The sequence below is a fragment of the Afipia sp. P52-10 genome, from assembly GCF_000516555.1.
GTDB lineage: Bacteria > Pseudomonadota > Alphaproteobacteria > Rhizobiales > Xanthobacteraceae > P52-10.
In genome coordinates this window covers 2464040-2520976 of sequence record NZ_AZSJ01000003.1, presented here as the reverse complement: position 1 = coordinate 2520976, position 56937 = coordinate 2464040, and the positions used below count along the sequence as shown (strand labels likewise).

52 protein-coding genes and 1 tRNA gene (1 of these 53 running past the window's edge) are annotated in these 56937 nt (G+C 64.7%); 20 read left to right on the top strand and 33 right to left on the bottom strand.

Going from position 1 to position 56937, the window contains the following annotated elements; all coding sequences use genetic code 11:
* Positions 1–64: 64 nt before the first annotated feature.
* Together X566_RS13185 and X566_RS13180 are read left to right on the top strand one after the other, a co-directional pair.
* Entirely contained in the window at positions 65–307 is a 243-nt protein-coding gene (locus tag X566_RS13185) for a hypothetical protein (RefSeq protein WP_152539868.1), read from the top strand.
* A 378-nt stretch (positions 308–685) separates the two neighbouring features.
* Positions 686–1435: a F0F1 ATP synthase subunit A gene (locus X566_RS13180; protein ID WP_034466915.1), complete on the top strand. Its 750-nt coding sequence runs from the start codon at positions 686–688 to the stop codon at positions 1433–1435.
* A 121-nt stretch (positions 1436–1556) separates the two neighbouring features.
* Here the strand turns inward: X566_RS13180 and X566_RS13175 are convergent, their stop codons facing one another.
* Positions 1557–2933 (bottom strand): PLP-dependent aminotransferase family protein, encoded by a 1377-nt coding sequence (locus X566_RS13175; RefSeq protein WP_034466913.1) that lies wholly within the window; start codon positions 2931–2933, stop codon positions 1557–1559.
* A 48-nt stretch (positions 2934–2981) separates the two neighbouring features.
* Here X566_RS13175 and X566_RS13170 point away from each other — a divergent pair, with 48 nt between their 5' ends.
* A complete protein-coding gene (locus X566_RS13170; protein ID WP_152539867.1) occupies positions 2982–3452 on the top strand; it encodes a DUF983 domain-containing protein in 471 nt (156 codons plus the stop codon).
* A gap of 246 nt (positions 3453–3698) precedes the next feature.
* On the opposite strand, the gene X566_RS13165 is transcribed toward X566_RS13170, so the two are convergent.
* Together X566_RS13165 and X566_RS24710 are read right to left on the bottom strand one after the other, a co-directional pair.
* Complete coding sequence (locus tag X566_RS13165) at positions 3699–4706, bottom strand: LLM class flavin-dependent oxidoreductase (protein WP_034466909.1); 1008 nt, start codon at positions 4704–4706, stop codon at positions 3699–3701.
* Positions 4707–5145: 439 nt separating this feature from the next.
* A complete protein-coding gene (locus tag X566_RS24710; RefSeq protein ID WP_152539866.1) occupies positions 5146–5349 on the bottom strand; it encodes a hypothetical protein in 204 nt (67 codons plus the stop codon).
* Positions 5350–5359: 10 nt separating this feature from the next.
* Between X566_RS24710 and X566_RS13160 the strand changes: the two genes are divergently transcribed.
* Positions 5360–6937, top strand: coding sequence for an ABC transporter substrate-binding protein (locus X566_RS13160; protein ID WP_160170469.1), 1578 nt, complete (start codon positions 5360–5362; stop codon positions 6935–6937).
* A gap of 88 nt (positions 6938–7025) precedes the next feature.
* Here the strand turns inward: X566_RS13160 and X566_RS13155 are convergent, their stop codons facing one another.
* Positions 7026–8465, bottom strand: coding sequence for an outer membrane protein (locus tag X566_RS13155; protein WP_244434740.1), 1440 nt, complete (start codon positions 8463–8465; stop codon positions 7026–7028).
* Between the two features lie 349 nt (positions 8466–8814).
* Complete coding sequence (locus X566_RS13150; protein WP_034466905.1) at positions 8815–9798, bottom strand: tripartite tricarboxylate transporter substrate binding protein; 984 nt, start codon at positions 9796–9798, stop codon at positions 8815–8817.
* Positions 9799–9921: 123 nt separating this feature from the next.
* On the opposite strand from X566_RS13150, the gene X566_RS13145 reads away from it, so the two are divergent.
* The gene (locus X566_RS13145; protein WP_034466902.1) at positions 9922–10164 is read left to right on the top strand and encodes a hypothetical protein; all 243 of its coding nucleotides are present in this window, start codon (positions 9922–9924) and stop codon (positions 10162–10164) included.
* A 37-nt stretch (positions 10165–10201) separates the two neighbouring features.
* On the opposite strand, the gene X566_RS13140 is transcribed toward X566_RS13145, so the two are convergent.
* The 4 genes from X566_RS13140 to X566_RS13125 form a co-directional block, all read right to left on the bottom strand.
* Positions 10202–13360, bottom strand: a complete 3159-nt coding sequence (locus tag X566_RS13140) for an efflux RND transporter permease subunit (RefSeq protein ID WP_034466898.1) — start codon at positions 13358–13360, stop codon at positions 10202–10204.
* Entirely contained in the window at positions 13357–14604 is a 1248-nt protein-coding gene (locus X566_RS13135) for an efflux RND transporter periplasmic adaptor subunit (protein WP_051444069.1), read from the bottom strand. The genes X566_RS13140 and X566_RS13135 overlap by 4 nt, the downstream gene beginning before the upstream one ends.
* Before the next feature lie 50 nt (positions 14605–14654).
* Entirely contained in the window at positions 14655–15899 is a 1245-nt protein-coding gene (locus X566_RS13130) for an adenylate/guanylate cyclase domain-containing protein (RefSeq protein WP_081740243.1), read from the bottom strand.
* Positions 15900–16177: 278 nt separating this feature from the next.
* Positions 16178–16831 (bottom strand): alpha/beta family hydrolase, encoded by a 654-nt coding sequence (locus X566_RS13125; protein WP_034466895.1) that lies wholly within the window; start codon positions 16829–16831, stop codon positions 16178–16180.
* Positions 16832–17026: 195 nt separating this feature from the next.
* Between X566_RS13125 and X566_RS13120 the strand changes: the two genes are divergently transcribed.
* Positions 17027–17419: a DoxX family protein gene (locus X566_RS13120; protein WP_051444067.1), complete on the top strand. Its 393-nt coding sequence runs from the start codon at positions 17027–17029 to the stop codon at positions 17417–17419.
* A 98-nt stretch (positions 17420–17517) separates the two neighbouring features.
* Here X566_RS13120 and X566_RS13115 read toward each other — a convergent pair whose 3' ends face one another.
* The 11 genes from X566_RS13115 to X566_RS13065 form a co-directional block, all read right to left on the bottom strand.
* Positions 17518–19848 carry a xanthine dehydrogenase family protein molybdopterin-binding subunit gene (locus tag X566_RS13115; protein ID WP_034466893.1) on the bottom strand — a complete coding sequence of 777 codons (2331 nt, stop codon included), beginning with the start codon at positions 19846–19848 and terminating at the stop codon, positions 17518–17520.
* A 187-nt stretch (positions 19849–20035) separates the two neighbouring features.
* On the bottom strand, positions 20036–20953 hold the full coding sequence (locus X566_RS13110) for a carbohydrate ABC transporter permease (protein WP_034466890.1): 918 nt from the start codon (positions 20951–20953) through the stop codon (positions 20036–20038).
* Positions 20946–21902 carry a carbohydrate ABC transporter permease gene (locus X566_RS13105; RefSeq protein WP_034466887.1) on the bottom strand — a complete coding sequence of 319 codons (957 nt, stop codon included), beginning with the start codon at positions 21900–21902 and terminating at the stop codon, positions 20946–20948. The genes X566_RS13110 and X566_RS13105 overlap by 8 nt, the downstream gene beginning before the upstream one ends.
* A gap of 64 nt (positions 21903–21966) precedes the next feature.
* Positions 21967–23298 carry an ABC transporter substrate-binding protein gene (locus X566_RS13100; RefSeq protein WP_034466883.1) on the bottom strand — a complete coding sequence of 444 codons (1332 nt, stop codon included), beginning with the start codon at positions 23296–23298 and terminating at the stop codon, positions 21967–21969.
* Between the two features lie 20 nt (positions 23299–23318).
* Complete coding sequence (locus X566_RS13095; RefSeq protein ID WP_034466880.1) at positions 23319–24374, bottom strand: ABC transporter ATP-binding protein; 1056 nt, start codon at positions 24372–24374, stop codon at positions 23319–23321.
* Positions 24375–24760: 386 nt separating this feature from the next.
* Positions 24761–25804 (bottom strand): C-terminal binding protein, encoded by a 1044-nt coding sequence (locus X566_RS13090; protein ID WP_034466878.1) that lies wholly within the window; start codon positions 25802–25804, stop codon positions 24761–24763.
* A gap of 231 nt (positions 25805–26035) precedes the next feature.
* A complete protein-coding gene (locus X566_RS13085) occupies positions 26036–26236 on the bottom strand; it encodes a hypothetical protein (protein ID WP_034466876.1) in 201 nt (66 codons plus the stop codon).
* Positions 26233–27393, bottom strand: a complete 1161-nt coding sequence (locus tag X566_RS13080) for a PepSY domain-containing protein (RefSeq protein WP_034466874.1) — start codon at positions 27391–27393, stop codon at positions 26233–26235. Before X566_RS13080 ends, X566_RS13085 begins: the two co-directional genes overlap by 4 nt.
* Positions 27394–27403: 10 nt before the next feature.
* Positions 27404–29722 (bottom strand): TonB-dependent siderophore receptor, encoded by a 2319-nt coding sequence (locus tag X566_RS13075; protein ID WP_244434739.1) that lies wholly within the window; start codon positions 29720–29722, stop codon positions 27404–27406.
* A gap of 132 nt (positions 29723–29854) precedes the next feature.
* Complete coding sequence (locus X566_RS23945; RefSeq protein ID WP_051444066.1) at positions 29855–30847, bottom strand: AraC family transcriptional regulator; 993 nt, start codon at positions 30845–30847, stop codon at positions 29855–29857.
* Between the two features lie 198 nt (positions 30848–31045).
* On the bottom strand, positions 31046–32293 hold the full coding sequence (locus tag X566_RS13065; protein ID WP_034466872.1) for an aminopeptidase: 1248 nt from the start codon (positions 32291–32293) through the stop codon (positions 31046–31048).
* A gap of 174 nt (positions 32294–32467) precedes the next feature.
* On the opposite strand from X566_RS13065, the gene X566_RS13060 reads away from it, so the two are divergent.
* On the top strand, positions 32468–32854 hold the full coding sequence (locus X566_RS13060; RefSeq protein WP_034466868.1) for an OsmC family protein: 387 nt from the start codon (positions 32468–32470) through the stop codon (positions 32852–32854).
* 137 nt (positions 32855–32991) lie between these two features.
* Here the strand turns inward: X566_RS13060 and X566_RS13055 are convergent, their stop codons facing one another.
* A complete protein-coding gene (locus tag X566_RS13055; RefSeq protein ID WP_051444065.1) occupies positions 32992–34830 on the bottom strand; it encodes an NAD(P)/FAD-dependent oxidoreductase in 1839 nt (612 codons plus the stop codon).
* A 262-nt stretch (positions 34831–35092) separates the two neighbouring features.
* On the opposite strand from X566_RS13055, the gene X566_RS13050 reads away from it, so the two are divergent.
* Positions 35093–35971 (top strand): LysR family transcriptional regulator, encoded by an 879-nt coding sequence (locus tag X566_RS13050; protein ID WP_160170468.1) that lies wholly within the window; start codon positions 35093–35095, stop codon positions 35969–35971.
* Between the two features lie 20 nt (positions 35972–35991).
* Here X566_RS13050 and X566_RS13045 read toward each other — a convergent pair whose 3' ends face one another.
* The 4 genes from X566_RS13045 to X566_RS13030 form a co-directional block, all read right to left on the bottom strand.
* Positions 35992–36675: an endonuclease/exonuclease/phosphatase family protein gene (locus X566_RS13045; protein ID WP_244434738.1), complete on the bottom strand. Its 684-nt coding sequence runs from the start codon at positions 36673–36675 to the stop codon at positions 35992–35994.
* A complete protein-coding gene (locus tag X566_RS13040; RefSeq protein WP_081740161.1) occupies positions 36672–38783 on the bottom strand; it encodes a VTT domain-containing protein in 2112 nt (703 codons plus the stop codon). The genes X566_RS13045 and X566_RS13040 overlap by 4 nt, the downstream gene beginning before the upstream one ends.
* A 14-nt stretch (positions 38784–38797) precedes the next feature.
* Complete coding sequence (locus X566_RS25010) at positions 38798–39196, bottom strand: hypothetical protein (RefSeq protein ID WP_081740160.1); 399 nt, start codon at positions 39194–39196, stop codon at positions 38798–38800.
* Between the two features lie 96 nt (positions 39197–39292).
* Positions 39293–41227, bottom strand: a complete 1935-nt coding sequence (locus X566_RS13030) for an NAD(P)/FAD-dependent oxidoreductase (protein WP_034466860.1) — start codon at positions 41225–41227, stop codon at positions 39293–39295.
* Between the two features lie 181 nt (positions 41228–41408).
* Here X566_RS13030 and X566_RS13025 point away from each other — a divergent pair, with 181 nt between their 5' ends.
* Positions 41409–42179 (top strand): IclR family transcriptional regulator, encoded by a 771-nt coding sequence (locus tag X566_RS13025; RefSeq protein WP_034466857.1) that lies wholly within the window; start codon positions 41409–41411, stop codon positions 42177–42179.
* 4 nt (positions 42180–42183) lie between these two features.
* Here the strand turns inward: X566_RS13025 and X566_RS13020 are convergent, their stop codons facing one another.
* Positions 42184–42963 (bottom strand): IclR family transcriptional regulator, encoded by a 780-nt coding sequence (locus X566_RS13020; RefSeq protein WP_034466854.1) that lies wholly within the window; start codon positions 42961–42963, stop codon positions 42184–42186.
* A 219-nt stretch (positions 42964–43182) separates the two neighbouring features.
* Between X566_RS13020 and X566_RS13015 the strand changes: the two genes are divergently transcribed.
* From X566_RS13015 to X566_RS12990, 6 genes are all read left to right on the top strand, one after another.
* Positions 43183–44394 carry an ABC transporter substrate-binding protein gene (locus tag X566_RS13015; RefSeq protein WP_034466852.1) on the top strand — a complete coding sequence of 404 codons (1212 nt, stop codon included), beginning with the start codon at positions 43183–43185 and terminating at the stop codon, positions 44392–44394.
* A gap of 171 nt (positions 44395–44565) precedes the next feature.
* Complete coding sequence (locus X566_RS13010; RefSeq protein ID WP_034466850.1) at positions 44566–45342, top strand: ABC transporter ATP-binding protein; 777 nt, start codon at positions 44566–44568, stop codon at positions 45340–45342.
* A 16-nt stretch (positions 45343–45358) separates the two neighbouring features.
* On the top strand, positions 45359–46108 hold the full coding sequence (locus X566_RS13005; protein ID WP_034466848.1) for an ABC transporter ATP-binding protein: 750 nt from the start codon (positions 45359–45361) through the stop codon (positions 46106–46108).
* A 9-nt stretch (positions 46109–46117) separates the two neighbouring features.
* Positions 46118–47002 carry a branched-chain amino acid ABC transporter permease gene (locus X566_RS13000; RefSeq protein WP_034466847.1) on the top strand — a complete coding sequence of 295 codons (885 nt, stop codon included), beginning with the start codon at positions 46118–46120 and terminating at the stop codon, positions 47000–47002.
* A 3-nt stretch (positions 47003–47005) separates the two neighbouring features.
* Complete coding sequence (locus X566_RS12995) at positions 47006–47998, top strand: branched-chain amino acid ABC transporter permease (RefSeq protein ID WP_034466844.1); 993 nt, start codon at positions 47006–47008, stop codon at positions 47996–47998.
* A gap of 58 nt (positions 47999–48056) precedes the next feature.
* Positions 48057–49187: a serine hydrolase domain-containing protein gene (locus tag X566_RS12990; protein WP_034466842.1), complete on the top strand. Its 1131-nt coding sequence runs from the start codon at positions 48057–48059 to the stop codon at positions 49185–49187.
* Between the two features lie 46 nt (positions 49188–49233).
* Here X566_RS12990 and X566_RS12985 read toward each other — a convergent pair whose 3' ends face one another.
* On the bottom strand, positions 49234–50238 hold the full coding sequence (locus X566_RS12985; protein WP_051444063.1) for an NADPH:quinone oxidoreductase family protein: 1005 nt from the start codon (positions 50236–50238) through the stop codon (positions 49234–49236).
* A gap of 95 nt (positions 50239–50333) precedes the next feature.
* Positions 50334–51134 carry an enoyl-CoA hydratase/isomerase family protein gene (locus X566_RS12980; RefSeq protein WP_034466840.1) on the bottom strand — a complete coding sequence of 267 codons (801 nt, stop codon included), beginning with the start codon at positions 51132–51134 and terminating at the stop codon, positions 50334–50336.
* On the opposite strand from X566_RS12980, the gene X566_RS25320 reads away from it, so the two are divergent.
* From X566_RS25320 to X566_RS12960, 4 genes are all read left to right on the top strand, one after another.
* Positions 51133–51891 carry a hypothetical protein gene (locus X566_RS25320; protein WP_244434737.1) on the top strand — a complete coding sequence of 253 codons (759 nt, stop codon included), beginning with the start codon at positions 51133–51135 and terminating at the stop codon, positions 51889–51891. The genes X566_RS12980 and X566_RS25320 overlap by 2 nt on opposite strands.
* A gap of 20 nt (positions 51892–51911) precedes the next feature.
* Positions 51912–52130, top strand: coding sequence for a hypothetical protein (locus X566_RS12970; RefSeq protein WP_034466836.1), 219 nt, complete (start codon positions 51912–51914; stop codon positions 52128–52130).
* A gap of 51 nt (positions 52131–52181) precedes the next feature.
* Positions 52182–52511, top strand: a complete 330-nt coding sequence (locus X566_RS12965) for a four-helix bundle copper-binding protein (protein WP_034466834.1) — start codon at positions 52182–52184, stop codon at positions 52509–52511.
* Between the two features lie 165 nt (positions 52512–52676).
* Positions 52677–52901: a CsbD family protein gene (locus tag X566_RS12960; protein WP_152539865.1), complete on the top strand. Its 225-nt coding sequence runs from the start codon at positions 52677–52679 to the stop codon at positions 52899–52901.
* Between the two features lie 152 nt (positions 52902–53053).
* Here the strand turns inward: X566_RS12960 and X566_RS12955 are convergent, their stop codons facing one another.
* Positions 53054–53683 carry a flavodoxin family protein gene (locus X566_RS12955; protein ID WP_034466830.1) on the bottom strand — a complete coding sequence of 210 codons (630 nt, stop codon included), beginning with the start codon at positions 53681–53683 and terminating at the stop codon, positions 53054–53056.
* Positions 53684–53766: 83 nt separating this feature from the next.
* On the opposite strand from X566_RS12955, the gene X566_RS12950 reads away from it, so the two are divergent.
* Positions 53767–54144 carry a helix-turn-helix domain-containing protein gene (locus X566_RS12950; RefSeq protein WP_034466828.1) on the top strand — a complete coding sequence of 126 codons (378 nt, stop codon included), beginning with the start codon at positions 53767–53769 and terminating at the stop codon, positions 54142–54144.
* Positions 54145–54305: 161 nt separating this feature from the next.
* Here the strand turns inward: X566_RS12950 and X566_RS12945 are convergent, their stop codons facing one another.
* The 4 genes from X566_RS12945 to cpdR form a co-directional block, all read right to left on the bottom strand.
* The gene (locus X566_RS12945) at positions 54306–55382 is read right to left on the bottom strand and encodes a tripartite tricarboxylate transporter substrate binding protein (protein WP_152539864.1); all 1077 of its coding nucleotides are present in this window, start codon (positions 55380–55382) and stop codon (positions 54306–54308) included.
* A gap of 406 nt (positions 55383–55788) precedes the next feature.
* Entirely contained in the window at positions 55789–56208 is a 420-nt protein-coding gene (locus X566_RS12940; protein ID WP_034466823.1) for a cupin domain-containing protein, read from the bottom strand.
* A 353-nt stretch (positions 56209–56561) separates the two neighbouring features.
* Positions 56562–56636, bottom strand: a tRNA-Val gene (locus X566_RS12935).
* A 108-nt stretch (positions 56637–56744) separates the two neighbouring features.
* A protein-coding gene (gene cpdR, locus X566_RS12930; protein WP_034466821.1) for a cell cycle two-component system response regulator CpdR crosses the window boundary here: on the bottom strand, positions 56745–56937 show its 3' portion. The gene runs 170 nt beyond the window's last position; only the last 193 of its 363 coding nucleotides appear in the window; its start codon lies off the right edge, out of view; the stop codon is at positions 56745–56747.

The following is a 56937-nucleotide window of genomic DNA, read 5'->3' as shown; positions in this document are numbered from 1 at the left end:
AGCGATCGTTCATGCCGATCCTGCTGTGGTCGCCGTCGGGCAGGCCAACCAGGAGGATATGAGGATGCGCTTCAAACACACCACGCTGCTGCTGGCGGGTCTCGTAGGGTCAGCGTTGTTGCTCGGCGGCCCGTCGATCGCTGAAGCGAGAGGCGGTCATGGCCACGGGCACGGTCACGCCCGCGGACACCACCACATGAAGGTGCATAAGATGCACGGCACGCCTCCGGGCTGGCACCGCGGCCGCAAGGTCGGCTGGCGCGGCCATCACTGCCCGCCGGGTCTGCGCATGCAGGGCCGCTGCTGATTCGTTTTCCCATCATTTTCGATTCTTTTCGCAGCCCGCCGAGGACCCCGATCGCGGGCTGCTTTTTTGTCTCGTCGAATCTTTTGTCTCGTCGCATCGGTCCAGTTGCTGACATTGCAGGTTTTGCGCAGCGGGCATGCGCTGCGGCCGTAAACAGCCCGCGCGCTTGCATCCGCCGCCCGCGGCGCTTAAAAAACGCCTGCGCAGGACGACCTGCGTCAGCGTGTCGTTGGGGACGGCCCCGTTATCTCTCTCATGCGAGATGATGGAGCAGACATGTCATGAGTCCCTGCCACGCCTCCCGCCGTCCAGCGCCGCATCGGCGCCTCGGCATATCGTGTCCGACATTCGTCTCAGTTGTCTGTTGCGAGGTGTGCGGTGGCTGATCCGGTCCAACAGTTCGAGATCAAGCCGCTGCTTCGCGTCGCCGAGATCGCCGGCCACGACATCCACATCACCAATTCCAGCGTCTACATGGCCGTGATCGTGGTGAGCATCGGCCTGTTCTTTGCGCTGGCGACGCGCAGCCGGCAACTCGTCCCCGGACGCTGGCAGGCAGCCGCGGAGATGCTCCACGAGTTCGTGGCGAAGACGTTGCAGGACAACACCGGCAAGGACGGGATGCGGTTCTTCCCGCTGGTGTTCTCGCTGTTCCTGTTCGTGCTGGTCGCCAACATGATCGGCATGCTGCCGGGCAGCTTCACCGTCACAAGCCATCTGATCGTGACCTTCGCCCTGGCGATGATCGTGTTCCTGACCGTCACCATCTATGGCCTAGCGCACAATGGCCTGCGCTTCTTCCGCCTGTTCATGCCGAGCGGCGTGCCGCTTGCGCTCGCGCCCTTCATCGTGCCGATCGAGGTCATCTCCTACCTCGCCCGACCGGTGAGCCACTCGGTGCGCTTGTTCGCGGTGATGCTGGCCGGGCACATTACGCTGAAGGTGTTCGCGGGCTTCGTGACGAGCCTCGGCGGCCTCGGCGCGCTCGGAATGATCGGCGCGATCATGCCGTTCGCGATGACGCTGGCCCTCACCGCCCTCGAACTGCTGATGGCGTTGCTGCAGGCCTACATCTTCACGATGCTCACCTGCATGTATCTCAACGACGCGCTGCACCCCGGTCATTGAAGCGCGATGAGATTTGGATGAGTCATCCTCGCGCTTTAGCTCATTGTTCGAGCGTGATCCTCGGGTCGAGCCTAAGGACAAGCCCCTTCGGAAACCGCTCCACACTTTTCCGGATCATGCTTTAGACGATCTGCACGGTTCCGGCCGGCGACTTCAGCGCCGCCGCCAGCAGATGCAGCGCCTGCGAAAGCTCGGCGCGGTTGCGCGCGGCGCCGAGCGACACCCGCACCGCATGCGGCACCGCCTCGCCGACGGCGAAGGCGTCGGCGCCCACCACCGCAAGACCATCGCGCAGCACATGGGCGATGAAATCCGAGCGGCTCCAGCGGCGCGGCAGCGGCAGCCAGAGGTGATGCGCGCCGGGCCGCGCCGCGAACGGCAGGTCCTTCAGGATGCGGCTCGCGAGCTGCTGCCGTCCGGCCGCCTCGTTGCGGATCGCGGCGACGATCTGATCGGCGATGCCGTGCCGCAGCCAGTGGGTGGCAAGCGCCACCATCAGCGGCGGCGGCATCTGCATCGTCGCCTGCAGGCTGCTGCGCATCGCCTGCTCGGCGGCCGCATCCGGCGCCAGCAGATAGGACACCCGCAGCGCCGGCGCGATGCACTTCGACAGGCTGACCGCGAGATACGTCCGCTCCGGAATCAGATTGGCGATCGGTGACGCGGACGGCTCCAAAAGCCCATAGGCATCGTCCTCGATCAAAACCGTATCGACATTGCGGATGATGGCGGCGATCGCGTTGCGGCGCACCGGATCGAGCGTCGCGGTGGTCGGGTTGTGCAGGGTCGGCACCAGATACACCGCCTTCGGCCGGTGCATCCGGCAGGCGAGCTTCAACGCCTCGGGGCGGATACCGCCTTCGTCCATCGCCACGCCGACCAGCCGCACGCCAAGTCTCGCAGCCGCCGCCCTGATGCCGGGAAACGTGATCTCCTCGGTCAGCACCACGTCGCCGGGCGAGGTCAGCGTCAGCAGCGCGTTGAACAGGATCGCCTGGTTGCCGGGATAGACGACGACGCGCTCGGCGCGCGCATCGGGCACGCGTGCGCGCAGCCATGCGGCGGCAGCCTCGCGCTGCTCATCGCTGCCGCCCGGCGGCTGGTAGTTGAGGAAAGCGGTGAAGCTCGCCTCGCTCTGGATCGCCGCCAGCCCCTGCGCGATCCGCACGTCGAGGTTGGCCTCCACCGGATGCGGCGGCACGTTCATCGAAAGATCGATCTTCACCTGATACGGCAGATCGGTCGCCGCGCGCACCGTCGTCTCCGACACGAAGGTCCCCTGGCCGACCCGCGCATCCAACAACCCCCGCCGCCGCGCCTCGCCATAGGCCCGGGTCACCGTGGTCAGATCGACATTCAGCGCCTTGGCGAGCGAGCGGTGGGTCGGAAGCTGCTGGCCGCGCGACAGGCGGCCGCTGGCGATGTCCGCCGCCAGCGCCTCGACGATCCGCAGGTACAGCGGGCCCGACCGCTCGGAGATTGTAGGGAGCCAATCCATGCAATGAGGCCGATTTGTTTTGAATGTCTGCGTTTCTATACCTATTGTATGGATCAAGCAAACGAGAGGCTCGCCAGGAGGCTTTCCATGATCCCCGCTGACACCGTCACCCTGACCCAGGCCATGCTGCGCGGCTTTCTCGGCAAGTGCCCGCACTGCGGCAAGGGCCGCCTGTTCGGCCGCTTCCTGAAGGTCGCCGATCGTTGCGACGTCTGCGGCGAGGAGCTGCATCATCATCGCGCCGACGACCTGCCGGCCTATCTGGTGATCGTCATCGTCGGCCATGTGATCGTGCCGATCGTGCTGTCGGTGGAGACCGCCTATGCCCCGCCCTACTGGCTGCATTTCGCGATCTGGCTGCCGCTGACGCTGGTCTCGTCGCTGGTGCTCTTGCAGCCGGTCAAGGGCGCGGTGGTCGGGCTGCAGTGGCAGCTCGGCATGCACGGGTTCGAGGCCGCGCGTCAGGACCGCCTGGCTGCGTCCGCTACCGACGTCCCCAGCGCATCGCGCGCCGCGTAACGCTGCAAACCCATGCGCGTCAGAGGCTCTCCCTCAAAAAGGAGCCTCCTCGAAAGGAACCTCCTCGAAAGGAGCTGGGCGTCAGCTCTCATTTCAGGCGTCATGCCGGCCTTTGAGCCGGGCATCCAGGTCGTCGAAATGAAATTGGCCGCCGCATCATGCGACGGCCATTATCGTTTACGTCATTGTCGTTTACGTCATTCGTCTGCGCGGCTGCACGCGCAGCGCCCGCGTTCCGGACCAGGCTTAGTGTATCGCCGGCGCGATGTCCTTCATGAACAGCTGCATGCCGCGGTTGGCGAATTCCGCCGGCATCGGCCCGGTGCGGAAGCGCACGATCACGCCGCCGATGCCGGTCTTCTGCAGGTCGGTGAACTCCTCCATCATGCTGTCGGTCGAGCCGCACAGGATCTGCGGCGCCATCCGCGCATTGGCTTGCGCGACCTTGGCCTGGAAGGCGGTGCTCTGCGCGGCGCGATACTCCTGCATCTGCTTGAAGTACGGCATGCCGATCTCGTTCGCCTCCTTGTCGGTCGGCGCGATGATCACCGTGCGCGCAGCCCAGCATTGTGACACCGCATTCTCGACCGCCTTCTCGTCGAAGCCGGCTTCGCGCATGGTCTTGCGATAGAGTTCGAGCGCCTTGGCCGCACGGCTGGCCGTCGGTGACGCCATGATCACCGGCCGCCCCTGGCGCGCCTGCGCCACCAGCGAGTCGTCGGACGCGGTCGACCGCAGGATGGTCGGATGCGGCGCGCTGAACGGCCGCGGCCGCAGCATGCCGATCTCGAAATTCCAATACTTGCCGGCATGCACCACGCGCTCGTTGGTCCAGCACTTCAAAAGGATCTTCTCGATCTCCTCGAAACGCTCCTGCGCGCTGTCCGGATCGATCTCGTAGCCGGAATATTCGTGGGTGTTGACGAGGCTGCCGCGGCCCAGCCCGACGATCAGCCGTCCCTTGCTCAGATGGTCGAGCAGCGAAAGCTGCTCGGCGAGCCGCAGCGGATGATAGAGCGAGGTCTGCAGCACCGCGAAGCCGATCTTGATGCGGCTGGTGGAAGCCGCGAGCGACGCGGCGAATGTCGGCGGATCGACATAGACGCAGTTGCCGTCGAAGTGATGCTCGGCGAGGAACACTGCATCCGCACCGAGCTTCTCGGCGAGATGGGCTTCCTGGATCGTCTCGTTGATGATCTGACCGTCCTGAGCAGGATTACGCGCCTCGGGAAACAGAAAAACGCCAATCTTCATTCTTGTTCAGTCCTTGTACGGCTGTTCTCTCACCCTTGACCGTCGCGGTCATGGCGGCAGCTCTTGATGCTAGTGGTGCCAGAAAAGTGCCGATCGAAAAAGTGCTGCGAAGCAATATTTGCGAGAATTTGACGCAGCATTGCGCGCCGTGCCGGACCGCACCTCGCCTTGACGCTCTCCGGCAAAGCTGCAAGCTTTTTTAAGCCGGCGCCGGGACGGAGAAGCGTTCTTCCTTCGGTGGCGCTACGCCAGAAGAAAAAGGCTGCTCGACAACGAGAGACCGCACGGCTCGTGCCGGATAGCGGTCCGCAGGGTGGAAACTCGCGCTGCGGGACGCAGCACGTCGATCGGACATTTCCGGAGCGACGCATGGGCCGATCCGTCGTCCGCGGAGCCGCGGGCCATCGCCTGGACTGCCATCCTTCGACCCTCGCCGGGGTCAGTCCCGACCGACCTTGCCTGATGACGACCCCGCCGAGCCGTGCTTGGCGCCTCGCCGGCGCAACGACGCGCCCGCCGCACGACACGCCGTCCGGCGGCGATCGCTTAGCGACCATTTGGCGATCCCCTGCACCGCGACGACGATCCTGCCGCTCTGCCGCGGCGGAGCAGGCCCCGGCATCACCTCATCCACAACAACCATGGAGACGATCATGCGCAGGTTGGTTCTGGCCGCGACCGCACTGGCGGCAATGGCGATGGCAGGCGTCGCATCGAACGCGCAGGCGCAGACGCTGCGGATGATGAAGTCGCTCGACGCGCCGCATTATGACGGCCAGCGCACGACGTGGTCGCCATCGTCGGACATCGTCAACATGTTCCAGGACACCCTGGTCGCCCTCGACTGGGACGGCAAAACCGTCCTGCCCTATCTCGCCAAGTCATGGACCATCAGCGAAGACGGCAAGACCTACACCTTCAAGCTGCGCGACGACGTGCAGTTCTGCAGCGGCAAAAAATTCACTGCCGACGACGTGATCTACAGCATCCGCCGCCTGCTCGATCCGGAGACCAAGGCACCGCTGAAATGGCGCGCCGGCAACGTCAAGGACTTGCGGGCGCCGGATCCCTACACGCTCGAATACGAGTTGAATGAGCCTTACGCCGACCTGTTGATGAATCTCGTCAGCTTCACGATGGCGATCCACAACAAGGACAGCGTGGAGAAGCTCGGCAAGGATTACGGCGTGCAGGGCATCGACGGCACCGGCCCCTGGTGCTTCGAATCCTGGCAGCCGCGCACCGAGATCGTGCTGAAGCGCCACGACGCCTACAAGTGGGGCCCGTCGATGTATCAGAACAAGGGTCCGGTGAAGTTCGAGCGGCTGGTGATCAAGATCGTGCCGGAGGATTCGGCGCGAGTCGCGGCGATGATGGGCGGCCAGTTCGACATCACCCACCAGATCCCGCTGCAATTCATCCAGCAGGTGAAGAACGCACCGATGCTGCAGGTGCAGGAGGCGAAGCCGAACTTCCAGCTGATGTATTACGGCTACAAGACCTCGCGACCGATGGTCTCCGACCCACGGGTGCGCGAGGCGATGAACATCGCCATCAACCGCGCCGAGATCGTCAAGGGCATCATGCTCGGCAATGCGACACCGGCCTACACCTTCATCGAACCGGAGACGCTCGACTTCGACCCAGCCACCAAGGGTATCATCAAAGAGGACATCGAGCGGGCGAAAAAGCTGCTCGATGAAGCCGGCTGGAAGCCCGGCGCCGACGGCTTCCGCGAAAAGGACGGCGTGCGGCTCGCGCCGAAGGTGCTGTTCACGCAGGTCTCGTATTTCCCCCGCGTGTCCGAAGCGATCCAGGGCTACATGCGCAAGATCGGCGTCGACTGGAACATCATCGGCTATGACTCGACCATCGCACCCGCCAAGATGGCCGAACAGGACTACGAGCTCTGGACCGTGACGTTCCCGTACATGTCCGCGGGCGACCTGCTCAACTTCTATTTCGATTCCGCCAACATACCGGCGCCGAACCGAATGAACTGGAAGGACGCGCAGACCGACGAATGGCTGAAGCTCGGCCGCGCCTCGCTCACCGATGCCGACCGGGCGAAGTACTACGGCCTGGTGCAGAAGCGCGTCACCGAGCAGCATCTCTGGATGCCGGTGATGAACGTGGCGATGTATACGACCAGCAACCGCAAGCTGAAGGGCGTGCGGCCGCACATGCTCTATCAGAACACGTTCTACAAGGGCCTCGACTACGCGTTCTGAGCAGGCCTGCCGAAAAGCAGAAGGCCCCGGCTTCGATCCGAAGCCGGGGCCTTTCGCGTCTCGATCACAAGGACCGGTCGGGCAGCGCTCAGTAGCGCGCCGAGATCGGCGTGTTGAAGTGATAGTTCAGGCCGGTGCGGAAGATGTGCTCCTGCACCTTGGTCTCGAAGGTATGGGCCACGCCGTTGAAGGCGTAGCTGTTCGAGCTCTTGCCGAGATCGACATACAGATACTCAGTCTTCGAGGTCCAGTTCTTACCGAACAGGCCGAAGATGTCGAACGGCGTCTCAATGCCGCCGCCGACCGCGTAGCCGGTGCGGACCTTCGAGAACTCGATGTTGAACGGCACGCCGCCCAGCCCCTCGCTGATGCCGGTCTTCACGTCGCCATAGGCGAAACCGCCGGTGGCGTAGAACAGCGACTGGCCGACGGCGTAGCCGACGCGGCCGCGCACGGTGCCGAACCACTGCATCTGCTGGTTCATCAGCGCGAATGCCGCCGGCGAGCAGCTGAGCAGGCAGCCGCGGTTCTCACGCTGGGTCGACCCCTGGATGTCGGTCTCAAGACCCCAGACCCAGTTCGCCGCCTGCCAGTTGTAGCCCATCTGCAAGCCGCCGATGTAGCCATCCGGGCTCAGGTTGAAACGTTCGGTGACGAGGCCGGCCTGCAGCGAGCTCTCGTTGCGCGCGGTCGCCGAACCGATGTTGGCGCCGAGATAGAGGCCGTTCCAGTTCGCCACCGGCTCCGGCGCGTTCAGCCCGCCGCCGAAGCGATAGTTCACGCCGGCGCGGAAGATGTGCTGGCGGATATCCGAGGTGTAGGCGTGGCCAACGCCGGTCAGGACATAGGTGGCGTCCTGCTTGCCGAGGTCGACATACAGGTATTCGATCTTGCCGGTCCAGTTGCCGCCGAGCGCCGCCTCGACGCCGCTGCCGATGGTCCAGCCGGTGCGGGTGCCGCTCATGCCGATCCCGGTAGCGGTGCCGGCGACCGTTTCGGTGATGTTGGTCTTGACCGAACCGTAGGCGAGACCGCCGGTGAAGTAGGTGAGCACCGAGCCGGTGGCGAGACCGACGCGGCCGCGCACAGTGCCGAACCAGTCGATCTTGTTCTCGATCGTGGCCGACGGGCCGCCCGCGACGCAGAGCAGGATGCAGGTGCGGTCGTCCTTCAGGCCGGCGGCCTGGATATCGGCCTCGATGCCGAACACGACGTTGCCGAAGCCCATGAAGTTGCTGGTCTGCCAGTTGTAGCCGACCTGCGCACCGCCGATCGCGCCGAACGGCGACAGGCGAGTGGTCTCGAAGGTGCCCGCGGTGGTCGCGAGCTGCGCCGGGCTGCGGCCAAGGCCGACGCCGGCGTTCACACCGAGATAGAAGCCGGTCCAGTTGTAGGCCTGCACCATCATCGGCGGCGCCTTGGTGTAGGGCCGTGCCGCAAGGTCGGCGCCAAGCGCCGGTGCGGAGATCAGAACGGCGCCCGTCAGAACCGGAAGGAGGCCCAGGCCTCGGATTGAATGTTTGCGCACGTCGCCCTCACTGGATTCAGATCAACCCGCGTCCCCCAAGGCACGCGACATGCCGACGCAGCGACATGCGGAACGACTGTGCATGAAGATGGGTGAATCGAACACCCAGCATCGGTGGCCTACCGTTGCTTTGTTGCGTCATGTTGCATGGACGACACGGACCATGGAACTCGGCGCCTGCATCCTTCAAAAGGAATTTTATTCCATCCATTCAATGGGTTGTTCGAAATCCACCCGCACGGGGTGATGTCGATTCCAGCGGGGATGACCAGATCGTTAACGGGAACCGGCGCAGTTCAGCGATCGGTCGCGAACGCCATCCGCCAACGGGGCGGCCCGCCGGCGCGACTCAGTCGACCTGCGCGCCCGAGGCGATGATCACCGGCGCCCATTTCTCACGTTCGGCCTTCATGAAGTCGGCGCAGTCCTTGGCGGAGCCGCCCCGCGGCGTCGCGCCGTTGCGCGCGTAGTACTCCATCGCTTCCGGCGTCCGCAGAGCCTTGTTGGCGGTCGCGTTGAGCTTGTCGATGATCGGCGCCGGGGTCCCCTTCGGCGCCAGCAGCACGCCCCAGGTGCCGGACTCAAATCCGGTCAGCCCCTGCTCGTGCAGCGTCGGCACGTCGGGCGCGGCGGCTGTACGCTCCATACTGGCGACGCCCAGCACCCTGATCTTGCCGGCCTGGACCATCGGCATCACCGCCGACACCACCTCGAACGCGAACTGCACCCGGCCGCCCATCAGGTCCGACAGCATCGGCGGCGCCCCCTTGTAGGGCACATGCAGCATGTCGATGCCCGCCTGCTTCTTCAGAAGCTCCATGGTGATGTGATTGGTCAGGCCGCTGCCGCCGGAGCCGTAATTCACCGTCTCCTTGTTCGCCTTCACATAGGCCAGCATCTCCTTCAGGGTATGCACCGGCATGTCCGCCGACGTCACCAGGAACATCGGACTGAAGTTGATCAGGATAATCGGATCGAAGTCCCGCTGCGGGTCGTAAGGCAGGTTCTTGTAGAGCGTCGGATTGATCGCCAGCGGCGCGGTCGAACTGAAGGCGATGGTGTAGCCGTCAGCCGGTGCCGTCTTGAGAAACTGGTGGGCGATGATGGTGGCCGCGCCAGGCTTGTTATCGACGAAGATCGTCTGCTTCAACTCGTCCGCCATCGCCTTGGCGATCACCCGCGCCCCGATATCCGACGACTGCCCGACCGGAAAACCGACCACCATCTGGATCGCCTTGTTCGGATACTGCGTCTGCGCGAACACGCGCGTCATCGGAGATGACAGCAAGGAAGTGAGTGCCAGGGCCTTCGTGAAGCTGCGTCGGGTGGTCATCTGTCCTCCTGCGGAATCGAGGAATGAAGACAACGATCGTTGGAAGCCGGAAACGGAACTACGATGGACGCGAACGCGTTCTAAGACACGTATTGGTGCCGATCATGCTCCCGGAATGTCGCCATGGCAAATGTTCGCGAACTCCGGCCGACCGAGGCCGTGCCCAGCCTGAATCATGTGCTCGTCGTCAAGCTGACTGCGGGCCTGTTCGAGGTGAGCGGCACCGCGGGCGCGGGCCGTCCCGACGCCCGCTTCCTCAAACCGTCCACCTTCGACGATCAGCAGAGCGCGTTGCAATGCGCACGCGATTTCGCAACTGCGAATGCGATCTCCACCATCCATGTGAAGGGCTTCCACCCGCATTAGGCGAAGCGCGGGCGCGGCCTGCCCAGGCGTGCTCCTGTCACGTTGGCTCGGCCGCGTCCTGCATCGCCAGCTTGCGCCCGCTCAGGCGGCGGATCAGCACGTAGAACACCGGCGTGAACATCAGCCCGAACAGCGTCACGCCGATCATGCCGAAGAACACCGCGACGCCGACCGCCTGACGCATCTCCGAACCGGCGCCGGTCGAGATCACCAGCGGCAGCACGCCGAGAATGAAGGCGAACGACGTCATCAGGATCGGCCGCAACCGCAGGTGACAGGCCTCCACCACCGCATCCACCGGCGACTTGCCTTCCAGCTCGATGTCGCGCGCGAACTCGACGATCAGGATCGCGTTCTTGGCCGCGAGGCCCACCAGCACGACGAAGCCGATCTGCGTCAGCAGGTTGACGTCCTGCCCCATGATGCGGACCCCGACGATGCCGGCGAGGATGCACATCGGCACGATCAGGATCACCGCGAACGGCAGGCTCCAGCTTCCATACTGCGCCGCCAAGACGAGGAAGACGAACAGCACGCAGATCGGGAAGATGTAGAGGCCGGCATTGCCGCTGGTGGATTCCTGCAGCGACAGGTCGGTCCATTCGAACGCGATGCCGCTCGGCAGCACCTGGTCGGCGAGCTGCTGCATGATCGTGAGCGCGGTGGTCGAACTCGTGCCCGGCACGGTGTCGCCCTGAATCTCCGCCGCCGGATATAGGTTGTAGCGCGGCACCCGGTCCGGCCCCGCCGTGTTGCGGAAGTCGACCAGGCTGCCGAGCAGCACCATGTCGCCATTGGCATTCTTGGTCCGCAGCCGCGCGAGGTCGCTGGTCTCCTTGCGGAACGGCAGGTCCGCCTGGGCGGTGACGCGGTAGGTGCGGCCGAGGATGTTGAAGTCGTTGACATAGGCTGAGCCGAAATAGGTCTCGATCGTGTCGGTGACATTCTGGATCGGCACGCCGAGCATCTGCGCGCGGGTGCGGTCCACCTCCACATGGATTTGCGGCGTGTTGGCGCCGAACGGCGAGAACACTGCCGTCAGCCGCGGGTCGCGCCGCGCCGCGTTGACGAGTTCGTCGGTGGCCGATGCCAACAGCTCCGGTCCCCGCCCCTGCCGGTCCTGCACCCGCATGGCGAAGCCGCCGCCGGTGCCGATGCCGGGAATCGCCGGCGGCGGGATGACGATGATGATCGCGCCTTCGATCACTGCGAGCCGCTTGCGCAACTCGGCGGTGATCGCCGCCGTGGTCAGTCCCTTCTTCGCGCGCTCCTCCGGCTCGTCGAACACCGGAAACAGCGCCGCCGCATTGCTGGCGAGTGTCCGTGTCGCGCCGGAGAAGCCGGCGAAGGCCGGCACGCGCACGACACCCGGCGTGTTCAACGCGATCTGCTCGACCTGGCGGACGATGTCCGTGGTCCGCTGCAGCGACGCCGCCCCCGGCAACTGCACGGCGACGACGACGTAGCCGCGATCCTGCGCCGGGATGAAGCCCTTCGGCGTGATCACCAGCAGCCAGGCGGCGCCGCCGATCAGCAGCGCATAGAGCGCGAGCATCAATGCCGAATGATGCACGGCGAAGCCGGCCGCCCGCCCGTAACCGCGCGACAGCCGGTCGAAGCCGCGGTTGAAGGCGCCGGCGAAGGCGTTCCAGGCGCGCAGCAGCGGATTGCGCGACGGGCCGTCATGCGCCGCGTGCGGCCGCAGCAGCAGCGACGACAATGCCGGCGACAGCGTCAGCGAACAGAAGCAGGAGATCGCGGTGGCGACCGCGATGGTGATCGCAAACTGCCGGAAGAACTCGCCGGTGATTCCTTCCAGGAACGCCGTCGGCACGAACACCGCGGCCAGCACCAGTGCGATCGACACCAGCGCGCCGCCGACCTCGCTCATGGTCGCGAACGCAGCCTCGCGCGGCGACTTGCCGTTGGCGAGATGGCGCTCGACATTCTCCACCACGACGATCGCATCGTCGACGACGATGCCGACCGCCAGCACCAGCCCGAACAGGGTGAGGTTGTTGATCGAGTAGCCGAGCGCCGCCATCACCGCGAAGGTGCCAACCAGCGAGACCGGAATCGCCAGGATCGGGATCACCGCCGCCCGCCAGCCTTGCAGGAACACCAGCACGACGATGACGACCAGCAGCATCGCCTCGTAGATCGTCTTGATCAGCTCACTCACCGAACGGGCAATGAACTCGGTCGGGTTGTAGCCGATGTTGTATTCGAGGCCGCGCGGGAAGTCCTGCTTCAGCTTCTCCATCGCATCGGCGATCAGCTTGGCAGTGCCGAGCGCGTTCGAGCCTGGCCGCTGCGAGACCGCGAGCGCCACCGACGGTTTTTGCAGCAGGAACGAGTTCGATGAATACGACAATGCGCCGAGCTCGACGCGGGCCACATCGCGCAGCCGCACGGTGCGGCCGTCCTCTCCGGCCTTGATGATGATGTCTTCGAACTGCTGCACGCTGCTGAGGCGACCGGTGAAGGTCAGGTTGAGCTGGAAGGCGCGATCGGAGATCGGCGCCTCGCCGATCTGGCCGCCGGCGATCTGCAGATTCTGCGACCGCACCGCCGCCAGCACGTCAGTCGCGGTCATGCCGAGCGCGGAAATCTTGTCCGGGTCCAGCCACAGCCGCATCGAGTAATCGCGCGCGCCGAAGATCTGGATGTCGCCGACGCCATCGAGGCGCAGCAGTTGGTCGCGCACCTGCCGCAATGCGTAGTTGGAGATGTAGAGCTGATCGTAGGTGTTGTCCGGCGACAGCATGAACACCACCAGCAGCAGGTCCGGGCTGTTCTTGCGCGTGACCACGCCGCTGCGCCGCACCTCCTCCGGCAGCCGCGGCTCGGCGATCGCGACGCGGTTCTGCACCAGCACCTGCGCCTTGTCGAGGTCGGTGCCGAGTTTGAATGTGACGGTGATCGTCAGGCGGCCGTCGGACGTCGCCTGGCTGTACATGTACAGCATGTCCTCGACGCCGTTGATCTCCTGCTCGATCGGCGTCGCCACCGTATCGGCCACGGTCTGCGCCGACGCGCCGGGATACTGCGTGGTGACGACCACGGTCGGCGAAGCGACCTGCGGATATTCGGCGACCGGCAGCGTCCAGTAGGCGATGCCGCCGACGATCAGCAGCACGATCGACAGCACCATCGCCAGCACCGGCTGGCGGATCGAGAGATGGCCGATGTTCATGACCTGTCGCCCTTCGCCGGCTGCACCACCGGTTCCTTGACGGACTCCTTCGCGGATTCTGCGGCCGGCGCGGCCGGGGGCGGCGGCGCCTTGGTGGTCTGCGGCGTCACCTTGGCGCCGATCCGCGCGCGCTGCAGGCCATCGACGATCACCCGGTCGTCGGCGTTGATGCCTTCGCGCACCACCCGCAGGCCGTCATCCAGCGGACCAAGCACGACGGGCCGCATCTCCACCACGTCGTCCTTGTTGACGACGAACACCACCTTGCGCGACTGATCGTTGGTGATCGCCGTATCCGGCAGCAGCAGCGCCTGATACGGCGCGCTGCCGAGCACCCGCACGCGGGCGAACTGGCCGGGCAGGATCGATAGATCGGTGTTCGGCACGATCGCGCGGCCGCGCAGCGTTCCGGTGGCGATGTCGAGCCGGTTGTCGAGGAAGTCCATCTTGCCTTCGCGCGACGGCTTGCTCTCGCCGGACAGGGTGATCTGCACCGGATTCGGCGTGTCGCGCGAGCTTGGCCGCTTGCCTTCGAACCAGAGCCGGTTGTTCTTCAGGTAGGTCGCTTCATCCATATCGAAGTAGATGTGGATCGGGTCCATCGATACGATCGAGGTCAGCACGGTCGAGCCGCTGTCGCCGCCCTGCACCAGGTTGCCGAGCGCGACCAGATGGCGGCTGATGCGACCATCGATCGGCGCGGTGACGCGGGTGAATTCGACGTCGAGCGAGGCGCGCTCGAGCACGCCTTCGGCCTGCAGCACCGCGGCCTGCGCCGCCTGCAGCTGCTGGCGCCGCTGGTCGACGACGCTTTCCGACACCGCCTGGGTCTTGCTCAGTTCGGTGGCGCGGGCGAGTTCGCGCTCGGCGAGGGTCTGCCGGGCCTTGGCGTCGGCGAGCTGACCCCGCGCCTGCAGCTGCACCGCCTCATAGGGGCGCGGATCGATCACGTAGAGCAGATCGCCGGTCTTGACCATCGCGCCGTCCTTGAAGTCGATGCTCTTGACGAAACCGCCGACGCGCGCGCGGACCTGCACCTGCTGGGTAGCCTCGAAGCGGCCGACGAACTCGTCCCAATCGGTGACGACGCGCTGCGTGGGTGCGGCGACGGTGACCACGGGCGGGCTCTGCGCGGTCTGCTGCTTGGTGCCGTCGCAGGCTGCAAGCGACAGCGCCGCCAGCACGAAGCCGAGGGAACGGAGCGCCGGTGTGCCGGCCTGGAAAGAATGCGCATGCATCATCATGAGCCCCTCATCACATCGTCTCGGCGGGATCGATCCTGCCATAAAATCCGTCAGTTGGCGTGCCCGGCCGGGTCGCCGTCATGGTAGCGGTCGAGCGTGAACAGCTCGCGCGGCCGCTCGACCCCGCGCAAAGCGAACCGCCCCACCGAAACGAGCCGCTGCCGCTCCGCCCGCGTCGCCGCCCGGATGAAATCGGTGGAGGCCAGCATCAACCGGCCTGCCGAACGGCACATCGTCGCGATGCGGCAGACCTCGTTCACTGCAGGCCCGATCACCGTGAAGTCGAGCCGGTCGCCGCTGCCGATGTTACCGTAGAACACGTCGCCGACATGCAGGCCGAGATAGACCTCCGTCACCGGCCTGCCGTCCGCTGCGCGCTGCTGGTTGAGCGCCTCGACCTTCAGCCGCATCGCACGCTCGGCGCGCAGCGCGGCGTGGCCAGCCTGGGTGCCGATCTCCGCATTGAAGATCGCCAGCACGCCGTCGCCCGTCAGCTTCAGCACTTCGCCGCCTTCCGACTGGATCGACGAGATGACCGCTTCCGCATAGGCGTTGAGCATCGGCATGATCTCCTCCGGCGGGATCGTCTCGGAGATCGCGGTGAAATCGCGCAGGTCGGAATACCACAGCACGGCATGGATCCGCTCGGCGACGCCGCGCGAGATCTGTCCCGCCAGCACACGCCGGCCGGTGTCGCGGCCGAGATAGACCTCGACCAGCGTTCCGGCGACACGCACCAGCGACATGCACTTGGCCGCCAGCGAAAGGCTCGGCACCAGCGTCCGCAAGGCTTCCAGCTCATCGTCGGCAAAGCCGTCGTCATGCGTGGTGGTCCAATGCGAGTAGACCGCATCCATTTCCCCGATCGAGCCGTCACGGTCGAAGCGATGGACGAAGGCGATGTAATCCGTGTGCCCCTCGCTGCGCAGCCGGTCGAGATTGAGAAAATCAGCGGTGAGGTCCTGGCCGATGCGAATCCGCATGTCCGGTTCGCCGGACTGCAACAGATGATAGAATGAGCTGCGCCGCCATTTCTCGGCCGCCTCGCCGGTATTGGTCGGCCCGTATTCGATCATGCGGTTTTCGTTGGTCTGCGTCAGGTCCCACCAGAAGGCGCGGCCTTCATAGGTCGGGTGCAGCGTGTCGATGATGACGAGCCCGTGCGACAGGCGCAGCCCCGCCTCGCGACAGCGGGCGCAGAAGCTGTCAAGGAGGTCCGCCTCCGATGCGCCAGCCAGCCCGCGCGCAACGACCCATTGTCCGATTTCAGCGATCGACGACGACTTGACGCTCACGGACAACTCCACGGATGCGAGCCAGCGATCGGATAGCCTTCCGGATGACCGTTCGACTTTAGTCCAACGGCACGTTGGTCAACAGCCATAAGATTCATGACGGGTTTCATGCGGCAGGCAAGACTGTCGGCAGGAGCGGCCAACGCCGCGGCCCGCTGAGCTATGTGCGCGCTGGCCGAAGCGCCAGGGATTAACCGAAAAAAGAATGCGGGCCGCGCGGAAAGGCGGCATTCAAATCAAATCGCGCGCCGTCCGCGATCACAATTCAGCGACGAGCTTCACGCTTTTGACACTCCGACGATCCCGCGCACCCATTCCGATACGGCCACACCAAGCGTCCGCAGATGGTCTGCGGCCGAGAATCCCGAAACCCGTTTGCGCGGCTTGAGGTCGTGATCGCCATCCTCGAGCCAGAGAATCTCGATCGTCTGGGCGAGGTGGTAGGTCGCAACCTCCTCGCGGCTGCCGAACGGATCGCGCGTTCCCTGCGCGATCAGTGCCGGCGTTCGCAACGTCGCAAGATGCGCCGTGCGCAACTGGTCTGGCTTGCCGACCGGATGGAACGGATAACCAAGACACAGCAGCCCGGCGAGCCGCCCCTCGGCGTGCAGCGTATCGGCGATCATGCTGGCGACGCGTCCACCCATCGATTTACCGCCGATCACCAGCGGTCCATGCGCATCGAGCGCAGCGACGGCTGCCAGGTATTCTTCCTTGAGCGTCTCGGCGCGTGGCGGCGGCTTGCGGCCCGAAGCCGTGCGGCGGCTCGCCATGTAGGCGAATTCGAAGCGGACCACACGAAAACCTGCCGCGGCCAGCGCCCGAGCACACGCGGTCATCGCCGGCGAATCCATCGGCGCTCCGGCGCCGTGCGCCAGCAGGATGGTGACCTCGGCCTGCTCCGGCCCATCGAACAGAAATCCCGGCACCATCCTCACGCGTTCCGAAAACTCGATCCACGCGCGACAGATAGCACAACGCGCCGTGCCTCGCATCGGCGCGCCGATGCCGCCAATGCGATCTGTGACACAAGACACAGAGCGTTCGTAGATCGGCAGCCATCGTCCACACCCCGACCGGCCGCCGCCCGACCTGAAACACAATCATGCCCCTGAGGACCAATCGCAATGACCGACCTCACCCGCACGCCCGCCCTGGCCCGGATCGGCCATCTGATGAGCGCGCTCGTCGTGCTTATCCTGCTTGCCGATGCGGGCGTGCAGCTTTTCGCACCCAACCTGCTGCGTCCGGCGATGGATGCCTCGGGCTTTCCGATCGAGTTGGCGCCTGTGCTCGGCGCGATCATGCTGGTATGCGCCCTGCTCTACGCAATTCCGCAGACGGCGATGCTCGGCGCCATTGTCGTCACCGGCTTTCTCGGCGGCGCGATCTGCACCCATGTCCGGCTTGGGGAGTTTGCCTCGCCGCCGCAGGTGATCTGCCTTTTGCTCGGCCTGATGGCCTGGGGCGGGCTTTATCTGCGCGACCCCCGCGTCCGTGCGCTGCTGCCGCTTCGCTGAGGCTGATTGAGCGCGAAGCCGCCAAGCGGCGACGTTGATGCCCGTGACAAGCACGGGCATCAACGGGTTCACTCACAAGGCTCTCATGCGCTGCTCTTTCAGGCCGCGGCGGCCGCTTGCGCATCGCGGATCGCCTGCCAGATCTTCGCCGGCGTCAGCGGCGCGTGCAGGTTCTGCACGCCGACCGACGCCAGCGCATCCATCACGCCATTGACCACGCAGGGCGGCGCGCCGATCGCGCCCGACTCGCCGCATCCCTTCGCGCCCAATGGATTGGTGCGGCACGGGGCGGAGTCGTCGAGCGTCGTATCGATCGCCGGCAGATCGTCGGCGCGCGGCATGCCGTAGTCCTGGAAGCTCGCGGTCAGAAGCTGCCCGTCCTCGTTGTAGACGCCGCCCTCGAACAGCGCCTGGCCGATGCCCTGCGCCACGCCGCCATGGATCTGCCCGAACACCAGCATCGGATTCATCGGCACGCCGACATCGTCGACGGTGGTGTAGCGCGCAACCGCCACGCGGCCGGTCTGCGGGTCGATCTCCACCTCGCAGATATGCGCGCCGTTCGGCCAGCTCGGCGCATCCACCTCGCCCTGGCTGTCCACCTTCAGGATCGCCTGCTGCTCGCGGCTTGCGATCTCGAACAAGCCGACGCGGCGGTCGGTGCCGGCCACCGACAGCCAACCGGCGTCATACTCGATGTCGGCGACCGAAGTTTCGAGCAGCTCGGACGCCTTGTCACGCGCCTTGCGGATCAGATCGACGGTTGCGACCGCGACCGCGGTGCCGCCGATGAACAGCGAGCGCGAGCCGACGCTGCCGACCCCCTGCACGAGATCGGTATCGCCCTGGATCACATCGATCACATCCATCGGCACGCCGAGCGCCTGCGCGACGATCTGCGCGTAGCTCGTCTCCAGCCCCTGTCCCATCGCCTGAGTGGCGGAGTGCAGCACGATGCGTCCGTCCGCGGTCGCGTGCAGGCTCACGCGCTCCTTATGTGCGCGGGCGCCGGTCCACTCAATGTAGCTCGCAACGCCGCGACCATAGAGCAGGCCCTTTGCCTTGGCGGCCTTCTTGCGCGCGGCAAAGCCGTCCCAGTCGGCTCTCTCGACCGCGCGGTCGAGCATGTGGGCGAACATGCCGCTGTCATAGACCTGCCCGGTGCCGTTGGTATAGGGCATCTGCGCGGGCTTGATGAAGTTGATCTTGCGCAGCTTGCATGGATCGATCTTGAGCTGGCGCGCAGCCGCGTCCATCAATCGCTCGATCACATAGACCGCCTCCGGCCGTCCCGCGCCACGATAGGCGCCGAGCGGCGCGGTGTTGGTCATCACCGCCTTGATGTCGAGGTGCAGCAGCGGAATGTCGTAGGTGCCGGTGGCGACGAACGGGCCGAGCACCAGCGGGATCAGCGCGCCCGCGCTGGTGAGATAAGCTCCAGTGTTGCCGAGCGAGGTGACTCGGAACGCCTGGATGCGGCCGCGCGCGTCGAGCGCAAGCGCAGCGGTCGAGGTCAGGTCGCGGCCATGGGTGCCGCCGAGGAATTCGTCGGCGCGATCGGCGCGCCAGCGCACCTTGCGGCCGAGCTTGACCGCAGCATAAGCGACGAGACCGTCTTCCGGATACACGCCGGTCTTCTGGCCGAAGCCGCCGCCGATATCGCGCACCAGCACCCGCACGCTGTCCTTCGGTCGCCTGAGGATCGCTTCGGCCAGCACGTCGCGGGTCGTCGCCGGCGTCTGCGACTGCACATGCAGCGTCAGCCGCCCGCTCTTCGGATCGACCTCGGCCATGGTCGAACGCGGCTCCATCGCCGCCGGCACGAGACGCTGGCTGACGACATCGAGCGTCACCACATGCGCGGCCTTGGCGAAGGCGGCATCCACCGCGGCGGCATCGCCGTAGCTCATGGCCGCGACCACATTGCCGCCAGCCTCCGGCCAGACCTGCACCGCATCGGGCAGGCTCGCCGCGGTCGGATCAACCACCGCGGGCAACGCCGCGAAGTCGGCCTCGATCGCTTCGCAGGCGGCCTGTGCCGTCTCGCGCGTGGTCGCAACCACCGCCGCCACGCCCTCGCCGACGAAACGCACGATCTCATGCGCCAGCAACCTTCGCGGCGGCACCGTCATCGGCGCGCCGCCGGGACGCTGGAACATCAGCGGCGTCGGGATCGCGCCGACGTCGGCGGCGACGAGATCGGCGCCGGTGTACACCGCGACCACGCCCGGCATCGCCGCAGCCGCCGCCGTATCCACAGCGACGATCCGCGCATGGGCGTGCGGCGAACGAAACACCGCGAGCCAGAGCGCACCGTCGGCGGCCTGATCGTCCACATAGCGGCCCCGGCCGGTGATGAAACGGTGATCCTCAACGCGCGTCACCGACTGGCGCGCCCCAAACCGCATGGTGTCCGGCAATGTATCCATTCTCGTCCCCGAAGCCGCATTTCCTGACAGTACAATCGCTGGTCCCGTTCCTCGCAAACGGACCAGCCTTCGTCAAATCCCGTCGAGGCAGCGCAAGGCAGACCAGCGCGAACGCGGACCTGCAGAACGGCCGCGTGCAAACCTCACATCTTCGGGAGGGACATGGCTTCAGCGGAGCGTGGACGTTTTACTCCTTCACCGCGCCGGTGAGCGAGGAGACGTAGTAATCGACGAACAACGAGTAGAACAGCGCCACCGGCAGCGAGCCCAACAGCGAACCCGCCATCAAGGCGCCCCACTGATAGACGTCACCGGAGACGAGCTCAGTGAGGATCGCGACCGGAACGGTCTTGTTGGCGCTGCTCTGGATGAAGGCCAGCGAATAGATGAACTCGTTCCAGGACAGCGTGAAGCTGAAAATGCCTGCGGAGATCAACCCCGGCACGGCGAGCGGCAGCGTGATCCGTCGCAGGATCTGCAGCCGCGTCGCGCCATCGACCAGTGCGCACTCCTCGAGTTCGTAGGGGATCGACTTGAAGTAGCCGATCAACAGCCAGGTACAGAACGGAATCAGGAAGGTCGGAAACACCAGGATCAGCGCCAGCGGACTGTCGAACAGCCCGAACTGGACGACCACGGTCGCGAGCGGAATGAACAGGATCGACTGCGGCACCAGATAGGCGAGATAGATGCCGAGCCCGACATAGGGACTGCCCTTGAAGCGCAGCCGCTCGATCGCATAGGCCGCCAGCGTGCTCGCCACCAGCGACAGGACCGTCGCGCTGATCGCGACGATCATCGTCGTCCAGAGCCAGTGCGGATAGGCGGTGTTGAACAACAGATGCTTGATGTGCGCGAGCGTCGGCGAGGTGACCCAGAACGGATTGTGCGTCTTGTAGTCGAGCAGCTCGGCGTTCGGCTTCAGCGCGGTCAGCGTCATCCAGTAGAACGGGAACAGCAGGATGACGATGAAGCAGGCGAGCGGCAGGTAGATCGTCACCATCCGGCGGCTGCGCGAATCCCAGGACATCAGCTCCGGCGGCGCGGCCGCGGTGCTGGCGGGCGCTGCGGCGGGCTTGCCGCCGAGGGTTTCGGTATCACTCATTGTCGGCTCCGCGCTGCCATTTGCGGCGGCCGAGGCCGAAGTAGCTGAACAAGGTCGCGAACACCAGGAACGGGATCATCGACACGGCGATCGCCGCGCCTTCCGCCAGCTCGCCGCTGGCGATGCCGCGCTGGAACGCCAGCGTCGCCAGCAGGTGCGTCGAATTCACCGGCCCGCCGCGGGTGATGGCATAGACGAGCTGGAAGTCAGAGAAGGTGAAGATGATCGAGAACGTCATGACGATGGCGAGGATCGGCATCATCATCGGCAGGGTGATGTAGCGAAAGCGCTGCCAGGGCGTCGCGCCGTCCAGCATCGCCGCCTCATACAGCGACGGCGAGATCGTCTGCAGGCCCGCCAGCAGCGAGATCGCAACGAACGGGATGCCGCGCCAGATGTTGGCGGCGATCAGCGAAAACCGCGCCGACCATGGATTGCCGAGGAAATCGATATTGGTCTCGCGAACGCCGAGCACATCCACCAGCAGGTAGGAGATGATCGAGAATTGCGGATCGTAGATCCACCAGAACGCGATCGCCGACAGCACGGTCGGCACGATCCACGGCAGCAGCACGATGGCGCGGATCAAGCTCTTGAACGGCAGGTAGTTGTTCAGCAGCAGCGCCAGCCAGAAGCCGAGGGCGAACTTGCCGACCGTCGCGACGCCCGTATAGAGGATGCTGTAGAACACCGCATTCCACCAGAGCGGATCGCTCAGCAGATATTGAAAATTCTCCAGCCCGACGAACACGCCGCTGCGGCCGATCGTCGTGTCGGTGAAGGCGAGCCATATGCCGAGCCCCAGCGGGTAGGACAGGAACACGGTCAACAGGCCGATCGCCGGCGTGAGGCATAGGACGATCAGGAAGGGCTTGTAGTCGAACAGCCGCGCCAGCGGATTTGACCGCACGCGAACCTGTCTCTGTTCGATTGCGGTGGTCAGAGCCATGGCATCATCCTGGCATCCATCATCCTGGCCTCATCCCGGCGCGGCCGCTCCGTCGCGAACCGCTTCAGCGGCGGTAGTAGCGTTTGGCCCGCCGCTCGGCTTCCGCCGCGGCCGCTTCCGGTGTCGCGGCATCGGTCGCGACCGACGCGCACATCTGCACCAGCACGTAGTCGGCATTGACCGCGCCGCTCGCCTGCGAGATCGGCCCGCGATAGCCGGTGTAGAACTTGCTATTCATCACGTCCTTGAACAGCTGGACCTTCGGATCGCCGGACCACACCGCCGCATCCGCATAGGCCGCGAGCGGCTGCGACCAGTATCCGCTGTTGGCATTCAACCACGGCTCGTACTGCTCGCGCTCCAGCATGAACATGAGGAACGCCTTGGCCGCGTTCGGGAACTTGCTGTGCTTGAACACCATGGCGTTGAGGGTGAGCCCGGCCATCGGCGAACTGTCGGCGAGCCCCTTCGGCAGCAACTGGTGCTCGGAATCCTCAGCGACCGGCGCGGTGGCCGGATCGTTCTTCATCGAGAAGTAGAGCGAGACGCCGTTCGCGGTCATGCCGATCTCGCCGGACGAATAAGCGCGGTTGTTGCTGACGTCGTTCCACGAGGTCGTGCCGGCGATGAAGGTCGGGTACAGCTCCTTCAGGTAGCGCAGCGCGTTGATCGTCTCCTTGCTGTTGATGATCACCTCGCCCTGCTCGTTCAAGAGCGCCGCGTTGTGCGACCATAACAGCCAGTTGGCGAAACCGTTGCCGTCACCGACCGCGTTACCGAGCGCGAAGCCGGCCGGCTTGCCCGCCGCCTTCAGCTTCTTGCACAGGTCGAGGAAGCCGGCGTGATCCTCCGGCACCTTGTCATAACCCGCAGCCTTCACCAGCGACTTGCGATAGATCAGCGGGCCTGCGCTCGCACCGAACGGCAGGCCGATCCAGGCATTGCTCCCGTGCCGCTTGCCATAGCGCTGCGCCATGGTAAGCCAGCCGCCATAGCGCTTGCCGACGTAATCGGCGACGTCGGTCAGTTCGATCAGCTTGTCCATGTAGATGTGCGGCGCATCCGAGAAGCCGATGATGATATCCGGCCCGGCGCCGCTGTTGGCGGTGACCGCGGTCTGCTGGTTGATGTCCTCCCAGCCGACGAAATCCACCTTGACCTCGACGCCGGTCTTGTCGGTGAAGCGCTTGGCGTTGGCGCGGAACACATCCTCGTCGGGCTGCACGAAGCGGACCGGCCGCAGCATCCGCAGCCCGGCCCCGCTTTCGATCTTGAAATCCGGCGCCGGCACGTCCGCCGCCTTGATCGTCGATTGCGCCGAAGCCCTGGTCGCGAGCAATGCCGCAGCGGACAGGCCGAGGCCCAGTGCGCCGCGGCGGCTGATGTGATCCTGCATGACGTCCTCCCTCGTATGGCCTAGTTGATCGACATGCGATTGCCGCTCGCCACATCGAACACATGCGCCAGCGTCGGCTCCGGCGCGATGCGGATGACGTCGCCCGGCCGCGCATTGACCCGTTCGCGGAAGGTGCAGACCAGCGGCGTCTCGCCGATGCGGACCGAGACCTGAGTTTCCGAACCGGTCGGCTCGACCAGATGCACCTTGGCGGGAATGCCATCGTCCGGACGCAAGCGGATGTATTCCGGACGGATGCCGTAAACCGCCGGACGCTGCTGCAACGCTCGCGGCAACGGCAGCAGCGCGCCGCCTTCGGTTCGGAAGCCGTCGTCAGCGATCTCGCCCTTCAGCAGGTTCATCGCCGGCGAGCCGATGAAGCTCGCGACGAACAGGTTGGCGGGGCGATCGTACAGTTCCAGCGGCGAACCGATCTGCTCGACATTGCCGTCGCTCATCGCAACGATCTTGTCGGCCATCGTCATTGCCTCGATCTGATCGTGCGTGACGTAGACCGTGGTCACCTTCAGCCGCTGATGCAGATCCTTGATCTCCGCCCGCATCTGCACCCGCAGCTTGGCGTCGAGGTTGGACAGCGGCTCGTCGAACAGGAACACCTGCGGATTGCGGACGATCGCCCGGCCCATCGCCACGCGCTGGCGCTGGCCGCCCGACAACTGTCGGGGATAGCGATCGAGCAGATGGCCGAGCCCGAGAATCGCCGCCGCGCGGTTGACCTCGGCGCGGATCGTCGCGGCCGGTGTCCGCGCCAGCGTCAGCGAGAATGCCATGTTGTCGAACACGGTCATGTGCGGATACAGCGCATAGTTCTGGAACACCATGGCGATGTCCCGCTCCTTCGGCGCGACATTGTTGACGACACGCGGACCGATGCGGATCTCACCCGAGGTGATGTTCTCCAGGCCGGCGATCATGCGCAGCAGCGTGGATTTCCCGCAGCCGGAGGGCCCGACCAGCACGACGAACTCGCCGTCCGCGATGGTGACATTCACGCCATGCAAAACCTGAACGCTGCCGAATGCCTTGGTTACGTCGCAAATGTCGACACTCGCCAATTGCTCCTCCCACACACAGGCTTCTGTTGTTGTGTTGTTGGATTTGCTTTCGCGTTATCGCTCGCGAATTGATCGCACCTGCGTTGCCGTCTAGGTGCGAAGGCCGGCAGCCGCCGCTAGCTTTCGCTTCTTCCGCGGCATGCGCAACTGAAATTTATCGCTGTGTCGGTTTGCCGCTGAATCCGATCTCGCCACGCGTTCGAAACGTCGGCACCGCGATCGCGGTGCCGACTTTCGTCTAAGATCTCGCTCGCGACGCGGATGCGCGCGAGGCCGATCAACATCTCGTGCAATGCAGCGCGCCTATCGCGCCGCAGCAACATCGTGCATCAGCAATGTTCCGGCGCGCCATGCGCGACCGGGCTGCCGCCATCGCGGGCCGTTAGCTAACTGTTCGGGCCGCGATCCATGCCGACCGGCTGCCAGCGCCGAAGCTGCGTGGTCTGCAGCACCGTCGGATTGACGCAGCTCATCGGCCAATAGCCCGACAGCACGAGCCAGAGCTCATAGCCGACACGGCGCTTGCGGGCCTCGTCGAAGCGGGCCGAAGCCGAGGCGACATGCGCCGTCAGCGTCACGTTCTCCATCGACAGCAGCGGATTGTTATGGGAGGGCGGCTCCTTCTCCAGCACGTCCAGCGCCGCATGCGCGATCCAGCCCTCCTGCAGCGCGCGGATCAACGCCTGTTCGTCCACGGTCGGACCGCGGCCGGTGTTGATGAAGATCGCCGACGGTTTCATCTGGCGGAAATGCGTCTCACCCAGCATATGGTGCACCTCGGGCCGCGCCGGCGCATGCATCGAGACGAAATCCGACTGTGCCAGCACCTCCGACAGCGTCGCCGGCAGCACGCCGTGATCCGACATCAGCGTTTCGTCGATGAAGGGATCGTAGGCGATCATCCGCAGGCCGAACGGCGCCGCACGCTTGGCGACCAACCGCGCCACCCGCCCGAACGAGATGAAGCCCAGCGTCTGGCCGGTGAGCCGCGGAATCTTGAGCAGCGCCGGCCGTCCCTCCGCCCAGCGCCCGTCCCGCGCCATCCGATCCTGGACGATCAGCCGGCGAAAGCCCGCGAGCAGCAGCATCATGGCATGGTCGGCCACCTCCTCGATGAAGGTGTCAGGCACATTGGTCACGGGAATGCCGCGCGCGCTGGCCGCCTTCACGTCGACGCTGTCGACGCCGACGCTGCCGAGCGAAATCACCTTGCAATTGTCCAGGCTGTCGATGATCGCCTTGGTCATCGGAATGCCCTTGGCGTAGATCGCATCGGCATTACGCGCCGCGGCGATGAAACCCGCCTCGTCGGCCGGCGCCTCGACGATCTCCGCATCGATCGCCGCCAGCGCCTCGCTTTCCAGCGCATAGCCGCCGCCGGCGGTGGTGAAGCTTGCGCCCTTGGGGGTGACAACCTTGAACTTTGCCATGCTGCGTCCTCTCCCGATCTGCTGCTTCCATGCGCCTTGTATCCCGGCCGACCGCCGTGGCAGCGCTTGTCGCGATGCCGCGCGCGGCCGTCATGGTGAACGGCGCTTGCCGCAAGGTTAGCGAGCGGGAATTGTCGGGGTCAATGTGCGCTGCCGCGCGAGGCGGCGTTTCCGGACGGCGAGACCGCTGCCACCGCATGGGCGAAAGCCATGCGGAAAGCGGGCTTTCGCTCAGAGCCGGCCGCGCAGCAGGCTGATGATGAAGATCGGGATCGGCACCGACAGCGTGATCCAGGACAAGCCGTCCCAGAAGCCGTCGCCGACCAGCGCGAACACGAGGCCGGCGCCGCCGAGCACCGCCAGGATCGCTGGAATCGTGAAGATCTGCGCGGCCGTCTGCCGGACCGGCTTGCGAAAGGCGCCACTGGTCATGGGGAGGTCACCGGTCGGGTCGTTTCGGCATCGAACGCTGCGGGCTGCGCGGCCGCCACGCTTCGCCGCCGTCGCAGCCAGAGATAGAGGCCGGTGACCAGGATGACGATGGTCGCAACGTCCAGGATCGCCCAGATGATCTTCAACGGCATGCCGCCATAGTCACCGAAATGCAGCGGCTGCGAAATCAGCAGCGTCGAGACGTACCACGGCAGTTCGCGGCTGTCGGTGAGTTCGCCGGTCTCGGCGTCGATCAGGGCCGGCTTCAACAGGCGCGACGTCAATGGCGTATCGCCGCGCAGGAACACCGCATAATGGCTCTTGCTGCTGAACAGCGTGCCCGGATAGGCGACGAAGGACGGCTTCATATGCGGCTCCGCCCGCTGCGCGGTGCGCACCGCCGCCTCGACCGAGGTCAGCCGGGCCGGCGCGGGCCGGTCGCGATAATGCGCCGTCATCTCCGCGAGCTGGCCATATTGCCAGATCTTGATGACCAGATCGGCCCAGGTGTTGATGACGCCTGTGAAGCCGACCACCAGCGTCCACATCACCAGCGCGATGCCCGCGAGGTTGTGCACGTCCAGCCAGCGCACCACCCGCGGCCGGTCACGGCGGTAGGTACCGAACTTCAGTTTCCGCATCGACGGCGCATAGACGACGATGCCCGACACGATCGCCACGCAGAACAGGATGCCCATTAGGCCGAGGAACAGCTTGCCGGGCAGGCCCGCGAACATGTCGGTGTGAAGCTTCAGCATGATGTAGGTGAAGCGCCGGGTGAAATCCGGCGCGTCGAGATAGGCGGCGCTGTAGGTATCGACCCGCACGAAGCGATTGGTCGACGGATCGGAATCGAGCGACTTGTTGACGCTGAGCAGCATCGCGCTCGGATCGTGCGGGTCCCAGACCAGGAAGTGCACGACCTGCCCCGGCTCACGCGCGAGCCCGTTCGTCACCACCTGATCGAGATTGGCCGGCGGCGTGCCGGGCGGCACCGGCGCAGCCTTGACCTGCTCGTGCAGCAGCTCATCGATCTCCTCGTGGAAGATCAGCGGCAGCCCGGTCACGCACAACAGCAGCATGAACACGGTGCAGATGACGCTCGACCACTTGTGGACCCAACTCCACCGCCGCAACGATACAGCACTCAAGGCCAACGGGATTCTCCTAGTTCCAGCTATACTTCAGCGTGCCGAGGACGGTGCGGCCAGCGCCCAGTCCGCAGTAGACGATGCTGGTTCCGCACGAGGCGACATAATACCGGTCGGTCAGGTTCATCGCATTGACCTGCGCCTTCCAGCCCTTCAGGTCCGGCCGCAGGTAGGCGAAGTCGTAGCTGATCGATGCATCGTAGAGCACATAGGACGGGATCACGAAGGTATTGCCGGCGTCGCCGTAGCTTTCGCCGACGTAACGCACGCCGCCGCCGAGGCCGAAGCCTGCCAGCGGGCCTTCGTACCAGGTGTACTTCGCCCACAGCGAGGCCTGGCTCAAGGGCGTGTTCTGCAGATATTTCCCGGTGTTGCCGGCCACACTCTTCGTCACCTTCGGATCGAGATGGCTGAAGCCGCCGACGATTTCCAGCTCGCGGGTGATGTTGCCGCGCGCCTCGAATTCGTAGCCGCGCACGCGGGCTTCGTCGGTCTGCGTGTTGAAGAACGGATTGGTCGGATCCGCCGTCAGCACGTTCTTCTGCAGGATGTCGAACACGGCGGCGGTCAGCATCAGGTTCGAACCGAACGGCTGGAACTTGATGCCGGCCTCCTTGCCTTCACCGGTGGTCGGCTTGAACGACACGCCGGTCAGGCTGACGCCGGAGTTCGGCACGAACGAGGTCGAGTAGTTCACATACGGCGATAGACCGAAGTCGAACAGATAGTTGAGGCCGACGCGGCCGGTCGATGCCGAGTCGTTGCGGGCGTAGAGCCCGGCCATCGGATAGACGCCGGTGCTCACGTTCTCGGTCTTGACCCAGTCCTGCCGCCCGGTCAGCGACAGCGTCCAGCGATCGAACTTGATCTGGTCCTGGACGTAGACGCCGGCCTGGCTCTGTGTGGTGTGGACCTTGATGAATGGCGCCAGCGACGCCGGCGGCGCGGCGACGGCGCCATAGACCGGATAATAGGCATCGATTGGCGCGATCGGCGTGGTGCGGAAATCCGAATGGCTGTCGATGTTCATGTAATCGACACCGAACAACACCTTGTGCTTCAGCCATCCGGTCGCGAAATCGGCCTGCAGCTGGTTGTCGAGCGCGATGTTCTTCGAATCCGACACCACGTAGTTCATCGTGCGGGCGATGCTGCGCATGTCGGGAAGCACGCCTTCGACGCGCGCCGCCGCGAGATTGTTCCTCACCTCCATGTAACGCAGGTTCTGACGGAACTGCAGGAATTCGTTGAAGCGGTGCTCGAAGGCATAGCCGATGCCCGCCTGCTCCAGCTTGTAGCGGTCGATGCCGGGCTCGCCGAGATAGCGGCTGTAGGGGACACGCCCATAGGGAGCCGGGAACAGGCTGAGCTCGCCCGGCACGAACTGCTGATAGCCTTTATTATCGGAGACCCGATAGTGCGCCAGGATCGTGAACGTGGTGTCGATGTTCGGCCGCCAGGTAAAGCTCGGCGCAATGAAGAGCTTGTTGTCCTGCTGGTAGTCGATCTGCGTATCGCTTTTCTGGCCAAGACCGACGATGCGGTAGAGGAACTCGCCGTTCTTGTCGATCGGTCCGCCGATATCGAACGCGCCCTGGAAGCGGTCGTGCGAACCGAACTGTCCCTGGACCTCATAATGCGGCGCAGCCTGCGGCCGCTTGCTGACCATGTTGACGAGACCGCCGGGGTCGCTCTGGCCGTAGAGGCCGGAGGACGGGCCTTTCAAGATCTCGATCCGCTCCAGCCCGTAGGTCTCGACGCGCGGATAAGCGAACTGGCTGCCCGGATCGAGCGGCAGACGAAGGCCGTCGAGATAGCGCGGCGCATCGAAGCCGCGGACCTTGACGCTGTCGAAGAACGCGTTGGCGCTGTAGGAATCGAGCGCAACGCCGGGCGTATAGCGCAGCGCCTCGGAAATGGTGGTCGCCTGCTGGGCGGTGAACTGATCCTTGGTGACCACCGAGACCGACTGCGGCGTTTCCAGGATCGGCGTGTCGGTTTTGGTGCCGGTCGCGCTGCGGGTTGCGACATAGCCGACCACCGGTCCGTTTGCCCGTTCGCCGCCGCGACCGCCGTCGCCAGTTTCGGGAGCCTGTGCCTCCACGCGCTGCGGCGGAGGGGCCGCGGCCGGCGCCCGCCGCACCGGAGCGCGCCGCGCCACGCGGGCCGGCCTGCGCTGCGCCTGCACCCGGATTTCCGGCAGCGATGAATCAGACTGCGCCCTCGCCTGGGCCGCCGCCGGCGATGCCGGCGCCTCCAATGCCAAGAACGCGATCCCCCATACGCCGCTGATCGCCGTGCCTAGCGCAAGCGTCGTCATCCGTGCACGCAGCATTCACAATTCCCCATCCTCAAGAGCCCGCCTCACTTACAAGCGTCGGAACGAGCGTCGCCACGCCGGCCGCTATCGCAAAACGTTGGAATGATGTCGCGAGAAACAGTTTAGAAGCGCTCGAAACAGCGGGACTCACCGCTGCTCGCGCGCGAGCTCCTTGCCGGGCGGATGACCGAAACGGCGGCGATAGGCGGCGGTGAAGGCGGCCGGGCTCGCGAAGCCGACGCGGTATCCGGCCTCCGCGATCGTCAGACCGTGGTCGATCAGAAGCGCACGCGCCATCAGGAGGCGCTGATCGCGCACATAGCCGAAGATCGTCGTGTCGAACACCGCCTTGAAATTCGCCTGCAACGTCGTGACGTTGACCCCGACGCGCCGCGCCAGTTCCAGCGTCCGCGGCGGCGCGATCAGATCGGCATCGAGGATGTCGCGTGCCTCCATCACCCGGTCGTAATGGCGGCGGCCCATCAGCGCGACGACGCGACGCTCCTGCTTGAGCAGTTCCGCCACCTCGACGAGGTAGGAGAGCGTATTGCTCTCCAGGAACAGTTGCCCGAGCTCGCCGGTGTAGGGATGGTCGAGGGCCCTATTGGCGATCTCGACCAGCCGAGGCGAGCGGGCCAGCGCCTCGGTGCGGAAGTCCACATCGAGGAAATCGCGCAACACCGACAGGCCATCGTCGGCGATATCGCCACCGAAACGCTCGAAGAAGCTCCGCCGCAAGATGAATCCCGCCGTCCGGCAATGCCGGTCGGCGATGCACATGCGGCGGCAGCGGGTGGTCTTGCCGAAGCCGTAGAGCACAGGCCGTTCGAAGCGTTGCACGACGGAGCCATGGCTGCCAACCTCCATCGGGTCGGCATCGCCGCGCAAGAGTAACCCGCAAACCAGCGCCGGCTGCATATCGACGACGAATTCCCGGGTCGACAGATAGGTGACGTCGAAAGCGGTCGCCGTCAGCCCGGGCTGGACCTCGTGCGCCAACAGCGTACCGGCATAGATCGGCGTCTCCACGCTCTGCGCCGAGAGATCGACCGGCGCGACGCCGAGCGCCAGCTCGGCGCCGACGCGAACCAGGTCAGAAACGCTGAACCCATTCGTCGCGACGTGATGGGTGATTCCCATGAACGCAAACCATGACCGCAGATCCCGAACGCAAACCCTGAGCGCAGGCGCGCCGGAACCGAGGCCGGTGGGCGCGACATGCCTCAGATGCGTTCCTACAGACCTGCGGCGGACAGAGCACTTAGACTGCCTCCAAAGAGCAGCTTTCTTGGAGCGAATCTAAACAAGCGCTGGTCCGGACACGCACGGCGCCCGTCGTCAGGTGGCCCATTCGCCCTTGCGCATCACCGGCTCACCGCTGCCATCGTGGCCGATGCCATCGACATCAATCTCTCCGGAACCGATCATCCAATCGATATGGATCAAGCTGGTATTGGCGCCGCGCTCCAGCAACTGCTGCTGTGTCAGCGAGGCGCCGTTGCGCATGCATTTGGTGTAGGACTGGCCAAGCGCGATGTGGCTGGCGGCGTTCTCATCGAACAGCGTGTTGTAGAACAGGACTCCGCTCTTGGAGATCGGCGACGAATGCGGAACCAGCGCGACCTCGCCGAGGCGGCATGCGCCTTCGTCGGTGGCCAGCACCTTGGCCAGCACGTCGGCGCCGGTGCGGGCATGGGACTCGACGATGCGGCCGGCCTCGAAGCGGACGGCGATGTCCTGGATCAACGTGCCCTGATAGGACAGCGGCTTGGTGCTGCGGACCACACCATCGACGCGCAGCCGATGCGGCGTCGAGAACACCTCCTCGCTCGGAATGTTGGCATTGCAGACGATGCCGTTCTTGGCCGTTGCCGCACCGCCCTCCCACCAGTGATCGTCGGCGAGCCCGACGTTGAGGTCGGTACCAGGACCGCGAAAATGCAGCGCCGCATAACGCTTGGCATTGAGCTGCGCGGTGCGTGCATGCAGCGCATCGTTATGCCGCCGCCAAGCCGCGACCGAATCCGGACCGTCGACGCGCGAGGCCGCGAAGATCGCGTCCCACAGCTTGGCGAGCGCGAGGGGGGCGGGATTGTCCGGGAAGACTGCCTTCGCCCAGGCCGACGTCGCATAGGAAACGATGCTCCAGTTGATGTCGAAATTGACGATCGGCTCGAGCGCCGGCTTGTAGGCCTCCGAACGCGCACGGTTGGCCCGCGCCACCCGGCCCGGGTCCTGCTCCGACAGAAGCGAAGGGTCCTCGCCGACGATCGCGAGCCGTGCGGCACCATTGCGATAAGCCACGGCCATGCCGTCGAACAGCCAGCCCGGCGCCTTGTCGAAGCTCTCCTCCGGCGCATAGCGGAACCGCTGCAAGGTTGCCGCATCGTCTGAATAGAGCGTCGTCACCAGCGAAGCTCCGGCCCGGTAGGCCTGTTCCGTGATCAGCCGCGCCAGCGGCAGCGCCTCCACCGGCGCCGTCATCACCAGTTCCTGTCCGGCCCGCAGGCCCAGACCGACATTCACGGCCACCTTGGCCAGTTCGTTCAATCGCTCTTGCAACTGTTCTTGATGGGGTACGGTCATTCCGAGGCTCCGACACACAGGCCGGGCATCATATCGTGCTTCCCGACAGGGACGCAAAAGCGCAAACGGACCCGAAGGCGGAGGCGCCGTCGCATCACCGCGCGCGTCGGTTGCGTTTTACACGGCTCCGGCATGCGCTATCGTCATCCGACCCCGTCCAGGAGCATCCCAAGTATGGCTACCGTCCATCTGATCAGCGAAAGCGGTCTCGCACAGACCATCCGCGCTCGCACGCACCACCTGACCGCGGATGAGCCGGTGAGCTCCGGCGGCACCGACACCGGGCCTGCGCCTTACGAGCTGCTGCTGGCGTCGCTTGCCGCCTGCACCTCGCTGACATTGAGAATGTATGCGGACCGCAAGGGCTGGTCGCTCGGCCGCATCGCGGTGGACGCGCGGTTCGGCCGCGACGAGGCCGGCAACGAAAGCATCGATCGCGAGGTGTCGTTCGGCCAAACGCTGACCAAGGAGCAGCGCGACCGGCTTGCCGACATCTGCGAGAAGACGCCCGTCACCAAGACGCTGAAGCGCGGCACACCGATCCGCACGACGCTGCTATGATGTGACCCACTGCGGTCGGGCCGGTCTCACGCCATCAGCGAGAAAGATGAAGCAAACACCGGATCGGGAATTCTTATGTCGTTCCCGATCCGGAAGAGGTCATCGTCACATGATGCCGTCAGATCAGCGGAGTGCAGTCACGTGAAGGTGTAGTGCTGCGCCATGGCGCTCTTCACGTCGGTCATGTGCGTATAATATTGCAGGAAGGTGCCGTTGTAGTTGCCGTCCTGCCGGCGCTGATCCTCGCCCTCGAAGTTGTAGTAGCCGGGCGTGCACTCCTTATTGCGGTTGGTGCGACCGCGGTTCTTGATTACCTCGTCAACCCACCACTGCTCGGTGTCCGGCTTCGCATCGATCGTGGTATGGCCGTTGTCGCGGACAAACTTGATGCAGTCGGCGATGTATTCGGCCTGGGTCTGCAGCATGAAGGTCAGGTTGAACTGGAACGAGGCCTGATAGCCGCCCATGATGAACAGGTTCGGGTAGCCTTGCGAGTGCACGCCGAAGACGGTGCGCATGCCTTCCTTGTACTTGTCGTTCAGCTCGAGGCCGCCCTCGCCGCGGATCTCGTTGTAGATGCCGGTCTTCTGCACCACGAAGCCGGTGGCGTAGATCAACAGGTCGAGCGGATACTCGCGGCCTTCGAACATCGGCCCTTTCTCGCTGATCCGGGTGATGCCCTTGCCGTCGGTGTGCACGAGATGCACGTTCGGACGATTGAACGCCGGCAGATAGACGTCGTCATAGGTCGGCCGTTTGCAGCGATGCATGTACCACGGCTTCAGCGCATCGGCGGTCGCCTTGTCCTTGACGATCTCATCGACGCGCCGGTGGATGCGCATCATATGCTCGATGTTCTGATTTTCCTGGCGGCGGATTTTCTCCTCGCGCGGCAGGTTCGCCAGCTCGATCTTCTCCTCCTCGGTGAGGATGCGGCCCTGCATGTGCTTCATGCGGCGCTCGCGCTGCCAGCCCGGCTTCAGGCTCGCCGCCCACTCCGGATCGGTCGGAATGTCGTCGCGGATGTCGATCGCCGAGGGCGTGCGCTGGAACACGTAGAGTTCCTTCGCAGCAGCCGCCACGCGCGGAATGATCTGCACCGCGGATGCACCGGTGCCGATGATGCCGACGACCTTGTCGCCAAGCTTCGAGAGATCCTGGCCGGTGTAGTTATAATCGAAGCGCGAGGTGTGGAACGAATGTCCCTTGAAGCTCTCCATGCCGTCGATCCTCGACAGCTTCGGCTGTGACAGCGTGCCGTTGGCGACGATGACGAAGCGCGCGGAGATCTTGTCGCCGCGATCGGTGCCGATCCGCCAGAGCTTGGCCTTCTCGTCCCAGATGGTCGAGGTCACCGTGGTCTGGAACACGGCGAGATCGTAGAGATCATAACGGCGGGCGATCTCCTGGCAGTGCGCGTAGATTTCCGGGCCCTTGGCGTAATAGCTCGGCGGCACCTTGCCCATCTCGTCGAGCAGCGGGATGTAGTCGTAGGAAGGGGTGTCGCAGGCGATGCCGGGATAACGGTTCCAGTACCAGGTACCGCCGACGTCGGCGCCGCGCTCGATGATGCGGATGCTCTTCACGCCGCGCTCGCGCAGGCGCGCGGCAGCCAGCAGCGCCGAGAAGCCGCCGCCGATGCAAAGGCACTCCACCGTATCGACGATCGGCGCGCGCTCGATCGGCGTTTCGACGAACGGATCGATCTCGTATTTGGCGAGATTCGGATCGTCGTCCAGGTTGGTGATGTATTGCGACTTGCCTTCGGGACGGAAGCCAAGACGCAGGTCGCGCTCCTCGGCGAACTTCTTCTTGATGCTGTCGTAATAGGCCTGCGGCTTGGTCGCGGTGTCCTTCAGCGGATCGATCACGAGCCGGCCGGCAACCCGATGCTCCGGCGCCTTCGGCGCGGATGCTTCGGAGGCCGATTGTTCGGGTGCAGACGCCCTGGCTGTCGCGGCGTTGGTGTCAGACATGCGACGTGTTCTCCGGTCTTGGTTTCTTCTTATGGGCCGACGCGTCCTTATGGTGACGCGCGAAATGGCTCGATCACGGCGCGCCGAGACCTCCCACCGCTACCAATCGACCATACCCCCGGGCCATCTTTCAAATGCTATTTTCCGGCGAATACATATCAAAACGGCATGCATGGAGACTGGCGCATGCGCTAGATATGAGATGGCGCACGATGCCGGATCGAGCACCGGAATCGGCGGAACGCGGAAACGAGGAAAAGACATGGTCCTTCGTCACCTGCCATTTTTCATTGCGGCCGCCGAGGAGGAACACTTCGAGCGTGCCGCATCGCGCCTGGGCATCGCACAGTCGGCCCTATCGCGGCGCATCAAAGCGATGGAGGACGAACTCGGCGTCGCCCTGTTCGAGCGCTTTCCCCGCGGCGTACGGCTGTCGCTGGCAGGCAAGCAGCTCTATGAGGACACGCGGCAGCTGACGCGAAATTTCCAGCTCGCGACCGACCGCATCAAGCGGCTCGCCCAAGGGGTGGAAGGCTCCCTGCGCGTCGGCATCAACGAAATCGTCGCCCGGACGCCGATCGTTCTCAAGCTGATCCAGCAGTTCCGCGCCAAGCATCCCCATATCGATCTGGATCTGAAACCGCTCGGCAGCCGGCGGCAGATCGAGTTGCTCGCATCCGGCGGCCTCGATGTCGGCTTCGTCTATCGCTCTCCGCCGGACCCGAAGGATCTCACCTTCGCCGATCTCGGCCGCCACTCCTATGTGCTGGCGATGCCGAAAAAGCATCGGCTCGCCACCCGCAGGGTGATCTATCTGCGCGATCTCGCCGACGAGCAGTTTGCCTGGATTCCCCGCGCGGTGAGCGCAGTCGCCTACGACAACCTGATGAACGCCTGCATCGCCAAGGGCCTGTCGCCGCGGATCGTCTACGATGCAAGGGCGGGCGAAGGCATCCTCTCGCTCGCCTGCCTCGGCCTTGCGGTCGGCTTCGTCAACGCAGAGCGCGTGCGCCAGCTCAACGATCAGACGGTCATGGTGCGCCGTGTCGCCGACCTCGACGTCACTCTCAACTTTGCGATGGCCTGGCGCTCGTCCGACCGCTCCGCGCCGCTGAGCAAGTTCCTGACGCTGCCGCGATAGCCGGTGCGCCGCTGCCCGGCTCACGGCGCGAAACTGATATCGGCCAGCACCGGCAGGTGGTCGGAATGCCGGCGGGCGTCGCGGTCGGTCCAGGCGCGCCGGATGGTGCCGTTCGACGCCGTATAGATGCGGTCGAGCCGCAACAGCGGCCAGCGCGCCGGAAAGGTCCGCAGCCGCGTCCGCATCGGGCAGCGGCGCGCCAGCACGCGCCGCACCGATTTCACCCAGAACCAGTCGTTGAAATCTCCGGCGATGATCACGCGCGGCGCATCCGCCAGCCGGATCAGCGCCTGCGCCTGTTCATAGCGTTCATGGATGCTGAGACCGAGATGGGTGGCGATCACCTTGACCTCGCCGATCGGCGTCTCGACGCAGGCTGCGATCGCCCGGCGCGGCTCCCGCTCCTGGTAGGACACATCGCTGACGACCGGAACGTCCGCGAACGGCCAGCGGCTGAGCAGAACCTGACCGTAGTCGCCGTCGCGGGTGACGATCGAGCGGGCTTCCGCGCGGTGGATGCCGACGACATCCGCCAGGCGCGCAAACGGATCGTCGGTGCGGCCACGCGAATCCACCTCCTGCAGCGCGACGATATCCGGCGACCACTTGCGGATGATCGCCGACACGCCCTCCAGATCGAAATGCGGATTGAGCGCGAACGTGCCGTGCACATTCCATGTCATCACCCGGATCGTGTCCGTCACCGGCGCCGTCCAATGAACCATGTCACCACGAACTGCACCGCCAGGCAGACCGCCACCCAGAGCACGATCGTCAGCCCGAGCATCAGGGCATTGCCCCACGATGCGTTGCGGGCGAAGTCGGCGATCTGCGCCCCAAGCGCCGCCATGACGACGAGGCCCGGCGCCATCCCGAGCAACGTGCCGAGCAGGAAATCGAACAGCCGCAACTGGCTGGCGCCCGCCAGCAGGTTGACGATCGAGAACGGCGCGATCGGGACCATGCGGATGACGGCAACAGCGAGCACGCCCTTGTCGACGATCCGCCGCTGCACGCGCAGCGCCCGCGCGCCGAGCAGTGTCTGCAGCCGTTCGCGGCCGAGCCCGCGGCCGATCAGGAACACCACCAGAGCGCTTGCCATGACGCCGGCAGTTGCCGTCGGCAAGCCGATCCATGGCCCGAACGCCGCGGCGGTCGCGGCGATCAGCACAACCACCGGAAAGACGATCAGCCCTCCGGCCACGAAGGCGAGCACCGCAAACAAAGGCGCCAGCGCCGAATGCGCGTATGCACCCAGCAGGCCTGCGATGAACGGTACGTTCGCATAAGAGCGCAAGGGCGTGTAGCGCCAGGCCAGCGCCAGGCCTGCGAGCGACACGACGAGGCCGACGATCACCAGGATCGTCCTGGGCGACCAGAGACGGCGGGCCGCGTGCAGCAGGTTCAGCGGACGGGGCGGATCGGCGATCGGCTGGACGAGAGCCGCCAACGTTGCGAACGCGGTCGCATCGGATTCGATCGGCTGCAGCGTCCTTGCCGCACCGGACGCCGCGAGCTTATCGAGAAAGCCGAACAGGTCGGCGTCCTTGCCGGCCATCTCGTGGGCGGTCAGGCCGCAGTGATGGGCCAGCAGCTCATGCCGTAACGCAACGACGGTCCGGCACTCGCGATCCGACCGCGCTTCGATCGCCACGTCGCATTCGGTGTCCGCACCCATCGAGCGGTTGTTCAGGTTCGCCGATCCAATCCGCAACAGCTTGTCATCGACGATCATCACCTTGCTATGGATCATGACCGGCGTGGACAGAGACCCGTCTCTGATGAGCGGATAGAGGATCCTGATGCGCTCGGCGATGCCGGCTTCGACGAACGGCCGCAGGAAGCCATCGCGACCGCTCTGCATCGCCTGCGATTCAAACCAGGAGGCATGCATCTTCGGCGTGATGATCAGCACGCGCAAGTCTGCGACCTCGCGCATCCGCTGCGCCAGCAGATGCGCGATCTCCGTCGCGCTCGTGAACTGATTCTCGATATAGATCAGCCGCCGTGCTGCGCGGATCGACGCATGAAACAGACGATCGACCTCCTGCACCGCGGGCCGGCCCGCATCGCCGAGTTCGGTTCGGGCAATTCCGACCGAGACGTTTTCGAACTGCGGCTTGACCGACGCCGGCCAGCGGTCGCCGGCAACCGCAGCCGCAGCGTCGACCGTGCAGCCGGCGGCGCGCCAGCGCCGCACCGCAAGCTCGCCGAACGCGCGGGCCGCTGCACCATCGACCATGCATTGCACGTCGTGGAACGGCGGGTACGGCACCCCGGCGGGATCGTGCCGGAACGGATGCGCGAGGCGATGCTCGGTCGTATCCCAGCGGCGGATGGTCAGATCGAGGCCGCCCGCGAACGCCACCGCGTCGTCGATCACCACGAACTTCTGATGCTGCGCCGAGCCTAAGGGAAGCGAGGAATCGAGACAGAATGTCAGCCGCCCGAAGCCGCCGGCGGAGAACCGCGCCGCCGAATCCCATTCGCGTTCGGCGGCGTAGAGCGTGGCGAAGTCCCAGATCAGGATGTTGATCTTGAGCTCGGTCTTCGCCGCCAGCAGCGCCGAGAGAAAGGGCGCGAGCGCGACCGGCAGATCATCGTCCGGCTTGCCCGATGGGCCGACCAGCGCCGTCTCGCTATGGATATCCCAGCCGATGATGTAGACCTGTCGCTCGGCCAGCAGCAATGCGGCGCGGAGCGCGGCGAAATAGTCAGCCGCATCATTGAGCACGGCGCAGCGCTCTGCCCCGCACACGCGCCAGACCGTATCGCCCGGCACCAGGATCGACGAAGGGCGGAACTGCTCCATTCACCGCGGACCGGCTAGCGCCCCGTATTTCCGACGCTGCCCGGAAATCCCGGACTGGACGGATTGTCTCCGGGCAACCCGCTCGGCGACGCGCCGGTCCCGATCGATCCCGGGGTCGACGTGTTCGGAACGCCGGCGACTGGCGGCGCACCCGTCGGCGCAGGCGATGACAGGCCGGAGCCGGTGGTGCCTGGGACAGAGGAACCAGCCGGTGGCACCGTCGCACCTGGCATCGTTCCAGGCGAGCCGACGCCCGGCGTTGTTCCTGTGCCCGGCGTCGCCGGGGAAACGCTGGGACTCGGCGTCGCACCGAGGCTCGATCCCGCGGGCCCGGTGGTGCCGCCCGCCGTTTGCGCCTGGGCGTGGCCTGCGAACGCCATCAGCATGACGGTTGCGAAACAGATCATACGCATGGGGTCTCTCCTTCCGATGATCCAACAGCGAAAGCAGAGAGCCGTTCCATCACGCACGAGCCGAGCGCGCGGACGGCATGATCTGGTGCAGCGTCGCTACGCGCTCAGCTCATAATCGGACGGATCGAGGTGCTCGGTCATGTTCCGATAATCGACAAGGCGCCACGGCGAGTTCATCACGACGCGGCCGTGCTTGTTCTTGTACCAGTTGGTCATCGCCGGATGCGACCACACCATCTTGCTCAGGGCGGCGTCGACCTTCTCGTTGTAGCGCTCGAACGGCGCGCGGCGGCATTCGATCGACCGCGCCCCTGATTCCAGCAGCTCGCGAATGCCCTCCATCGCGTAGCGGATCTGACATTCCGAATGGAAGATCGCGCTGCCGCCATGGGCGAGATTGGTGTTCGGCCCGTAGATCAGGAACAGGTTCGGATAATCCGGCATGGTGATGCCGAGATAGGCGCGCGGATCGTCGTCGCCCCACCAATCGCGCAGCCGCTTGCCCTGCCGCCCATAGACCTCGAGCGGCCCCAGCATGCGTGCCGCCTGGAATCCGGTCGCGAGCACGATCGCATCCACCGGGTGGCGCCTGCCGTCGGCGGCGACGATGGCGTCACGCTCGATGTGGGCGATCTTCTCGGTGACGAGTTCGACGTTCGGACGGCGCAGCATCTCGTACCAGTTGTTGTCGCGAAGCATGCGCTTGCCGAACGGCGGATACGGCGGCACGGTCTTCGCGAGCAGGTCCGGCCGGTCTCCGATCTGGCTGGTGATGTAACCGATCAGCTCCTCGCGCATCCGATGGTTTTCGGCGTTGATCGATAACGCCGGCTGACTCCAGCTTGGATCGATCTGCAAAGTGCGATGGAAGCCGTCCGAGGCCGCCCAGAACAATTGGAAGCGGAACCAGCTGACATAGAACGGCACATGGCGGATCACCCACTTCACGTCATCGCTGACGCGCGCGTGGTACAGTGGATGCCGGATCGCCCAGTGCGGCGAGCGCTGGAAGATCGTCAGTTGCGCGACATCGCCGGCAATCGACGGCGCGGTTTGCATGCCGCTCGCGCCGGTGCCGATCATCGCCACGCGCCTGCCCCTCAGCTCCACGTCCGACCGCCACTGGGCGGTGTGGAAGGCCGGCCCGGCGAAATCGGCAAGGCCGCTGATGGCGGGGATCGCCGGCCGGTTGAGCGCGCCGACGCAGGGAACGAGCACGTTGGCGGCAAGCTCACGTTCGGTGCCGTCACCGGCACGGGTGCGCACCCGCCAGACGCACGCGGCTTCGTCGTAGCGCGCATCGATCACCTCCTCGCCGAATCGGATCGATTTGCGGACATCGAACCGTTCGACGCAGTCGACGATGTACTTCAGGATCTCGTCGCGCTTGGCGAAGAACGACGACCATTCCGGGTTCGGCGCGAAGGAATAGGAGTAGAAGTGGCATGGCGTATCGACGCCGCAGCCGGGATAGCGGTTCTCGAGCCAGGTGCCGCCGACGTCCTCGTTCTTCTCGATGATGGTGTAGGGAATGCCGGCCTGCTCCAGCGCCACCGCCATGCCGATGCCGGAGAAGCCGGCGCCGATGACGAGCACGCGGAAATCCGCAAGCCGCTCCGGCGACACCGGCTTGCGCCAGGGCACCGACCGGTAGTCGCGTGGATCGAACCCCGCTTCCTCGCGAAACACCGCATTGTATTCGGCCGGCACCGCAACGCCGACGGAGGCGTGCATCATCCGCGTGAGCAAATCATCGGAGATCGTCACCGGCTCGGCGCGGCCGCTGGCGAGAGCCTGCAAGGCCTCGACCAGCGCCTGTCGGATACGCTGCTGCAAAGCCTCCGGAAGGTCGGCCAGAAAGCTCCAACCGCCCTTGATGTGCGGCGCTGCCTCCTCGATCCAGCGCGGATCGCCAGTCAGATGCACGAGCGACATCATCAGCGGCACGATGTCGGCCCCATCGAGCGCGCGCCTCAGCCGATCCACGTCCGCACACGCCGCCTTGGCCTGCTCGCGTATCCTTGCCGACATCTCATCCTCCCGCCGCTTTGGCCCAAGAACCGGCCCGATCCCATGAGGACCGAGTGTAGCCTTGTTTGTTCTCTATTTTGGTTTTATTCTCAATTTAGAGAACACTGAGACAGCCGCGTTGTCAACGGCCGTCCGCTTGCGGCATACGGGACTGCCGCATCGCTGCAGCCGGAGCCGATCGATGAACAAGGGGACTGTGCGGGTCCTGAATGCCCTGAGCCTGTTCACCCAGCAGCCTGTCTGGGGCGTGACCGAGCTCAGCCGCGAGCTCAACTGCTCGAAGAACTCGGCATTCCAGGCGCTCGATACTCTGCTGAAGGAGGGCTACTTGGTGCGCAACGCGACCGGGCAGCGCTACCAGCTCGCGCATCAGGTGCTGACCTTCGGCCTCGCCGCCGAATCGACCGACGTACGCTCGCTGTGTCACCCCTATCTGCAGCGCATCCACGAGCTGACATCCGAGAGCACCTTCCTGGCGATCCTGGTCGGCCGCTCGTGCGTGTGCATCGACAGCATCCAGACCCAGGGCGTCACCGTCGGCTACTCACCGCTCAGCCAGCCGATCCCTTTGCATGCGGGCACCGGCGCGCGCCTGCTGCTCGCCTATCTGAGCGACGAGGAGATCGAGCGCTACATCGAGCTCGAAACGCCGCTGCGCGCCTTCACGCCGACCACGATCACCGATCCGCAGGCGTTGTGGGACGAGGTGCGCCTGATCCGGCGTGTCGGCTTCGCGCGCGGCTATCAGGACTTCTCGACCGGCGCGAACTTTCTGGCGTTCCCCGTGATCGGCCCGGCCGAGCGGCTGCTCGGCACCATCGTCGTCGGCGGACCGCTGTTCCGCTTCACCCGCGAAGTCGCCGACCGCTGCATTCCGGATATCCAGGCGCTGATGGACGAGCTCAACCAGCACGCCCGCATGTTCCCTTCGATGCCAGTAGTAATGTTCTGACCTCTCATCCGAGGTCGATCGCATCCGGGCTGACATGCTCATAATGCGGCGCCAGCGACGCCGGGCCGCGCGCCACCACATCCTGCAGCGCTGCAATGACCTGTCGCGCCTGGTCGATCTGGCCGCGCGACTGTTCCAGGCTCACCATCAATCCTTCGAGCGCGACCGACGCGAACATCGACCAGCCCGGATGCGAGACCGGAAACGCCAGATCGTAGCCGCCGCTCTCCAGCGAACTCACCTGATAGGCATAGCCCTGCACGCGGATGCGCGCGCACTGCTCGCGCACGCTCTCGGCCACCACCCGGTCGAGCCGCTGCAACGCCCGCGTCAGCTCCTGCTCCGGCAGCTGCGCCAGCATCGCCAGCGATGGCGCGCCGGACGTCAGCGGCCGGGTCTCGCCGATCGGCGCGACGTTGACGATCGAACTCGTACCGGAAATGAGCGCGATACGGACCGCATACCAGCCGAGCCGGATGAACAGCGAGGAGCTGTAACCCGACAGCAGCGTCAGTTGCTGCAGATAGGGCAGCGCCAGATCGCGGATCGGAAACTGCGCCATGAAGGCGTAGGCGAGCCGCTGCCCCGACTTGCCGATCACGAAACGCGCTGAGCCGTTCTGACGCGCGACATAACCCGCCGCTTCCAGCGTGTTCAGCGCACGCGCGGCCGTACTGAGCGGCAATCCAAGCATCTTGGCGATGTCGGCCGCACCCAGCGCACCATCCGCCTTGGACATCTCCCGCAGGACTTCGAAAACGGTGCGGGACGACTTGACGGCCAATGTCGGCTTCCTCTCTCGCGCGATCCGCCGGGGCTGACGCCGCCGTGCCGCGACTCGCTGCTGCGGGTCTGCTGATTGCCATACGGGCCGCGGGTTCGCGACCGCCGCGACCGTGCGCTCAGTTGACAACCCAAACGTTGTCGCTCATTGTCCCATATTATAGATAAAAAACCAAAATAAAGAACAATAATAACGATCCAAACACCAGGGAGGAGGAGCATGAGGCTTTCGCGACGCGCGTTTGGAGCAACCGCCCTCGCCGGGGCCGTCAGCCTCGCCGGCCGGCGGAGCTACGCGCAGACCGACAAGGTCAAGATCGGCGTGCTGACCGACATGTCTGGCGTGCTTTCGGCGGTGCTGGGCCAGGGCTCCGTGGACGGCACGCGGATGGCGGTCGAGGACTTCGGCGGCTCGGTTAACGGCATGCCGGTCGAAGTCGTGTTCGCCGATCACCAGAACAAGCCTGACATCGGCTCGGCGATCGCGCGCCGCTGGCTCGATCAGGAAGGGGTCGATGTTATCACCGATCTCGGCAACTCCGCCGTCGCGATCGCCTGCCAGAGCATCGTCAAGGAAAAGAACAAGACGATCATCATCAGCGGCGCGTCGAGTTCGGACCTCACCGGCAAGTACTGCAACCCGCACTCCTTCCACTGGGGTTACGACACCTACATGCAGAGCGCCGGCACCGCGACCGAACTGACCCAGCAGGGCGGCGACTCGTGGTTCTTCCTGACAGCCGACTATGCGTTCGGCCACGCGCTCGAAATCGACGCGACGCGCAAGGTCGAGGAGAACGGCGGCAAGGTGCTCGGCAAGCTCCGCTTCCCGCCCAACACCCTCGACATGGCCTCGCTGCTGCTGCAGGCGCAGAACTCGCGCGCGAAGGTGATCGGCCTGATCGCCAGCGGCGACGATCTCGAACGCTTCATCAAGCAAGGCAACGAATTCGGCATCTGGAAACGCCAGAAGGCCGCGGCCTTCGGCCTGCAGCTCTACAACGTGATGTCGATCGGCGTGGATGCGATGGAAGGCATCGTCCACAACAGCATCTTCTATTGGGACCGCGACGACAAATCCCGCGACTTCGGCCGCCGCTTCTGGAAGCGCAATGGCAAGCCGCCTTCGGAGGCGCATGCGATCGCCTACAGCGCCGCGACGCAATTCCTGAAGGCCGTTCGCGCCGCGGGAACGAAGGACACCGCCACCATCCTGAAGGCGCTGCACGAGATGCCGGTCGACGACCTCGTCACGCCGAACGGCAAGGTGCGCGCCGACGGGCGGCTGATGCGGCCGACTTGGCTACTCGAGGTGAAGCCGAAGAGCGAGATCAAGGAGACCTGGGATGTCTTCAAGGTGGTGCGCGAGCTTCCAGGCGAGAGAGCCTTCAAGCCGCTGAGCGAAAGCACCTGCCCGCTGGTCAAGACCTGAAGCGTGATCCGGAACAGTGTGCAGCGGTTTTCCGAAAGGATCACGCTTCAACAAATAAGTTCAGCACGAGGATGATTCATCAAATCTCATCGCGCTTGCGCTTCGCCCTTCCACCCGCCGAACGTCATGGCTCCAGGCCGGACGTTCCCCGCCCCAGTGTGTTCTCGATCCATGACAGCGGCCTCCCCTCCTCACGGCGACATCATCCTGGCGACGCGCGGCCTCTCGAAGGCATTCGGCGGCCTCAAGGCCGTCAGCGATGTCGATCTGCAGGTGCGCCGCGGCACCATCCACGCGATGATCGGCCCGAACGGCGCCGGCAAGACCACCTGCTTCAATCTGCTGACCAAGTTCTTGGCCCCCACCGACGGCTCGATCCTCTTCGACGGCTGCGACATCACCCATCAGCGGCCGGACCAGATCGCCCGCCAGGGACTGGTCCGCTCGTTTCAGATCTCGGCGGTATTCTCCGGCCTCAGCGCGCTCGCCAACGTACGCATTGCCCTGCAGCGCAAGCGCGGCGCCTCGTTCGCCTTCTGGCGATCGGAAGAGACCTTGCGGCCGCTCAACGACGCGGCAATGCAGCTCCTCGACACCGTCGGCCTCGCCGACGTCGCCGCCACGCCCGCCGCTGAACTCGCCTACGGCCACAAGCGGGCGCTCGAACTGGCGACGACGCTTGCCCTCGATCCGAAGATGATGCTGCTCGACGAGCCGATGGCCGGAATGGGCCGCGAGGACCTCGCCCGCATTGAGGCGGTGATCCGCAAGGCCGCGGTCAACCGCACCATCCTGATGGTGGAACACAATCTCTCGGTGGTGGCGGCGCTGTCGGATCGCATCACCGTGCTGGCGCGCGGCCGGGTGCTGGCCGACGGCGATTATCAAACCGTATCGCAGAATCCCGCCGTGGTGGAGGCCTATATCGGGTCCGCGCGCCATGACTAACACGACGACGAATGCGATGACTGGCGCTCCAACGACCGATGCGCGCCACGCAGGCACGGCGACAGCACCGCCGATGCTGCAGGTTCGCGACCTGCATGCGTGGTACGACGAGTCGCATGTGCTGCATAGCATGACCTTCGAGGTCGCCGCCGGCGAGACCGTGACGCTGCTCGGCCGCAATGGCGCCGGCAAGACCACCACGCTGAAGTCGATCATGAGCATTCTGCCGACGCGGACGGGATCGATCATGCTGCAAGGGCGCGAGACGATCGGACTTGCCGCGCGCGCCATCGCAAGGCTCGGCGTCGGCTATGTGCCGGAGGAGCGCGGCATCTACAGCAAGCTCAGCGTCGAGGAGAACCTGTTCCTGCCGCCGCAAGTCCGACCCGCGCAGCTTAGCCTCGCAGAGATCTTCGACCTGTTTCCCAACCTGCGCGAGCGGCTGAAAAGTCCGGGCAACCGGCTGTCCGGCGGCGAGCAGCAGATGCTGGCGATCGCGCGCGTCCTACGCACCGGCGCGCCGCTGTTGCTGCTGGACGAGCCGACCGAGGGACTGGCGCCGGTGATCATCGATCAGATCGGCCGTGCGATCGCGATGCTGAAGCGCGCAGGCCTCACCATCGTCCTGGTCGAGCAGAACTTCCGCTTCGCGGCGTCTGTCGCCGACAGGCACTACGTCGTCGAGCAGGGGCAGGTGATCGACATGATCCCGAATGCCGAGCGCGAGCGACACGCCGCGAAACTGCAAAAATATCTCGGAATCTGAAGGCATGTCATGACAGAGATATTCGGCATTCCGCTCCAGGCGCTGTTCGGTCAAATCCTTCTCGGGCTGATCAACGGCTCGTTCTACGCGATCCTCAGTCTCGGGCTCGCGATCATCTTCGGCCTGCTCAACATCATCAACTTCACCCATGGCGCACAATACATGCTGGGCGCCTTCCTCGCTTGGATCGGGCTCAGCTATCTCGGCGTGAATTACTGGATCGCGCTACTGGTTGCGCCGCTGCTGGTCGGACTGTTCGGCATCGTCATCGAACGCGTGCTGCTGGCGCGGCTTGCCCATGTCGATCACTTGTACGGCTTCCTGATGACGTTCGGCATCGCGCTGGTGATTCAGGGGCTGTTCCGGAACCATTACGGCGCATCCGCCCTGCCTTATCCGGTGCCGGCGGCGCTGCGCGGCGGATACGACCTCGGCTTCATGTTCCTGCCGTTCTACCGCGCATGGGTGGTGATCATCTCGCTGATCCTCTGCATCGGCGTCTGGCTCCTGATCGAAAAGAGCAAGCTCGGCGCCTATTTGCGCGCGGCGACCGAAANCCCCCGCCTCACCGAAGCGTTCGGCATCAACGTGCCGCTGCTTGTCACCACGACCTACGGCACCGGCGCAGCCCTCGCCGCCGTCGCCGGCGTGCTCGCCGCACCGATCTACTCGGTCACCCCGCAGATGGGCGCGGACCTGATCATCGTCGTGTTCGGCGTCGTCGTCATCGGCGGCATGGGCTCGATCCTCGGCGCGGTCGTCACCGGCTTCGGCCTCGGGCTGATGGAAGGGCTGACCAAGGTGTTCTATCCGCCGGCTTCCGAGATCGTTATCTTCATCATCATGATCGTCGTGCTGCTGACCCGGCCGGCAGGTCTCTTCGGCAGGGCGTAGCGCATGACCGTTCAAACCTCGCCCGACGCGAGCGCCGCCGCCGGCATCGGCGCCAAGCCGGCCGATAGCGCCTGGCGACGCTACCGCGGCATCTTCCTCGTGCTGGCGCTGCTGCTCGCGATCGCCCCGTTCGTCGCCTATCGCGTGTTCCTGATGCAGGTGCTGTGCTTCGCCCTGTTCGGCGTCTCGTTCAACATGCTGCTGGGCTATGGCGGGCTGCTGTCGTTCGGGCACGCCGCCTTCTTCGGCCTCGCGAGCTATTCATGCGCCTACGCCGCCAAGGAATGGGGGCTTGCGCCGGAGCTCGCGATCCTGTTCGGCACGGTGCTGGCAGCGGCGCTGGGCGCTGTCTTCGGCGCGATCGCGATCCGCCGGCAGGGCATCTACTTCGCGATGATCACGCTGGCACTGGCGCAGATTCTCTATTTCCTCTCGGTGCAGTCGCCTGAGATCACCGGCGGCGAGAACGGCATCCAGGGCGTCCCGCGCGGGATGATGTTCGGCATTCTGAACCTGGCGGACGATCGGATCCTCTATGGCGTCGTCGCGACCATCTTCATGGCGGGAATGTTGCTGGTCTACCGGATCGTCCACTCGCCGTTCGGACAGGTTTGCAAGGCCATCCGCGACAACGAACCGCGCGCGACATCGCTCGGATACCAGGTCCGGCATTACCAGGTGCTGCTGTTCACGTTGTCGGCCGCGCTCGCGGGCCTCGCCGGTGCCACCAAGGCGATCGTGTTCCAGCTCGCCTCGCTCACCGACGTCCACTGGTCCACTTCCGGCGAGGTCGTGCTGATCACCCTGGTCGGCGGCCTCGGCACCATGTTCGGCCCGGTGGTCGGCGCGCTGATCGTCGTGTCGATGCAGAACTACCTGGCAAGCTTTGGCGCCTGGACCACCGTCGCCCAAGGCGCGATCTTCATCCTGTGCGTGTCACTGATGCGCGAGGGAATCGTCGGCCTGGTGCAGAAATGGACCGGGCGCGAGCTGTAACCCGTCTCGCAAGCAGCGCCGCAGGACTTATGCCACCTGCAGCACGAGAACACTGACAATGACAGCGATTCACGGCCACTGCGATCCCGCCTTCGAGCCGGTCCGCGAGGTCTTCGCCGGCACGTTCGCCGCGCAGGAGCCCTATCGGAACGTGGGCGCCTCGCTCTGTGTCTATGTCAAAGGCCGTTGCCTCGTCGACCTGCATGGCGGCGAAGCCGCACAGGGACAGGCCTGGACGGCAGACACCCTGGTCAACATCTGGTCGGCAACGAAAGGCGTGGTCGCCGCCGCCGTGGCCGTGCTCGCCGACCGCGGCCTGCTGTCATACGACCAGCCGGTCGCGCGCTACTGGCCTGCATTCGCACAAGCCGGAAAGGGCGAGATCACCGTCGCCCAGCTGATGTCGCATCAGGCTGGCCTGAACGGATACGTCGCGCCGACCACGCTCGAGGATCTCTGCGACTGGGACACGGCAACCGCACGTCTCGCAGCACAAATGCCGTTCTGGACGCCGGGAACGGCGACCTCCTATCACGCGGTCACCTACGGCTTTCTCGCCGGCGAGCTGGTGCGCAGGGTGACCGGCACAAGCGTCGGGCGCTTTCTCGCCGAGGGCATCAGCGCACCGCTTGAGGCCGACATCTTCATCGGCGTGCCCGCTGCATTGCGCGGGCGCATTGCACCCATTCGTGGGCCGAAGGCCCCCCGCGCCTTGGCGGAAGGCATGAACCCGATCGCGCAACGCGCCGTCACCAATCCCACCCTCAGCGCCGAATTGCCGAACGACGGCGCCTGGATCGCGGCGGAGCTTCCCGCCGTCAACGGTCATGCGACGGCGCGCGGGCTCGCGCGGCTCTATGCGGCGCTTGCCAACAGCGCCCCGCTTGGCTGCATTGCACTGATGTCGCCGGCGAGCGTCGAGCGCCTGCGTCAACCTTTGAGCACCCGCCCCGACCTGATGCTGGGCGCACGAACCTGGGCCGCGGGCGTCGTGCTGAATACGGAAGGCAATTACGGACCGAACCCGCGCGCGTTCGGCCACTCCGGCTGGGGCGGATCGTTCGGCTGTGCCGATCCGGAGCACGGCGTCGGCATCGGCTACGTCCACAACCAGATGGGGCCGGACGTGGTCGGCGACCCGCGCGGCATTGCGATCTGCCGCGCGCTCTACCAATGCCTGGGCGCGTGACGACCTAAGCCCCGCGCAACGCCATCGCGCAGCAAGCGCCCCGCGGTTACGGGATCAGCAGAACCTTGCCGACGACCTTGCGGCCAGCCACGCGCTCGAATGCGGCTGCGAACTCCGCCATCGGATAGACGTGTTCGATCATCGGGCTGATGCGTCCATCGGCCACCATCCGGAAGCCGTTGTCCAGGAGCGTGCGGAAACCAGGATTGGGATCCGTGAACAGGCGGTTGATCGACGAGCCGATCACGCGGATGTCCTTCAGCAGCAGATAGTTCGCCGGGACGACGGGAATTTTCCCCGACGCAAAACCGACCACCGACACCCGGCCTTCCGGCCTGATGCAGCGGAGCACGCCGTCGAACAGCTCGCCGCCGACCACATCCATTGCCGCATCGACGCCATCAAGCCCCTGACGCGCCAGCGCCTCGCGGAGGCCGTCCTTGAGGTTGGAAAGGGTGTCGGTCCGGATCACGATTTCGGCGCCGAGTTTGCGAACCGCGCGCTCCTTTTCCTGCGACGAGACCACGGCGACGACGCGGCTGCCGATGGCACGCGCGTATTGCACACCCGCCGAGCCGACGCCGCCGGCAGCGCCGGTGATCAAAATCCATTCGCCCGGCCTTAGGTCCGCGCGGACGCTGATCGCGGCGACAACCGTGGCGATAGTGGTGTTGCAGGCCGCTGCATCCTCGAACGACATCGCATCGGGGATCTTCGTGCAGTAGCAGGCCGCGCTGAGTGTCCGCTGCGCGAAGGCGCCATGGCCCGGCTGCGCGGCGACGCGATCGCCCACGGCGAACCCCGTCACGTCGCGCCCCACCGCCAGCACGATGCCGGCGGCATCGCGTCCGGGCGTAAACGGCAGCGGCGGCCGCCGCTGATATTTTCCCTCTATCATCAGCAGATCGGGGAAATTGACCGACGTGGCCTTGGTCTCGATCAAGATTTCGTCGGGCCCCGGCGCGCCGGTCGCGACCTCGCCCCAACGGGTCCGCCGCCAGTCGCCGTAGCCATCCACAATAAGTCCCTTGGCGCGATAGCTCTCATTCATTATGTCGATCTCACCTGTACGATCTCACCGAAGCCGCCTTGTTGTTTGAGCATGATCTTTTCGGAAACCGCTACACACCTTTCCGGATCATGTTTTTAGCGCGCCGACGGAAAGCGCGGCTCCCGCTTCTCCTTGATGGCGGCAACGCCTTCCTTGACGTCCTCGCCCATGAAGCAAAGCATCTCGAGCGCCAGCGACGCATCGAACGCCGGCTGCGACATCCGCATCCAGTTGTTCAGCGACCGCTTGGTGTAACGAATCGCCGGCTGGCTGCCGGTGCCGAGCTTGGCCGCAACCGCCAACGCCTTATCGAGCAGCTGGGCGCGCGGAACGCTGAGGCTGACCAGGCCGATGCGCTCGGCTTCCTTGCCATCGACGAATTCGGCAGTCATCAGATAGTACTTCGCCTTCGCCATGCCGCAAAGCAGTGGCCAGAGGATCACCGCATGGTCGCCCGCCGACACGCCGAGGCGCACATGGCCATCGGTGATCTTGGCCTCTTCCGCCATGATGCTGATGTCGGCCATCAGCGCCACCGCAAGCCCGGCGCCCACGGCAACGCCGTTGATCGCCGAGACGATCGGCTTCTCGCAAGCCAGCATGTTGAAGACGATATCGCCCGCCTCCTTCAACGTCCCCGCAACCATCTCCGCGTTGCCGACGGTCTGCGAAATCCACGCCAGATCGCCGCCGGCGGAGAACGCGCGATCGCCGGCGCCCGTCACCACGATCACGCGGACCTTCGGATCGTCGTTCAGCACAGCCCAGATCTTGGTGAGCTCCCAATGCAGCCGCGCGTTGGTCGCGTTCATCACCTCGGGCCGATTGAGCGTCACCAGCACGACACCGTCGGCCTTGTGATCGAACGTCAGAAACTGAAAGTCGGCGTAGTTCATGGTCCATGTCCTTGTCGGTGCGAGCCTTCGAAGTCACCGTAGCACTCCTGAAACATCCCGTCGCGCGGCCGAAGCCGGCATTCGCTTGTTCGGGTGCGGACTGAAGATCGTCGGCTCGAAAGCAAACCAAAGAAGCGCCGGCGACGCCGCAATCGCACAGGTATGGCAATTGCGCGCGGCCCTTCTGCAACACGCGGCCGCCATCGGTGTTGATGCATTCGCCGTTCCTGTCGCTTCGCCTGATCCGACATCCGATACGCGATCAGCATGCTTCGCACTTTGCGCACGCGTGAATGGCCGCCATGAGCCGCGGCATCGGGCCTTCGCTGCCGAGAACGAACGGTACAACCATGGGAACCTGCGGCAGGAACCGCCGTTCACCGAAAATCGCCTAATCGCTGCGGCGCCCGCGGCGCTGGCTCCTGTGCGATGTTCCATCGCTGCGCGATCTCCTGGACGGTGCTTCAGAATTTTGGAACGAGGTACGCCGTGCACCGTTCTGAGGGGGAGGCTTCTCGCAAGCCCACCATCAGCAACGGAAACGATCATGCAGGGTCCCAAGACACATCGAAGGCAGCTCGACCTGTTCGAGCGAAAGCCCCGCGATGCGGGCCAGAAGCGATCGGACGCAGCCAAGCAAGCCGAGGCGCTGAACCGAGGGAAGGCTTCCCGCCATCCCGATGCGCGCCAAAGCGAGTTTCCCGTCAGCCGCGGCGGCCTTCACCAGGAAAGCCATCACAACAAGCACAATCGTTGAGGCGTGCATGGGAGGCGTAAATGCCCAAGGAAGGAAACAAGGGCGTCGGATCGAGCGTTCGAACCAAAGGTTCCGGGTCCGGCGGCAACACCAATCTTCAGCGTGATCTCGTCGGAGACAACGAGGTCCTTTCGAATCGTGACAAATCCAGCAAATCGGACGCGCGCGGCCAAGACGGAAAGCGCGTGCAATCCGATCAGTATCAAAGTCACGACCACGACAAACAACCCGACGAATAGCGCGTCTCGTCGGCGGGCATAGGAAGGCCGTTTGCCAAAGGAGCCGGTGGGATGCTGTCGAGCGAAATGTCACGCTGCGTTGATATCTGCCTGAGCTGTTACAGGACATGCCTGCAGACCGCCATGGATCACTGTTTGGAGATGGGCGGGGAGCACGTCGAGCCGAAGCACTTCCGGTTGATGATGACGTGCGCGGAGATTTGTCGCACCTCCGCGCATGTCATGCTGATCGGAACTCCGCATCATAAGCACACCTGCGCCGAGTGCGCGGAGATCTGCAGCGAGTGTGCCAATGATTGTGAACGCATCGGCGGCATGGCCGAGTGCGTCACGCAGTGCCGCGCCTGCGCAAACGCCTGCCGCGAAATGGTCGCGCAATAACGAGGCAGTGGCCGGGGGTAATAACCTCTGCGCTTGGCCCTCGCGCCAAGCATCCGCACGTCCGCAGGATAAGCCTGCTCCAGCGCCGCGCCCGCTGTGGAACGGACCGCGGAGGCCGGCATTGCCGATCACAGCAATGGACTGAATGAGTGGATGGAGCTGGCCATGGGCGAGACTGCGGATCGGGCGGCAGGAAAGATCAAGCAGGTGATCGGCGAGGTCATCGGCGATCAGCATCTGGCGGATGAGGGAAAGCGCCAGGAAAGACGCCAAGAGAACCGTGAAGAAGAAGACCGCCAAGAGAACCGTCAACCGGCGACCACCAATCGAAAGGAGAAGGAGGAGCAACAGCGCCTTCCGGCATCCAAAATCCTGAATGATCTGACGTGACGGCGGGGGATACCGGGATATTGGCGCCTTATCCGCTGGCCTTCACAGCCTCGACTCATGAGGTGCGCCAAGGCGCCGCGCACCGTCGGTCTTCCGCGATCATCTAACGCCGAGGTCAACGCGTCGACCGGCAGGACCTCGTCATGACGTATTCAGCACCACATTCTCGCGCTTCGCTCTGTATCGATATGGTAATCGCTAGCATGCGCGGAGGCGAATGTGCGCCCGAACTGCCGGGCCGCGGTGACCGGGTCGGATGGCTCACGCATGATATCACCGCGGCTGTTGCCGTGCCCATGGACCACACCGACCAGCGTTGACCGCGTATAGCGACAGTATTCTTGGATCTGGTGGAGGACCGCCATCGAAACCGTCGGATATGTCTCCTCGGAGCTCATGAGCAGACCGACACGCTTGCCCTGCATCGCGGTCTTGACAGACGCGGATCGGGGATTCGAGGCGGCAACGTAACAAAACATCCTGTCAAAGAACGCCTTCAACTGGCCGGACATGCCATACCAGTAGATCGGTGTGGCCACGATGAATCCATCCGATGGAAGGAAACTCCGCGTGAACGCCTCACCAAACCGGTCGGCAATGGTGCAACTTCCATTCAGGTCACGGCACTGCCTGCAGTCCCGAAGGAATGACGAAACGATATCGTCGACATACGCCAACTCGACATCGTCACCGGCTTCCCTCAGGCCTTCGGCCGCGGCGGTCGCGAGTGCCGCAGAATTGCCGTCGCGGCGGGGACTGGAACTGAGGACATACACTCTCATGGCTCGCCTGATTCACCTTGCTTGCCTTTCAGGTGAGTGTGCCGTAGGGGCTCTCAATCGCAAGTACGCACCTTTTTGTTCCTATGGCCAACACGATCCCGAGTGTCTTCGACGAAAGCTGCTCCGCGCGGCATGCGCTGGAGCTGATATCCGGCAAGTGGCCGATCCTGATTATTTCTGCCCTCGCTGACGGGCCAATGCGCAATGGAATGCTTCTGAGGCGGATCGGCGGCATCTCGCAAAAGATGCTGACTCAGACGTTGAAAGAGCTCGAGTGCAACGGTCTTCTCCAGCGAGATGACCGAGGCACCGTTCCGCCGAACGTGGAATATCGTCTGACGCCTCTCGGGCATTCGCTCACTGAAGCGCTCAAGGTGCTCGATCGATGGGCGGAGGACAACTTTCCCGCCCTCGATGCTGCCCGGGAGAGCTTTCTGAAGGCGCAGTCAAGCAAACTCTGATGCGCCACGGATGGTGCTGGTGCCGGCGCTGCGCACCACCTTCGTTTGCCGCCACGATTCATGATCGTCCGTGAAACATCTCGCAGGTCACGTCATCGTAACCGAGCGCTCGGGATCGACACCGCGCCTCACCAGATCGCTTGCAGGCGAAGACGCCCGCTTCATTCCGGTTGAATCCCCAGATTCTTCAAAGCTGGAATCAAGACCGCGGTGTCGTCGGCAAATCGCCGCCTAGCCTCGGCGATGGAAATCGCGGGGTCGAGATAAAACTGGGCCGCAGTCTTTTGCACGCTTGGGTCTTTTCCACCCAGCACGAGCGCTTCCGACAGCCTCTGCATGATATCAGCCGGCGTGCCGGCCGGAGCCCACAAGCCGACATAGGCGCGAATGTGCGATGCCTGTGGCTTGAGGCCCTGTTCCTCCAGGGTGGGGACATCAGGATAAGCCGCATTCCGGCTGCCGAGCGAGGCGATGATCCGACCGCGCCCGGTCTCCCGCACCGGCGCCGTCCCTGCCATACCGCCCACCGCGATGTCGAGTGACCCAGCCATGAAATCCGCCCACATCGGGCCTTCGCCGCGATAGTGGATGGGCTCGATATTCAGGCCGTATTGCGCATTGATTTCGGCGGCGACCAGATGCGACGTCGAACCGATCGCAAAGGACCCCATGCTGAGCTTGCCGGCCTTCTTCTTTCCGTATTCAACGAACTCTTTCAGGTTCGTCACGCCTATGTTCGGCGGGACCATGACCAAGTTGCCGGGGCCGAGAACGATCGTGAGAATGTCGAAGTCCTTCACCGGATCGTAGGCAAGGTTCTTCATGGTGACGCGATTGTTGATCATCGCGTTCGAGATCGTCGCCAGCAGCGTGTAGCCATCGGGTCGCGCCTGCTTGACGTCGAGCGCACCGACGGTCCCCGAACCGCCGCCCTTGTTCTCGACAACGAAGGTTTGGCCAAAATGGCGGCTGAGAAACTCGGAATAGGCCCTCGATACCATGTCGGTCGAGCCGCCGGGTGGAAACGCGCACACGACCCGCACGGGTTTCGTCGGCCAGCTCGTTTGCGATCGGGCCGGACGGCCGAGCAATGCCGTCCCCGCGGTTGCAGCTCCGGCTGCGATGAGCGTTCGACGATTCAGACGCACGGTCATGCGACGCCTCCCCCAATGTTCTCTGTAGCGATCGTCACAGAGCCGACGTCGCTGTTTGCGAGGATCGTAGGCAGGATCGGACACAACAATCTAGCGAATATTTCGTCGCGGCGTACGCAATGCCGAACGCCGTCCAGGAAGCCACGATCCGTCCCGAGACCAAAGCCGCATCGACCCGCCACAACCGATGAAACTCGAACGGCTGCAACGCTGGTCGTGGCCATCGCTCGCGGTCGCCGCTGGCTCCACGAACTCATCACGGACGCCGCAAGCGGTGTCGAGCAGATTGCCAGCCGGGAAAGCTATAGCGCGCGTGATGTCAGCATGACGATCTCGCTTGCGTTCCTTGCCCCTCGCTCATCAAGGCCGCCATGGAGGGATGTCTCCCTTGCGGCATCGGCGTCGAGCAGCTTCGCGAGCTACCGCTCGATTGGAGCGGCCAGTTCACGACCCTGGGCCTCAGTCCAGATTGAGCGCGGACTCGTCGATCTCAAGCTACGACAAGTCCGTACTTGTCCATGACCGCCTTTACCTTCGCCATGTCCGGCGGTCCATCCGCATTGATGACTGCAGCGAGTTCTTCGAAGTATCGCTTCCCCGCGACCGCTGGCGTCAGCGTCACCAGTGCCCAAGCTTCCCCGGCATCAAGGTTGTCGAAGCGATGCACAGCGCCGCGGGGCACGAACAGGGCATCGCCCGGTTTCAATCGGTGCTCGATCCCCTCGAGGGTCACTGTCAGCGTACCGCCGAGGCCATACCAAACTTCCTCGAAATCACGATGGTAATGCGCCGCTGGCACTTTGGCCCGCTCCGGAACAGTCATTTCGAACATCGTCAGCTTGCCGCCATTGTCGGCATCGTCGATGAGAAACTTCAACCGCAACGAGCCTATCAGCACCACGTCAGACATTGTGAAAGCTCCAAGTCGAAGGTGAAAGCTCCAAGTCAAAGAACCTCGCTTGATGGACAGACGAACACCAAGCGTGCTGGATCCAACATCCAATCTTATTGGATCTTATTGGCTGGCGGAGGCTGACGGAACGTACGATCACGCAGCCGATCTGGGGGGCAGTCCGCCTCCCCCTTTCGACCTAAACGGCCCTTTTCCACGAGTGGGAATTTGCCGCCCAGACAGGTCGGAGACATCGGCCGGTTTACCAGACCGGCCGACCTGCGGACATAATGACGGAAGCTGGTGCCGCCGAATGCCCCCGCAAGACGGGTTCCGGTCCGATATCGAAATCAGCGATTGGTAGGGAAGGATGGTGGGCGCGACAGGGATCGAACCTGTGACCCCTACGATGTCAACGTAGTGCTCTCCCGCTGAGCTACGCGCCCCTCACCGGCCGTCGCCTGGCGGCGCGACCAACGGGTCGGGTCCCTATAACGGCTGATGCCAAGGGAAGCAAGGACGCACAGGCGTCCCGAAAGCTCCTTTTTCCGCCCTCAGGCCGCCAGCATCTTGTTCACTTCGCTGACCAGCTCGCGCAGGTGCACCGGTTTGGACAGCACCTTGGCGTTTTTCGGGGTCTGCGAATCCGAATTCAGCGCCACGGCGGCGAATCCGGTGATGAACATGATCTTGATGTCCGGGTCGAGCTCGGCGGCGCGGCGCGCCAGCTCGATGCCGTCCATTTCC

Bases quoted from the DNA above. Each gene is read 5' to 3' on its own strand.
- X566_RS13185 (WP_152539868.1), top strand. From the start codon at position 65: ATGCGCTTCAAACACACCACGCTGCTGCTGGCGGGTCTCGTAGGGTCA.
- X566_RS13175 (WP_034466913.1), bottom strand. From the start codon at position 2,933: ATGGATTGGCTCCCTACAATCTCCGAGCGGTCGGGCCCGCTGTACCTG.
- X566_RS13170 (WP_152539867.1), top strand. From the start codon at position 2,982: ATGGATCAAGCAAACGAGAGGCTCGCCAGGAGGCTTTCCATGATCCCC.
- X566_RS13165 (WP_034466909.1), bottom strand. From the start codon at position 4,706: ATGAAGATTGGCGTTTTTCTGTTTCCCGAGGCGCGTAATCCTGCTCAG.
- X566_RS24710 (WP_152539866.1), bottom strand. From the start codon at position 5,349: ATGGTTGTTGTGGATGAGGTGATGCCGGGGCCTGCTCCGCCGCGGCAG.
- X566_RS13160 (WP_160170469.1), top strand. From the start codon at position 5,360: ATGCGCAGGTTGGTTCTGGCCGCGACCGCACTGGCGGCAATGGCGATG.
- X566_RS13150 (WP_034466905.1), bottom strand. From the start codon at position 9,798: ATGACCACCCGACGCAGCTTCACGAAGGCCCTGGCACTCACTTCCTTG.
- X566_RS13145 (WP_034466902.1), top strand. From the start codon at position 9,922: ATGGCAAATGTTCGCGAACTCCGGCCGACCGAGGCCGTGCCCAGCCTG.
- X566_RS13140 (WP_034466898.1), bottom strand. From the start codon at position 13,360: ATGAACATCGGCCATCTCTCGATCCGCCAGCCGGTGCTGGCGATGGTG.
- X566_RS13135 (WP_051444069.1), bottom strand. From the start codon at position 14,604: ATGATGATGCATGCGCATTCTTTCCAGGCCGGCACACCGGCGCTCCGT.
- X566_RS13125 (WP_034466895.1), bottom strand. From the start codon at position 16,831: ATGGTGCCGGGATTTCTGTTCGATGGGCCGGAGCAGGCCGAGGTCACC.
- X566_RS13120 (WP_051444067.1), top strand. From the start codon at position 17,027: ATGACCGACCTCACCCGCACGCCCGCCCTGGCCCGGATCGGCCATCTG.
- X566_RS13115 (WP_034466893.1), bottom strand. From the start codon at position 19,848: ATGGATACATTGCCGGACACCATGCGGTTTGGGGCGCGCCAGTCGGTG.
- X566_RS13110 (WP_034466890.1), bottom strand. From the start codon at position 20,953: ATGAGTGATACCGAAACCCTCGGCGGCAAGCCCGCCGCAGCGCCCGCC.
- X566_RS13105 (WP_034466887.1), bottom strand. From the start codon at position 21,902: ATGGCTCTGACCACCGCAATCGAACAGAGACAGGTTCGCGTGCGGTCA.
- X566_RS13100 (WP_034466883.1), bottom strand. From the start codon at position 23,298: ATGCAGGATCACATCAGCCGCCGCGGCGCACTGGGCCTCGGCCTGTCC.
- X566_RS13090 (WP_034466878.1), bottom strand. From the start codon at position 25,804: ATGGCAAAGTTCAAGGTTGTCACCCCCAAGGGCGCAAGCTTCACCACC.
- X566_RS13085 (WP_034466876.1), bottom strand. From the start codon at position 26,236: ATGACCAGTGGCGCCTTTCGCAAGCCGGTCCGGCAGACGGCCGCGCAG.
- X566_RS13075 (WP_244434739.1), bottom strand. From the start codon at position 29,722: ATGCTGCGTGCACGGATGACGACGCTTGCGCTAGGCACGGCGATCAGC.
- X566_RS23945 (WP_051444066.1), bottom strand. From the start codon at position 30,847: ATGGGAATCACCCATCACGTCGCGACGAATGGGTTCAGCGTTTCTGAC.
- X566_RS13065 (WP_034466872.1), bottom strand. From the start codon at position 32,293: ATGACCGTACCCCATCAAGAACAGTTGCAAGAGCGATTGAACGAACTG.
- X566_RS13060 (WP_034466868.1), top strand. From the start codon at position 32,468: ATGGCTACCGTCCATCTGATCAGCGAAAGCGGTCTCGCACAGACCATC.
- X566_RS13055 (WP_051444065.1), bottom strand. From the start codon at position 34,830: ATGTCTGACACCAACGCCGCGACAGCCAGGGCGTCTGCACCCGAACAA.
- X566_RS13050 (WP_160170468.1), top strand. From the start codon at position 35,093: ATGGTCCTTCGTCACCTGCCATTTTTCATTGCGGCCGCCGAGGAGGAA.
- X566_RS13040 (WP_081740161.1), bottom strand. From the start codon at position 38,783: ATGGAGCAGTTCCGCCCTTCGTCGATCCTGGTGCCGGGCGATACGGTC.
- X566_RS25010 (WP_081740160.1), bottom strand. From the start codon at position 39,196: ATGCGTATGATCTGTTTCGCAACCGTCATGCTGATGGCGTTCGCAGGC.
- X566_RS13030 (WP_034466860.1), bottom strand. From the start codon at position 41,227: ATGTCGGCAAGGATACGCGAGCAGGCCAAGGCGGCGTGTGCGGACGTG.
- X566_RS13025 (WP_034466857.1), top strand. From the start codon at position 41,409: ATGAACAAGGGGACTGTGCGGGTCCTGAATGCCCTGAGCCTGTTCACC.
- X566_RS13015 (WP_034466852.1), top strand. From the start codon at position 43,183: ATGAGGCTTTCGCGACGCGCGTTTGGAGCAACCGCCCTCGCCGGGGCC.
- X566_RS13010 (WP_034466850.1), top strand. From the start codon at position 44,566: ATGACAGCGGCCTCCCCTCCTCACGGCGACATCATCCTGGCGACGCGC.
- X566_RS13005 (WP_034466848.1), top strand. From the start codon at position 45,359: ATGACTGGCGCTCCAACGACCGATGCGCGCCACGCAGGCACGGCGACA.
- X566_RS12995 (WP_034466844.1), top strand. From the start codon at position 47,006: ATGACCGTTCAAACCTCGCCCGACGCGAGCGCCGCCGCCGGCATCGGC.
- X566_RS12990 (WP_034466842.1), top strand. From the start codon at position 48,057: ATGACAGCGATTCACGGCCACTGCGATCCCGCCTTCGAGCCGGTCCGC.
- X566_RS12985 (WP_051444063.1), bottom strand. From the start codon at position 50,238: ATGAATGAGAGCTATCGCGCCAAGGGACTTATTGTGGATGGCTACGGC.
- X566_RS25320 (WP_244434737.1), top strand. From the start codon at position 51,133: ATGGTCCATGTCCTTGTCGGTGCGAGCCTTCGAAGTCACCGTAGCACT.
- X566_RS12980 (WP_034466840.1), bottom strand. From the start codon at position 51,134: ATGAACTACGCCGACTTTCAGTTTCTGACGTTCGATCACAAGGCCGAC.
- X566_RS12970 (WP_034466836.1), top strand. From the start codon at position 51,912: ATGCCCAAGGAAGGAAACAAGGGCGTCGGATCGAGCGTTCGAACCAAA.
- X566_RS12965 (WP_034466834.1), top strand. From the start codon at position 52,182: ATGCTGTCGAGCGAAATGTCACGCTGCGTTGATATCTGCCTGAGCTGT.
- X566_RS12960 (WP_152539865.1), top strand. From the start codon at position 52,677: ATGGGCGAGACTGCGGATCGGGCGGCAGGAAAGATCAAGCAGGTGATC.
- X566_RS12955 (WP_034466830.1), bottom strand. From the start codon at position 53,683: ATGAGAGTGTATGTCCTCAGTTCCAGTCCCCGCCGCGACGGCAATTCT.
- X566_RS12950 (WP_034466828.1), top strand. From the start codon at position 53,767: ATGGCCAACACGATCCCGAGTGTCTTCGACGAAAGCTGCTCCGCGCGG.
- X566_RS12940 (WP_034466823.1), bottom strand. From the start codon at position 56,208: ATGTCTGACGTGGTGCTGATAGGCTCGTTGCGGTTGAAGTTTCTCATC.